This is a genomic window from Micromonospora sp. SL1-18 (assembly GCF_047921505.1).
Taxonomy (GTDB): Bacteria; Actinomycetota; Actinomycetes; order Mycobacteriales; family Micromonosporaceae; genus Micromonospora.
Genome location: NZ_JBLROA010000043.1, coordinates 1 through 50,151, shown reverse-complemented (window position 1 = coordinate 50,151; position 50,151 = coordinate 1). Strand labels below are relative to the sequence as shown.

At 73.6% G+C, this 50,151-nt stretch carries 42 protein-coding genes and 2 riboswitches; of the genes, 17 read left to right on the top strand and 25 right to left on the bottom strand.

The window, feature by feature from the left end:
* Nucleotides 1-28: 28 nt before the first annotated feature.
* The gene (locus ACNAW0_RS20360; RefSeq protein ID WP_416289520.1) at nucleotides 29-1,033 is read right to left on the bottom strand and encodes an inorganic phosphate transporter; all 1,005 of its coding nucleotides are present in this window, start codon (nucleotides 1,031-1,033) and stop codon (nucleotides 29-31) included.
* 4 nt (nucleotides 1,034-1,037) lie between these two features.
* Nucleotides 1,038-1,664, bottom strand: coding sequence for a DUF47 domain-containing protein (locus ACNAW0_RS20355; protein WP_416289519.1), 627 nt, complete (start codon nucleotides 1,662-1,664; stop codon nucleotides 1,038-1,040).
* Nucleotides 1,665-2,075: 411 nt separating this feature from the next.
* Here ACNAW0_RS20355 and sigJ point away from each other — a divergent pair, with 411 nt between their 5' ends.
* Nucleotides 2,076-3,032, top strand: coding sequence for an RNA polymerase sigma factor SigJ (gene sigJ, locus ACNAW0_RS20350; protein WP_416289518.1), 957 nt, complete (start codon nucleotides 2,076-2,078; stop codon nucleotides 3,030-3,032).
* A gap of 7 nt (nucleotides 3,033-3,039) precedes the next feature.
* On the opposite strand, the gene ACNAW0_RS20345 is transcribed toward sigJ, so the two are convergent.
* On the bottom strand, nucleotides 3,040-3,546 hold the full coding sequence (locus ACNAW0_RS20345) for a DUF402 domain-containing protein (RefSeq protein ID WP_416289517.1): 507 nt from the start codon (nucleotides 3,544-3,546) through the stop codon (nucleotides 3,040-3,042).
* A 125-nt stretch (nucleotides 3,547-3,671) separates the two neighbouring features.
* Here ACNAW0_RS20345 and ACNAW0_RS20340 point away from each other — a divergent pair, with 125 nt between their 5' ends.
* A complete protein-coding gene (locus ACNAW0_RS20340) occupies nucleotides 3,672-5,813 on the top strand; it encodes an ATP-dependent DNA helicase (RefSeq protein WP_416289516.1) in 2,142 nt (713 codons plus the stop codon).
* Between the two features lie 20 nt (nucleotides 5,814-5,833).
* On the opposite strand, the gene ACNAW0_RS20335 is transcribed toward ACNAW0_RS20340, so the two are convergent.
* A complete protein-coding gene (locus tag ACNAW0_RS20335; RefSeq protein WP_416289515.1) occupies nucleotides 5,834-7,156 on the bottom strand; it encodes an AI-2E family transporter in 1,323 nt (440 codons plus the stop codon).
* A gap of 153 nt (nucleotides 7,157-7,309) precedes the next feature.
* On the opposite strand from ACNAW0_RS20335, the gene ACNAW0_RS20330 reads away from it, so the two are divergent.
* Nucleotides 7,310-7,657 (top strand): GroES family chaperonin, encoded by a 348-nt coding sequence (locus tag ACNAW0_RS20330; protein WP_416289514.1) that lies wholly within the window; start codon nucleotides 7,310-7,312, stop codon nucleotides 7,655-7,657.
* Between the two features lie 62 nt (nucleotides 7,658-7,719).
* A complete protein-coding gene (locus ACNAW0_RS20325; protein WP_416289513.1) occupies nucleotides 7,720-7,887 on the top strand; it encodes a hypothetical protein in 168 nt (55 codons plus the stop codon).
* A 47-nt stretch (nucleotides 7,888-7,934) separates the two neighbouring features.
* Here ACNAW0_RS20325 and ACNAW0_RS20320 read toward each other — a convergent pair whose 3' ends face one another.
* Nucleotides 7,935-9,422, bottom strand: coding sequence for a PrsW family intramembrane metalloprotease (locus ACNAW0_RS20320; protein ID WP_416289512.1), 1,488 nt, complete (start codon nucleotides 9,420-9,422; stop codon nucleotides 7,935-7,937).
* 23 nt (nucleotides 9,423-9,445) lie between these two features.
* Nucleotides 9,446-9,563, top strand: a riboswitch (SAM riboswitch).
* Between the two features lie 49 nt (nucleotides 9,564-9,612).
* Between ACNAW0_RS20320 and ACNAW0_RS20315 the strand changes: the two genes are divergently transcribed.
* Nucleotides 9,613-10,908 (top strand): aminotransferase class V-fold PLP-dependent enzyme, encoded by a 1,296-nt coding sequence (locus ACNAW0_RS20315; RefSeq protein WP_416289511.1) that lies wholly within the window; start codon nucleotides 9,613-9,615, stop codon nucleotides 10,906-10,908.
* An 18-nt stretch (nucleotides 10,909-10,926) separates the two neighbouring features.
* Here the strand turns inward: ACNAW0_RS20315 and ACNAW0_RS20310 are convergent, their stop codons facing one another.
* Both ACNAW0_RS20310 and ACNAW0_RS20305 read right to left on the bottom strand, forming a co-directional pair.
* The gene (locus tag ACNAW0_RS20310) at nucleotides 10,927-12,186 is read right to left on the bottom strand and encodes an FUSC family protein (RefSeq protein ID WP_416289524.1); all 1,260 of its coding nucleotides are present in this window, start codon (nucleotides 12,184-12,186) and stop codon (nucleotides 10,927-10,929) included.
* A 125-nt stretch (nucleotides 12,187-12,311) separates the two neighbouring features.
* Nucleotides 12,312-14,123: a glycerol-3-phosphate dehydrogenase/oxidase gene (locus ACNAW0_RS20305; protein ID WP_416289523.1), complete on the bottom strand. Its 1,812-nt coding sequence runs from the start codon at nucleotides 14,121-14,123 to the stop codon at nucleotides 12,312-12,314.
* Between the two features lie 113 nt (nucleotides 14,124-14,236).
* Between ACNAW0_RS20305 and ACNAW0_RS20300 the strand changes: the two genes are divergently transcribed.
* From ACNAW0_RS20300 to ACNAW0_RS20290, 3 genes are all read left to right on the top strand, one after another.
* Entirely contained in the window at nucleotides 14,237-16,795 is a 2,559-nt protein-coding gene (locus ACNAW0_RS20300; protein WP_416289509.1) for a S8 family serine peptidase, read from the top strand.
* Nucleotides 16,796-16,883: 88 nt separating this feature from the next.
* A complete protein-coding gene (locus tag ACNAW0_RS20295) occupies nucleotides 16,884-17,813 on the top strand; it encodes a GNAT family N-acetyltransferase (protein ID WP_416289508.1) in 930 nt (309 codons plus the stop codon).
* A gap of 93 nt (nucleotides 17,814-17,906) precedes the next feature.
* On the top strand, nucleotides 17,907-18,149 hold the full coding sequence (locus ACNAW0_RS20290; RefSeq protein WP_416289507.1) for a hypothetical protein: 243 nt from the start codon (nucleotides 17,907-17,909) through the stop codon (nucleotides 18,147-18,149).
* Nucleotides 18,150-18,209: 60 nt separating this feature from the next.
* Here ACNAW0_RS20290 and groL read toward each other — a convergent pair whose 3' ends face one another.
* From groL to ACNAW0_RS20275, 3 genes are all read right to left on the bottom strand, one after another.
* The gene (gene groL / locus ACNAW0_RS20285; protein ID WP_416289506.1) at nucleotides 18,210-19,832 is read right to left on the bottom strand and encodes a chaperonin GroEL; all 1,623 of its coding nucleotides are present in this window, start codon (nucleotides 19,830-19,832) and stop codon (nucleotides 18,210-18,212) included.
* A gap of 275 nt (nucleotides 19,833-20,107) precedes the next feature.
* Nucleotides 20,108-21,454, bottom strand: coding sequence for a hypothetical protein (locus ACNAW0_RS20280; protein WP_416289505.1), 1,347 nt, complete (start codon nucleotides 21,452-21,454; stop codon nucleotides 20,108-20,110).
* A 111-nt stretch (nucleotides 21,455-21,565) separates the two neighbouring features.
* The gene (locus ACNAW0_RS20275; RefSeq protein WP_416289504.1) at nucleotides 21,566-21,769 is read right to left on the bottom strand and encodes a cold-shock protein; all 204 of its coding nucleotides are present in this window, start codon (nucleotides 21,767-21,769) and stop codon (nucleotides 21,566-21,568) included.
* Between the two features lie 220 nt (nucleotides 21,770-21,989).
* Here ACNAW0_RS20275 and ACNAW0_RS20270 point away from each other — a divergent pair, with 220 nt between their 5' ends.
* On the top strand, nucleotides 21,990-22,520 hold the full coding sequence (locus ACNAW0_RS20270) for a GNAT family N-acetyltransferase (RefSeq protein ID WP_416289503.1): 531 nt from the start codon (nucleotides 21,990-21,992) through the stop codon (nucleotides 22,518-22,520).
* Between the two features lie 170 nt (nucleotides 22,521-22,690).
* Here ACNAW0_RS20270 and paaN read toward each other — a convergent pair whose 3' ends face one another.
* The 5 genes from paaN to ACNAW0_RS20245 form a co-directional block, all read right to left on the bottom strand.
* Complete coding sequence (gene paaN, locus ACNAW0_RS20265; protein WP_416289502.1) at nucleotides 22,691-24,364, bottom strand: phenylacetic acid degradation protein PaaN; 1,674 nt, start codon at nucleotides 24,362-24,364, stop codon at nucleotides 22,691-22,693.
* A gap of 52 nt (nucleotides 24,365-24,416) precedes the next feature.
* On the bottom strand, nucleotides 24,417-25,436 hold the full coding sequence (locus tag ACNAW0_RS20260; protein WP_416289501.1) for a GNAT family N-acetyltransferase: 1,020 nt from the start codon (nucleotides 25,434-25,436) through the stop codon (nucleotides 24,417-24,419).
* 450 nt (nucleotides 25,437-25,886) lie between these two features.
* Nucleotides 25,887-27,176 (bottom strand): threonine synthase, encoded by a 1,290-nt coding sequence (gene thrC / locus ACNAW0_RS20255; RefSeq protein WP_416289500.1) that lies wholly within the window; start codon nucleotides 27,174-27,176, stop codon nucleotides 25,887-25,889.
* A gap of 12 nt (nucleotides 27,177-27,188) precedes the next feature.
* Nucleotides 27,189-27,320: riboswitch (SAM riboswitch) on the bottom strand.
* A gap of 69 nt (nucleotides 27,321-27,389) precedes the next feature.
* Nucleotides 27,390-28,298 (bottom strand): ABC transporter permease, encoded by a 909-nt coding sequence (locus tag ACNAW0_RS20250; RefSeq protein WP_416289499.1) that lies wholly within the window; start codon nucleotides 28,296-28,298, stop codon nucleotides 27,390-27,392.
* A complete protein-coding gene (locus ACNAW0_RS20245) occupies nucleotides 28,298-31,168 on the bottom strand; it encodes an alpha/beta fold hydrolase (RefSeq protein WP_416289498.1) in 2,871 nt (956 codons plus the stop codon). Before ACNAW0_RS20245 ends, ACNAW0_RS20250 begins: the two co-directional genes overlap by 1 nt.
* Nucleotides 31,169-31,261: 93 nt before the next feature.
* Here ACNAW0_RS20245 and ACNAW0_RS20240 point away from each other — a divergent pair, with 93 nt between their 5' ends.
* Nucleotides 31,262-33,544: an AAA family ATPase gene (locus ACNAW0_RS20240; RefSeq protein ID WP_416289497.1), complete on the top strand. Its 2,283-nt coding sequence runs from the start codon at nucleotides 31,262-31,264 to the stop codon at nucleotides 33,542-33,544.
* Between the two features lie 46 nt (nucleotides 33,545-33,590).
* Here ACNAW0_RS20240 and ACNAW0_RS20235 read toward each other — a convergent pair whose 3' ends face one another.
* From ACNAW0_RS20235 to ACNAW0_RS20210, 6 genes are all read right to left on the bottom strand, one after another.
* Nucleotides 33,591-34,100, bottom strand: coding sequence for a GNAT family N-acetyltransferase (locus tag ACNAW0_RS20235; protein ID WP_416289496.1), 510 nt, complete (start codon nucleotides 34,098-34,100; stop codon nucleotides 33,591-33,593).
* 151 nt (nucleotides 34,101-34,251) lie between these two features.
* Nucleotides 34,252-35,154: a hypothetical protein gene (locus tag ACNAW0_RS20230; RefSeq protein WP_416289495.1), complete on the bottom strand. Its 903-nt coding sequence runs from the start codon at nucleotides 35,152-35,154 to the stop codon at nucleotides 34,252-34,254.
* A gap of 98 nt (nucleotides 35,155-35,252) precedes the next feature.
* Nucleotides 35,253-35,699 (bottom strand): DUF3263 domain-containing protein, encoded by a 447-nt coding sequence (locus ACNAW0_RS20225; RefSeq protein WP_416289494.1) that lies wholly within the window; start codon nucleotides 35,697-35,699, stop codon nucleotides 35,253-35,255.
* Between the two features lie 108 nt (nucleotides 35,700-35,807).
* Nucleotides 35,808-36,824, bottom strand: a complete 1,017-nt coding sequence (locus ACNAW0_RS20220) for an ABC transporter permease subunit (RefSeq protein ID WP_416289493.1) — start codon at nucleotides 36,822-36,824, stop codon at nucleotides 35,808-35,810.
* Nucleotides 36,821-37,831 (bottom strand): ATP-binding cassette domain-containing protein, encoded by a 1,011-nt coding sequence (locus ACNAW0_RS20215; protein WP_416289492.1) that lies wholly within the window; start codon nucleotides 37,829-37,831, stop codon nucleotides 36,821-36,823. The genes ACNAW0_RS20220 and ACNAW0_RS20215 overlap by 4 nt, the downstream gene beginning before the upstream one ends.
* Before the next feature lie 123 nt (nucleotides 37,832-37,954).
* Complete coding sequence (locus ACNAW0_RS20210) at nucleotides 37,955-38,740, bottom strand: DeoR/GlpR family DNA-binding transcription regulator (protein WP_416289522.1); 786 nt, start codon at nucleotides 38,738-38,740, stop codon at nucleotides 37,955-37,957.
* Nucleotides 38,741-38,940: 200 nt separating this feature from the next.
* On the opposite strand from ACNAW0_RS20210, the gene ACNAW0_RS20205 reads away from it, so the two are divergent.
* From ACNAW0_RS20205 to nagA, 3 genes are read left to right on the top strand one after another with little or no spacing between them, the layout of a single operon-like run.
* Nucleotides 38,941-39,870 (top strand): SIS domain-containing protein, encoded by a 930-nt coding sequence (locus tag ACNAW0_RS20205; RefSeq protein ID WP_416289491.1) that lies wholly within the window; start codon nucleotides 38,941-38,943, stop codon nucleotides 39,868-39,870.
* 22 nt (nucleotides 39,871-39,892) lie between these two features.
* Nucleotides 39,893-40,813, top strand: coding sequence for an ROK family protein (locus ACNAW0_RS20200; RefSeq protein WP_416289490.1), 921 nt, complete (start codon nucleotides 39,893-39,895; stop codon nucleotides 40,811-40,813).
* Between the two features lie 19 nt (nucleotides 40,814-40,832).
* The gene (gene nagA, locus ACNAW0_RS20195) at nucleotides 40,833-41,942 is read left to right on the top strand and encodes an N-acetylglucosamine-6-phosphate deacetylase (protein WP_416289489.1); all 1,110 of its coding nucleotides are present in this window, start codon (nucleotides 40,833-40,835) and stop codon (nucleotides 41,940-41,942) included.
* Between the two features lie 44 nt (nucleotides 41,943-41,986).
* Here nagA and ACNAW0_RS20190 read toward each other — a convergent pair whose 3' ends face one another.
* Nucleotides 41,987-43,198 (bottom strand): DUF4032 domain-containing protein, encoded by a 1,212-nt coding sequence (locus ACNAW0_RS20190; RefSeq protein WP_416289488.1) that lies wholly within the window; start codon nucleotides 43,196-43,198, stop codon nucleotides 41,987-41,989.
* A gap of 110 nt (nucleotides 43,199-43,308) precedes the next feature.
* Between ACNAW0_RS20190 and ACNAW0_RS20185 the strand changes: the two genes are divergently transcribed.
* Nucleotides 43,309-44,070, top strand: coding sequence for a phosphatase PAP2 family protein (locus tag ACNAW0_RS20185; protein WP_416289487.1), 762 nt, complete (start codon nucleotides 43,309-43,311; stop codon nucleotides 44,068-44,070).
* 49 nt (nucleotides 44,071-44,119) lie between these two features.
* Nucleotides 44,120-45,325 carry an APC family permease gene (locus tag ACNAW0_RS20180; protein ID WP_416289521.1) on the top strand — a complete coding sequence of 402 codons (1,206 nt, stop codon included), beginning with the start codon at nucleotides 44,120-44,122 and terminating at the stop codon, nucleotides 45,323-45,325.
* Nucleotides 45,326-45,331: 6 nt separating this feature from the next.
* Here the strand turns inward: ACNAW0_RS20180 and ACNAW0_RS20175 are convergent, their stop codons facing one another.
* Nucleotides 45,332-47,113 (bottom strand): NAD-binding protein, encoded by a 1,782-nt coding sequence (locus ACNAW0_RS20175; protein ID WP_416289486.1) that lies wholly within the window; start codon nucleotides 47,111-47,113, stop codon nucleotides 45,332-45,334.
* A 277-nt stretch (nucleotides 47,114-47,390) separates the two neighbouring features.
* Between ACNAW0_RS20175 and ACNAW0_RS20170 the strand changes: the two genes are divergently transcribed.
* Nucleotides 47,391-47,834 (top strand): HNH endonuclease, encoded by a 444-nt coding sequence (locus ACNAW0_RS20170; RefSeq protein ID WP_416289485.1) that lies wholly within the window; start codon nucleotides 47,391-47,393, stop codon nucleotides 47,832-47,834.
* Between the two features lie 141 nt (nucleotides 47,835-47,975).
* Here ACNAW0_RS20170 and ACNAW0_RS20165 read toward each other — a convergent pair whose 3' ends face one another.
* Nucleotides 47,976-48,584 (bottom strand): TetR/AcrR family transcriptional regulator, encoded by a 609-nt coding sequence (locus tag ACNAW0_RS20165; RefSeq protein WP_416289484.1) that lies wholly within the window; start codon nucleotides 48,582-48,584, stop codon nucleotides 47,976-47,978.
* Nucleotides 48,585-48,654: 70 nt separating this feature from the next.
* Here ACNAW0_RS20165 and ACNAW0_RS20160 point away from each other — a divergent pair, with 70 nt between their 5' ends.
* The gene (locus ACNAW0_RS20160) at nucleotides 48,655-49,257 is read left to right on the top strand and encodes a peroxiredoxin-like family protein (RefSeq protein ID WP_416289483.1); all 603 of its coding nucleotides are present in this window, start codon (nucleotides 48,655-48,657) and stop codon (nucleotides 49,255-49,257) included.
* Here ACNAW0_RS20160 and ACNAW0_RS20155 read toward each other — a convergent pair.
* Nucleotides 49,173-50,054, bottom strand: a complete 882-nt coding sequence (locus ACNAW0_RS20155) for an enoyl-CoA hydratase/isomerase family protein (RefSeq protein ID WP_416289482.1) — start codon at nucleotides 50,052-50,054, stop codon at nucleotides 49,173-49,175. The two genes, ACNAW0_RS20160 and ACNAW0_RS20155, sit on opposite strands and share 85 nt — an antisense overlap.
* Nucleotides 50,055-50,151: the final 97 nt, after the last annotated feature.

Genomic DNA, 50,151 nt, shown 5'->3' with positions numbered 1-50,151 from the left:
ATGTTAACAAGGGGCCCCTCCTTTCACCTCAGAACAGCGGGCGGACCAGCAGGTACGCCAGGCAGGCGATGGCCGCCGCCGCCGGGAAGGTGATGATCCAGGCGATCACGATGTTGCCGGCCACGTTCCAGCGAACCGCGGAGACCCGCTTGGTCGCGCCGACACCCATGATCGCCGAGGTGATCGTGTGGGTGGTGGAGATGGGGGCGTGCAGCACCAGGGCGTTGAAGTAGAGCACCGCGCTGGCCACCGTCTCGGCCGCGAAGCCCTCCGGCGGGCCCAGGTCGATGATCTTCCGACCGAGGGTACGGATGATCCGCCAGCCGCCCGCGTAGGTGCCGGCCGCCAGCATGGCCGCGGAGGTCCAGAACACCCACTGCGGGATGTGGGTCTTGTCGGACTGGAAGCCGCCGGTGTAGAGGGCCAGGACGATGATGCCCATGGTCTTGGCGGCGTCCTGCATGCCGTGGCCGATGGACATGGCCGCGGCCGAAGCGGTCTGCGCCCAGCGGAAACCCCGGTTGAGCTTGCCCGGCTGCCCCTTCCGGAAGAGCCACAGGATCGCCAGCATCACCAGGAAACCGAGCATCAGGCCGACCACCGGCGAGAGCACCATCGGGATGATGACCTTGTCGACGATGTTGCCCCACTGCACGACGCCGTCGGCGGCGAAGAGGGTCGCCCCGACCAGGCCACCGAAGAGGGCGTGCGAGGAGGACGACGGCAGGCCGAAGTACCAGGTGATCAGGTTCCAGGCGATCGCGCCGAGCACGCCGGCGAAGACCACCCCAAGGCTGGTGACGCCGGTGGGCAGGGTGACCAGTCCGTCGCCGACCGTCTTGGCCACCCCGGCGCCGAAGTGCGCGCCGACGAAGTTGCCGACGGCGGCCAGCGCGAGGGCGATACGGGGGGTCAGCGCGCGAGTCGAGACGCTGGTGGCGATCGCGTTGGCCGCGTCATGGAAGCCGTTCGTGTAGTCGAACGCCATGGCGACCACGATCACCGCCAACACGGCGATGAGTTCGGGAGTCACGGGCTCAGGACTCCTTGACCGCGATTGTCTCGACGGTGTTGGCCACGTGCTCGAAGGCGTCACAGGCGGCCTCCAGCTCGTCGGCCACCTCCTTCATCTTCAGCACGGTCAGCGCGTCGTACTCGCCGGAGAAGAGGCGGACGAGCAGCATCCGGTACGCCTGGTCACCCTCGTTCTCGAGGCGGTTGCACTCGATCCAGTACTCCTCGAGATTCTTCATCGACCGCAGCTGCGGCATCGCATCGGCGGTCAGCTTGGCCTGCTGGTCCAGCACGTTCACCAGCTCGTGCAGCTCGCGCGGCAGCGCGGGGAGCTTGGTCAGGCCGTACAGGTAGAGCAGGTTGCCGACCGCCTCCAGGTGGTCCATCACGTCGTCGAGCAGCGAGCCCAGCCGGTAGATGTCCTCGCGATCGAACGGGGTGATGAAGGTAGAGTTGATCTTCTTGTACAGCTCGTGGGTGATCTGGTCGCTGTCGTGTTCGACCTCGGTCAGCCGCTCGCTGACCGACTGCACGTCGACCCCGGGCAGCGCCAGCTCGTTGAGGAGTTCGGTGCCCCGCACCAGGTTCTGCGCGGCCCTGGTGAAGAGCTCGTAGAAGGCGCCCTCGGTGGGACGGAAGGAAAACTTCACAGCACGGACCTCGTCGTGTCGGTGGAAGGGTGGCCGCCCCACTGGGCGTCTGCAGAGGGCATGCTAGGTACCCCGCGTAATCGGGCATTCGCCGGCCCACCCCTGGCCAGACCCCATTTACCGCTCGTTCACCTGCCGTTTACCTTCGCCGTCCGGATCTCGCTCCACAACCTCGACGCTCCGGCTCCACGCAGAAATCCGCGGCCGGATACCCCAGATCAAGCGCGCCGAACGCCTCCCACCCGGCTGATCAAGGAGTTGCGGTAGTCAGCTCGTCCCCTTTCATCCGGTTCGGCAGGTGCCACACCTCCATGATCGACGCCGAAGGGGCGGGCGTCGTGTCACGGTTGGGGTCGGTGGGGCGTTCAGGGGGTGGGGAGAATGTGGGCTTCGGTGGGGAGGGAGCGGAACGTGGGGGAGCTGGCTTCCGAGTTCGAGGCGGAGCGCGGGCATCTCATGGCGGTCGCGCACCGGATGCTGGGCAGCCGGAGCGAGGCCGAGGACGCGGTGCAGGAGACCTGGCTACGGTACGCGGGGGCGCTCGCCGATCCCGCCGCCCGCGCCCAGATCCGGGACCTGCGCGGCTGGCTGACCACCACCTGCTCGCGGCTCTGCCTGGACGTGCTCCGCTCCGCCCGGGTACGTCGCGAGGCGTACCCCGGTCAGTGGCTGCCGGAGCCGGTGGTGACCGACGTGCCCGCGGTGGACGGCTTCGCCCCCGACCCGGCCGAGCGGGCGGTCCGGGCCGACCAACTCGGCACCGCCCTGCTGGTGGTGCTGGAGCGGCTGGCCCCCGAGCAGCGGGTGGCGTTCGTGCTGCACGACGTCTTCGCCGTGCCGTTCGTCGCCATCGCAGACGTGCTCGGCACCACACCCGGCGCGGCCCGGCAGCTCGCCTCCCGGGCCCGCCGGGCGGTCTCCGGGCCGGACGCTCCCCGGCACACCGCCGACCTGGCCGAACAGCGGCGGGTGCTCACCGCGTTCGTGGCCGCTGTTGAGTCGGGGAAGCTGGAGCGGCTGGTCCAGGTGCTCGCGCCGGACGTGGTGCTGATCGGCGACAGCGGCGGGCACTTCCCGGCGGCCCGGCGGCCCGTGGTCGGCGCCGACGCGGGGGCCCGCTTGATCCTCGGCGTGTTCGGCCAGGCCACCCGCTACGACGGCCGGCTCCTGGCCCGGCCCGTGCTGATCGACGGCGCGCTGGGCTGGCAGGCGGAGACGGTGTTCCGGGACGGACGCCTGATCCGCGTTCTCACCTCGTTCGCGGTGCACGAGGGGCGGATCACCGGCGTCTTCAATCAGCTCAACCCGGAGAAGGTGGCCCACCTGACCGAGCTCGGGATGGACGCCGGCTGGCCGCCGCGCTGGTGAGACCGGCTCACACCACCAGGGCCAGCCACTTCCGGTACGTCGTGGCGAACGGCTCGGTGCCGTCGCCGAGCGCGTCGAAGAGCCAACGGGCGGCCGCCTCCGCCTCGACGACCAGGTCGTCCGGGTAGCCGAAGCGCGCCCGGTGCTCGGCGAACTCGTCCTCGTCGCGCAGCTCGACGATGCCGGTCTCCCGGCGGCGCACCACGTCCAGATCGAGGTCGATCAGGTGGACGGTGCTCTCGCCCTCCCACCGGGCCGGCGTGGTGATGTCGCAGTAGACCTCGCTGGTCCGCGGCGGCGGGTTGAACATCCCGGTCCACCAGCCGTGCCGCGGCACCAGCAGGACGAACGGGATCCGCTCGACCGAGGGCCGGCCGTGGTAGACCGATTCGGTGCCGGCCGGCACGCCGAGCCAGACACCGAGGTCGTCCTCGGCGAGCCGGCGGGCCGGGTAGTCGCGGTGGGCGCTGCCGTCGTACTTGCGGTAGATCACGCGGACCACATCGCTCGGCATGACTGGCACCCTATCCGTTTCGGCCACTGGACGCGATCGGCAGGTAACCGGACGCGATGCGACCGGACCGCGCCACGACGCGGATCGGCGCGGCCCCTGTCGGCGGCGGCGGGTACGGTCGCACGGTGACCCTGCCCCGTACCGCCACCGGTCCCGCCGTCGGAAAGAAGCGTCGGGGCAACCGGCCCAGAGGTGGTGAGCTGCTGGCCGCGGCGGTCGGCGCGGTCCCCGGCGGCGCGACCCGGCCCGGGCAGCAGCAGATGACCGAGGCGATCGAGCGGAGTGTCGCCACCGGCGAACACCTGCTGGTCCAGGCCGGTACGGGCACCGGCAAGTCGCTGGCCTACCTGGCCCCGGCGCTGACCGTGGACGGCCCGGTGGTGGTCTCCACCGCCACCCTGGCCCTGCAGTCCCAACTGGTCGACCACGACCTGCCCCGGCTGGCCGACGCGGTGGAGCCGCTGCTCGGTCGCCGGCCCACCTTCGCGGTGCTCAAGGGGCGGCACCACTACCTGTGCCTGGCCCGGCTGGACAGCTCCGTCGAGGAGGAGCCGGAAGACGCCCTCTTCGACGCGCCCCGGCCCGGCGGCGGCACCAAGTGGCTCGGCGAGGCGGGCCGGCTGGGCAAGCAGATCCAGCGGCTGCGCGACTGGGCGGAGGAGACCGCCACCGGCGACCGGGACGAACTGGACCCAGGCGTCGACGACCAGGTCTGGCGGACGGTATCGATGCCGGCGCGGGAGTGCGTCGGGGCGACCCGCTGCCCGTTCGGTCAGGAGTGCTTCGCCGAGGCGTCCCGGGCGCGGGCCCGCGAGGCCGACATCGTCGTCACCAACCACAGCCTGCTCGCCGTCGACATGCTCGCCGGCCGGCACATCGTGCCGCCGCACAAGCTGCTCATCGTCGACGAGGCGCACGAACTGGCCGACCGGGTCTCCTCGGCGGCCCAGGCCGAGCTGGTCCCCGAGCTGATCGACCGGTCCGCCCGCCGGGCCCGGCCGCTGCTCCGCCCGGAGCTGGCCGAGCGGCTCACCGAGGCCGGCGACGCCCTCGCGGTGGGGCTGGCCGAGGCGCCGGCCGGGCGGCTCACCGCCGGGCTGCCACCGGCGCTGCGTGAGGCGTGCACGCTGCTGGACGGGGCGACCCGGGCCGCGCTGGAGGCGATCGGCGAGGTCAAGGCCGACGACCCGGACCCGGTCCGCAAGCAGCAGGCCAAGGCGGTGCTGGACGAGCTCTCCGCCACGGCGCAGCGGCTGCTGGAGGAGGCGGACCACGACGTGGCCTGGGTGGAGAAGCCGGAGAACGGCAGCCGCCGTGCCCTGGTGGTCGCGCCGCTCTCCGTCGCCGGCACCCTCGCCACCCACCTGTACGACGAGCGCACGGTGGTCGCTGCCTCGGCCACCCTGGCGCTGGGCGGCCGCTTCGACACGGTCGCCCGCGCGCTGGGGCTGGACGCGCCGCCGCCCGCCCCGCCGTCCCCGGCCGCCGCCGCGCTGGCCACCGCGGCCACCGCCGGCCGCACCGGCGCCGCCGCCCCGGTGGCGAGCACCGCCGGCAGCCGGGCTGCGGTCGGGACGGTCCCGGCCACCGAGGGGCCCGGCTGGCGTTCGCTCGACGTCGGCTCGCCGTTCGACTACGCCCGGCAGGGCATTCTGTACGTCGCCGCACACCTGCCCCGCCCCAGCGTCTCCGGCCTGCCCGAGGCGGCCGGCGAGGAGCTGCTGGCGCTGGTCGGGGCGCTCGGTGGGCGTACCCTCGGGCTCTTCTCCTCGCGCCGGGCCGCGCAGCAGGCGGCGGAGCTGCTCCGCGCGCGGACCGACCTGCCGGTGCTGCTCCAGGGTGAGGAGACGCTGCCGCTGCTGGTCCGCCGGTTCCGGGAGGAGCGGGAGAGCTGCCTGTTCGGGGTGATGTCGCTCTGGCAGGGGGTGGACGTGCCCGGTGACTCCTGCCAGCTCGTGGTGATCGACCGGCTGCCGTTCCCGCGGCCGGACGAGCCGCTGGCGGCGGCGCGTGCGGCGGCGGTGGACGCCGGCGGGGGCTCCGGCTTCGCCGCGGTCAGCGTGCCGATCGCGGCGGTCCGGCTGGCCCAGGGCGTCGGCCGGCTGATCCGGGCGACCAACGACCGAGGGGTGGTGGCGGTGCTCGACTCCCGGCTGGAGTCCGCCCGCGGCTACGGCCCGTTCCTGCGCCGCTCGCTGCCGCCGTTCTGGTACACCACACGGCCGGACGTGGCCCGGGGTGCACTGGAACGTCTCGGCAAGGCATGACCCGCCACCGGGGCCGCGGGTCAAGGTGCCTGGGAGGCGACCACCACGGCGTCCGGTGGGGTGTCCGGCACGGTCCGGGCGGCGAGCCGGCGGACCGCGGTGTTGAGCACCGCGATCAGCGGCACCGCGACCAGTGCGCCGGCGATGCCGGCGAGGATCACCCCGGCCGCGATCCCGATGATCACGGCGAGCGGGTGGATGGCCACCGCCCGACCCATGATCAACGGCTGGAGCACGTGCCCCTCCAGCTGCTGCACGCCGATGACCGCGCCCAGGATGATCAGCGCGGTCACCGGGCCGCTGTCGACCAGTGCCACCAGCACGGCCACCCCGCCGGAGAGCGCGGCGCCCACGATCGGGATGAACGCCCCCAGGAAGACCAGTGCGGCCAGCGGAAACGCGAACGGGACGTGGAAGATGACCAGGACGATCCCGATGCCGACCGCGTCGATGAAGGCGACCAGCACAGTGGCCCGGACGTACGCACCCAGCGTCGCCCAGGAGGCCCGGCCCGCGTCGTCGACCTTCCAGCGGGCGGCCACCGGCAGCAGCCGGACCAGGAACCGCCAGATCTTGTTGCCGTCGCGGAGGAAGAAGAAGGTCGCGAAGAGCACCAGGATGGTGCCGGTGATCACCTCGGCCAGCGTGGCGGCGGTGGAGAGCGCGCTGGTGGTGAACGACTTGGAGTTGCCGCTGATCCAGGTCTGCGCCTCGTCGATGTAGTGGTTGATCTGGCTGTCCGACACGTGCAGCGGGCCGGTCTTGAGCCAGGTCTGGATCTGCTTCACACCGGCTGCCGACTTGTCGCTCAACTCCGGCACACCCGCGATGAACTCGTTCACCACCAGGGTCAGCGTGCCGACCACCGCGGCCAGGCCGCCGACCAGCACCACCCCGGTCGCCAGCGAACGCGGGAAACGGACCCTGAGCAGCCAGCCGACCGCCGGGGCGAGCAGCGCGGAGAGCAGCAGCGCGATCGCCAGCGGGATGATCACGATGCGGATGGTGCCAACGATCTTGAGCAGCGCCCAGGCTACGATGCCGATCGCGATCAACCGCCAGGACCAGGCCGCGGCGATCCGCAGCGCGTGCGGCACGTCGGCGTCATCGCGGCTGGTGGTCGACGGGTGCGAGGCGGACGACTGCCGGCCGGTCGCCGGGCCAGGTGCCGCCGGGCCAGGTGCCGCCGGGCCTGAGGCCGCCGCGTCGGGCACGGACGGCGAGGCCACGTCGTCGGACTCCCCCGGTGAGTTACCGGGGTCGACCCGGCCGACCCGGGCCGACTCGCGGCCGGACTCGTACGCACGGCGCAGCCGTCCGCGCATCCGCTCGAAGCGGCTCAAGCGCACCTCCCGCAAACTTGGCCCGCCGAAGAAACAGGGGGGACAGGATAGTCCGTCCGTCCCACCCTAGGTCGGCTCCGCCACAATTGCCCCTGTCCCACTCGGGCCAACCACGCCGATGATCGACCACGGCGTACGCGGTAGCGTTTCCGCGTGACCGTCGACCAGAACCTCGACTCGGGCCTGCCGATCCGTCTGCTGCACGACCGTGTGCTGGTGCGAACGGAGAACGGCGACGGTGAACGCCGCTCCACCGCCGGCATCGTGATCCCGGCCACGGCAGCGGTGGGCAAGCGGCTGGCCTGGGCGATCGCGGTGGGGGTGGGTCCCAACGTACGCTCCATCGTCGCCGGGGACCGGGTGCTGTTCGATCCCGACGACCGGTCCGAGGTCGAGCTGCACGGTCGGGCGTTCGTCCTGCTCCGCGAGCGCGACGTGCACGCCGTCGCCGCCGAGCGGGTGGAGAAGGAGCCATCCGGCTCGACCGGCCTCTACCTGTAGGTGCCGTTTGCGATACCGCCCGGCGGGAAAGCCCAGGCACCTCAGCGCCCTGGGGAGGGACCATGCCGATTGTGCTCAAAAAGCTACTGGCCTGGGGACTCGTCGCGTTCCTGATCTACTTCGTGGCCTTCCGTCCGAACGGCGCCGCCCAACTGGTCAGCACGATCGGGACGGGCCTGATGGCCATCGCCCAGGGCATCGGGGACTTCCTCACCACCCTGATGACCTGACCGCCCGGGCCCGGGGGACGGGGAAACGGTCAGGCGCCGGGGGACGGTCAGGCGCCGGGGGGCCAGGGCGCGGCGGGACCCGGGCCGTACCAGCCGGGCGGGCCGTAGGCGGCCGGGTGAGCCGGCGGCGGTGGCGGAGTCAGCACCACCGGGATCGGCACGACCGGTTCGTCGGGGGCCTCGACCGCCCGCCGCGAGCCGTCCGGGAAGCGCAGGTGGTAGTGCTGACCGTCCCAGACTCCGACCGGCGCGTGCGGGTCCCGGCCCACGAAGTACGCCCGGTACGCGGTGATCGCGTCCAGCAGCTCCCGCTCCTCCCGCGCCGTCCGGTCCCGGTCGGCCGGCGTCCGGTCCAGTCCCCGGCGCATACCGTCGCGCAGCAGCGCCAGGCGGGTCGCGGCGAACTGGTAGCCCCGCATCGCGTGCACCCCGCCGTCGCCGGCCACCCGTCGGGCCCAGGTACGCGCGGCGTGCCGCCGGCCGAGGCTGCCCAGGGCCGCCACCTCGGGCGGCGTGAGCCAGCCGGCCCGGACGTAGTCCGGCAGGGTGCGTTCGGTGAGCCGCCCCTCCCAGGCGCGCAGCCAGACCGCCAGTCCCACCATTCCGAAGAAGATCGGCACCATCACGCCGATGTAGCCGTACAAAGCGATCAGCGGCTGCCCGGTGCTGGCGACCAGCGAGGGCAGCAGATTCCACGTGCCGTGCAGCATCATCGCCACCAGCAGGCCGGCGATCGGGGCGAAGATGCGGATCCGCCGGTCGGCCGTACGGGCGGCGATGCCCAGGCCCACGCCGGTCATCGAGGTGAACAGCGGGTGGGCGAAGCCGAAGAGCAGAATCCGCACGATGAAAATGGCGATCACCTGCTGCGCGCCCGTGGCCGGGCCGTACTCCTGGACGCCGGCACGGTAGCCGTACCCGCCCAGGTAGAGGATGTTCTCCACCATGGCGAAGCCGATCGCGGAGAGCCCGCAGTAGACCAGCCCGTCGGTGATCCCGGAGAACTCCCGGCGGCGGAAGATCAGCAGCAGGATCGGGAAGGCCGCCTTGGTCAGCTCCTCGATGAACGGGGCGACCAGCACGGCGGTCAGCGCCGCGGGCAACCCCCAGTGCTTGAACTGGCCGGCGAAGAATTCGTTGACGTTGAGCGCGATCGACGTCGCGACGAACGCGCCCCAGGCGAAGCAGAAGATCAGGTACCTCAGCGGCTCCGGCTCGTAGCGGTCCAGCCAGAGGAAGCAGGCGACCAGCACCGGCACCGGCAGGATCGCCGCGATCACACCGACCAGCAGCGCCTGCGGGCCGAGGCCGGTGCCCAGCCTGTAGAGGATGAAGATCGCGCCGGCGGCGATCACCACCACCACCCCGATGAGCACCATGATCCGCCACCAGTTCAGCCGGCGCAGCGGCATCCGGGGGGTCGACGAACCCGGCGGCGGAGGAGCGGGCGCGGACGGCGGCGGCAGGGCTCCGCCGGGCGGGGTGTCGGCCATGCCGTCAGCGTAGTCACCCGCCGCCCTCTGGTCCGGCCGCATCGCACCCGCTATGCTGCCGGGCAGGTCACGAGCGCCAGCGTCAAGCCCCGGCTTGCTGGCCGGCAACCCTCGTTGAGTTCGCGGTGGGGTGCCCCGGGTGATGACCGGGCCCAGCCCGACCGTGCTGGGCAAGCGCGGACCCCGTCCCGGTAGCCACCCCCGGGGTCCCCTGGACCCGGGAGGTTCCGACATGCCCGTCACCCTCGTCCCCGCCCTGCCCCCGCTGCCCGCGACGCCGGCGCCGAACCGGCCGGAACCGCTCGCCGTGCTCGGCGTACCCGGTGAGATCAACCTGGATTACGCCGCCAGCGCGCCGTGCGCGCGGGCTGCGGCCGACGCGGTGGCCGAGCTCCTGCCGTGGTACGCGAGCGTGCACCGCGGCGCCGGGGCACTGTCGCGGCGCTGCACCCTGGCCTACGAGCGGGCCCGGCAGACGGTGGCCGACTTCCTCGGCGCCCGCCCCGACGACCATGTGATCTTCACCCGGAACACCACCGACGCGGTCAACCTGCTCGCCCGGGCGCTGCCCGCCGGCACCACCGTGGTCACCTTCGCCGGCGAGCACCACGCCAACCTGCTCCCGTGGCCACGCGGATCGGTCCGGCTGCCGGTGCCGGCCAGCCCTGCCGAGGCGGTACGCGCCCTCGACGCCGCGCTGCGCGAGCTGCGCCGGGTGAGCCCGAGCCGGTCGGCGACGGGCACCCGACCCGACCTGCCGGTGCTGGTGGCGGTGACCGGCGCGAGCAACGTGACGGGTGAACTCTGGCCGGTGCCCGAGCTGGCCCGGGTGGCCCACCGCCACGCCGCCCGGATCCTGGTGGACGCGGCGCAGCTCGCCCCGCACGCGCCGGTTGACCTGGCCGCGCTGGACGTGGACTACCTGGCGCTCTCCGGCCACAAGCTGTACGCCCCGTTCGGCGCCGGCGTGCTGGTCGGGCGCGGGGACTGGCTGGACGCGGCCCCGCCGTACCTCGTCGGCGGCGGGGCGAGCAGCCACGTCGGTACGGCGACCCACGAGGTGCGCTGGGCCACCGGGCCGGCGCGGCACGAGGCCGGGACCCCGAACCTGCTCGGCGCGGTGGCGCTCGCCGCGGTCTGCGCCGCGCTCGCCGAGGCGGACCGGGACGCGCTGCACGCCCGCGAGCAGGCGCTGCTGACCCGCTTGCGGGACGGTATCGCCGCCCTGCCGCACGTGGTGGAGCTGCGCACCTTCGGGCCGGACGCGCCGCGGGTGGGCATCGTCTCCTTCGTGGTCGCGGGCCGGGACTCCACCGACGTCGCCGCCGAACTGGCCGGCACGCACCGGATCGGGGTCCGGGACGGGCTCTTCTGCGCCCACCCGTTGGCCCGGCGGCTGCTGGCCGAGGCGGCGGCGCGCAGCGGGCGCCGCGACCTGCCGCCGACCGCGCTGCGGGCCAGCCTCGGCCTCGGCACCACCGCCGCCGAGGTGGACGCTCTCCTCACCGCCCTCGCCCGCCTGGCGTGAGCACCTGAGGACGCTGGGTCAGCCCACGGGGGGTGCGGTGGGAGCTCTGGGGGCGGGACTCTGCGGGGTCGTGCCGCCCGTCCGCTGCTCCCGCTCGCCGAACGCCTGCCGGACCAACCGGTTCGCCTCCTCCTGTTCGATCCCGGAGGCGACCAACAGGTCGCTCGCCGTGGTACGGACCTGCGCGATCACCACGCTGCCGGAGAAGCCGACCCCCTCGGCGTACGCCCGGCCGGCCTCGCTGACCGCGCGCAGCGACCGCTCCCGGGCCCGTTGCGGTTCCTCCCCGACGGCGAACTCGTGCCGGAGCAGGCGTACCGACTCGGCGAGGTGGGCGATGGCGTCGGGCATCGGTTCGGGGATCGGCTCCTCGTCCTCGATCAGGGTGACCGAGCGGCGGGTCAGCGTGCCGCTGTTACGCATCGCCCGGTCGATCGGCTCGGCCGCGTCGGCGTAGTGGGCCAGCTCGCTGCGCCGATGCCAGCGGGCCGGCGAGATGGTGACGGTCTCCTTGGCGCCCTCGATCGCCTCGCTGAGCGCGGCCAGTTCCGCCTTGTTCTCCCGGAGCCGGAGCAGCGCGCGCTGCGCCGCATTCCGGTCCCGTCCGCGCAGCGCCTCCGCGCAGGCGTCGAGCTGGTCGGAGAGCAGGTCCAGCGCCGGCCGGGCGGCCCGGTTGATCACGCGCAACGGGTTCAGTGGCAGCAGGATCGCGCTGACCAGCAGGGCGACGCCCCCACCGATGGCCGCGTCGATGAAGCGCGGCACCTCCAGATTCTTGGTGGAGGGGCTGAGCGTCACGATCAGTACGGCGGTGGCCGCCGCCTGGATCACGACGGCCACGCTCGCCCCGGCGAAGATGCTCAGCAGGATCGCCACGGTGACCACCAAGCCGAGCTGCCACGCACCGGTCCCGAGGACGTAGATCAGGCCGTCGCCGAGCAGCACCCCGATGGCCACGCCGACGATCAGCTCAACGGTCCGGCGGAACCGCTGGCCGACCGAGGCGGCCAGGGTGCCGACCGCGGAGATCGGGGCGAACACCGGTTGGGGGTTCTTGAGCAGGCGGTGGGAGACCACGTATGCCAGGGCGGCGGCGAGGCCCGCCTGGACGGCGAGGCCGGCGGCGGTACGCACCCGGTGCAGCCGGTCGTGCCAGGTAGCCCTGCCCCGGGTCCGGAGCTCGTCCATCGCCTCGGAGATCCGGGCCCCGTCGACGTCGACCAGCCCCTCCCGGAAGGGGGCACGCCGCAGGAACGGCAGTCGTCGGTCCCGGGCCACGGCCATGGCCGGGACTACCCGTCCCACACCCGCTGAATCCTCCTGGGCTGTTCACCCCCGGGAAGCGGCCGGACGGAAACGATTGCCGGTGGGCGCCCGCCCGCCGCAGTGCTGGAGACGACCGGTCAGGACGAGGGAAGCTCGGCGGCGTCGCCGTCGATGCCCCGGTCGGCCGCGAACCCGCGGACGTCCGGGGCGCCGAGCCGGGCCGCGTCGGCAGCCACGTCGTCGGGCATCAGCTGCGACCGTCGCTCGGCCTCCACCCGGGCCCGGTAGTGGGCCACCTCGCGGGCCCGGGTCGCCTCGTCCCAGCCGAGCACCGCGCCCATCAGCTCCGCGGCGTGCTCCGCCGACTCGAGGCCCCGGTGGCTGGTCTCGAAGGAGATCCGGGTACGCCGGGTCAGCACGTCCTCCAGGTGCAGGGCCCCCTCGGCGCGGGCCGCGTACGTCACCTCGGCGGCCAGGTACTCCGGGGCGCCGGCCAGCGGTGAGCCGAGCAGCGGATCGGCGTCGATCAGGGCGAGCAGGTCCCGGGTGAGCGTGCCGTACCGCTCCAGCAGGTGTTCGACCACCCCGACCGGTACGCCGTGCCGGCGGGCCAGGTCGGCCCGGTCCCGCCACATCGCCGCGTACCCGTCGGCGCCGAGCAGTGGCAGGTCGGCGGTACGTGACGGACGCGTCCCGCCCAGCCGGTGGCCGGCCCGGTCGACCACGTCCGAGGCCATCACCCGGTACGTCGTGTACTTGCCGCCGGCCACCAGGAGCAGCCCGAGCATCGGCTCGACCACCGCGTGCTCCCGGGACAGCTTCGAGGTGGAATCCGCCTCGCCGGCCAGCAGCGGGCGCAGGCCGGCGTACACGCCCTCGATGTCGTCGGTGGTGAGCGGCCGGTCCAGCACCATGTTGACCTGCTCCAGCAGGTAGTCGATGTCGCGGGCGGTGGCCGCCGGGTGGGACCGGTCCAGCCGCCAGTCGGTGTCGGTGGTGCCGATGATCCAGTGACCACCCCACGGGATGACGAAGAGCACGCTGGAGGCGGTCCGCAGGATCAGCCCGGTCTCGCCGGTGATCGCCGAGCGGGGCACCACCAGGTGCACGCCCTTGGAGGCCCGGACGCGCAGGCCGGGGCGCAGCCCGACGTCGTTGAGCATCCGCGACATGTCGTCGCTCCACACGCCGGTCGCGGCGATCACCGTACGGGCGCGCACCTCGAACTCGGCGTCCGGTGAGCCGGCGGGCGCCTCCAGGTCGCGGACCCGAACCCCGGTGACCTCGCGGGCCTGCCGGGTGAGGCCGACCGCACGGGCGCTGGTCACCACGGTCGCGCCGAGGCTGGCCGCCGTCCGGGCCAGCGTCACCACCAGGCGCGCGTCGTCGACCTGCCCGTCGTAGTAGCGGATCGCCCCGGCCAGCTTGTCAGCCCGTAGGCTCGGGAAGACGCGGCGGGCGCCCTCGCGGCTCAGGTGCCGGTGCAACGGCATGCCCCGCCCGCCGCCGAACAACCCGGCGAACGCGTCGTAGGCGGCCACCCCGGCGCCGTAGTACGACCGGCGGAACGCCCTGCTCGGCAGGTCGCGCACCCCGCCGTCGGCGGGGAGCGGGACCAGGAACGGCACCGGGCGGACCAGGTGCGGGGCGAGCCGGGTGGCGAGCAGCCCGCGCTCGGTGAGCGCCTCGTGGACCAGGTGGAACTCCAGCTGCTCGAGGTAGCGCAGGCCGCCGTGGATCAGCTTGCTGGACCGGCTGGAGGTGCCGGCGGCGAAGTCCCGCGCCTCCACCAGGGCCACCTTCAGACCACGGGACGCGGCGTCGAGGGCGGCGCCGGCCCCGGTCACCCCACCGCCGATGACGAGCACGTCGAACCGCTCGGCGCGAAGTTTGCGCAGGTCGTCGGCGCGGCGCTCGGCGGAGAGCTGACCGGCCATGGATCGGGACACGTTGGGGTCGCGCACCCGTCCACCGTAACCGTCCCGGCGCTCCGGCGACATGTACGGATGCGGGTGGGCGTTGGGGCGGCAGGTGGCTCCGGCTGGGCCGTACTGTGCTCTGCATGCAGGTCGGTCGCCCGTATCCCGCCCGTTCGCCGGGTTTCCCGCCTGATCGAACGAGCCCCTGGGCGGTGGTCGCCGCAGTGCTCACCGGCGGCTGGGCCGTCCTGGTGACCGTGTCGGGCCAGGTCGTCGGCTGGGCGATCGACCAGTTGGTGCTGGTCGCCGGCCTGCACCGGATGGTGCTGGTGTGGCCGGTGGTCGCGCTCGCCACAGTGCTGCTCGTGGGCGCGCCCACCCTCGCGCTCGCGCTGCTTCCCCGCTCCCCGGCGGTCCGGGCCACCGGCCGAGTCTGGCTGGGCGCGGCGCTGGCGCTCGGCGCGCTGACCCTGCTGCGCACGGTGCCGCCGGTCCACAAGGAGGCGTACCTGGCGGCACTGGCCGGCAGCGCCGCCCTGCTCGCGCTGGTCGTTCGTCGGCTGTCCCGCCGTCGGGTGGACGCCGTGGCCGGCATCGCCGTCGCCGGCCCGGGCGGTGAGCCACCCGCCGTTGCGGACCACGTCGCGGCCAGCCCGTCGCCAGGCCAGACCGGCGCGACAGCGGGCCAGGCCAGTGGGGCGGTAGGCCCGGCCGGCGCGGCGGCGGGTGGCGGCGTGCGGCGGTTGGGCCCGGTGACCCTGCTGGCGCTCGCCGCCGGGCTGGCGTCGCTGCTGCCCTGGGCCTGGGTGGGCGCGCTCGGCGGGGCACTGGAGACGGTGCTCGCCGGCCTCGCCGCCGCCGCGCTCGGCGCGCTCGCCGGGGCGCTGCTCGACGCCATGTTCTGGGCCCGGTTCGCGGTCGGCGCGCCACCCCGGCCGGCCCGGCTGGTGCTGGTCGGCGGCCTGGTCGCCGGGGTGGCCCTGGTGCCGCTGTCCGGCGCGGCCGGGCAGTCCGGGGCGCAGTTGCCGGCCCTGTTGCTGCTGCCGCCGCTCGGCTTCGTGCTGGGCGCGCTGGAGGCCGCGGCCCGTCGCTCCGGCCGGCCGGCCGGCCGCGCCCCGGTCCGCTGGCTGGTCGGCCTCGCGCTGGCCGGGCCGCTCGCCTTCACCGACCCGGAGGAGATCACCGTCCTGCTCGCCGGCAGCCGCGATGTCCCGTACTGGGTCGCCGTCGGGGCCGGTGCCGCGTTCGCCGTCGCGGCGCTGCTCGCCATCGGGTACGGCGTCCTGCTCGCCCGGCCCCGCGCCCGCGCGCCCCGGCGGGCGGCGGCCGGCCTGACCGCCGCGGCCCTGCTCGCCGCCGTGGCCGTGGTGTACGTCGTCCCCGGCCGGCCCGGCCTGTACGGGGAACGGCTGCTGGTGGTGCTGCGCGAGCAGGCCGACCTGAGTGGCCTCCCGACCGGGGAGCCCGGGCGGGCGGGACGCGACGCCCGAGCCGCGGAGGTCTACCGGCGGCTGGTGGCCACCGCCGACCGAACCCAGGGCGACCTGCGCCACGAGCTGACCCGGCTGGGCCTGCACCCGACGCCGTACTACCTGGTCAACGCCATAGAGACGGACGGCGGGCCGGGGGTACGGGCCTGGCTCTCCGGGCGCCCGGAGGTGGGCCGGGTGCTGGTCAGCCAGCGGCTACGCCCGTTGCCGGCGGCGGCGCCCCCGGCCCGGGGCAGCCAGCCGGCGCCCACCGGTCCGGTCTGGAACGTGTCGTTGATCGGCGCGGACCGGGTCTGGTCGGAGCTGGGCGTGACCGGATCGGGCGTCGTGGTCGGCAGTTCGGACTCCGGTGTGGACGGGCGGCACCCGGCGCTGGCCGCCGGCTTCCGGGGCGGCGACGACTCCTGGTACGACCCGTGGGAGCACCGGCGTACGCCGGGCGACCGGGGCGGTCACGGCACCCACACGGCGGGCAGCGCGGTGGGCCGGAACGGGATCGGCGTGGCCCCCGGCGCACAGTGGGTGGGCTGCGTCAACCTGGACCGCAACCTGGGCAGCCCGGCTCACTACCTCGACTGCCTCCAGTTCATGCTGGCCCCGTTCCCGGTTGGCGGGAACCCGTTCACCGACGGCCGGCCGGGCCGCGCGCCTGACGTGCTGACCAACTCCTGGGGCTGCCCGCCGATCGAGGGTTGCGACCCGGGGGCGTTGCGACCGGCGACCGCCGCGCTCGCCGCCGCCGGCATCCTGGTGGTGGTGGCCGCCGGCAACTCGGGCCCTTACTGCGGCTCGGTCGCCGACCCGCCGGCCCCGTACGCCGACGTGCTGACGGTCGGGGCGGTGGACCGGGCGCGCCAGCTCACCCGCTTCTCCAGCCGGGGCCCGGCCGCCGGTGGTCTCACCAAACCCGACCTGGTCGCGCCCGGGGCGGGGGTGCTGTCGGCGTTCCCCGGCGGCGGCTACGCCACACTCGACGGCACCTCGATGGCGACGCCGCAGGTGGCGGGCGTGGTCGCGCTGATGTGGTCGGCGAACCCGGCGCTCGTCGGCGACCTGGCACGGACCCGGCGGATCCTCCTCGACACCGCCTCCCCCGCCGGAGTGCCGCCGGACGCGGAGCGCTGCGGCGGCCCGGCCGACGAGGTCGGCGCCGGCCTGGTCGACGCCTACGCCGCCGTCCGCGCCGCGATGAAAGCAGGGGCCCCTTCTTAACGCCTGCGGTAGAGCAGGGGCCCCTTGTTAACACCCCGGCCGGTCGAACGGTGCCGGGCGGCCGACGGATGGCCTAAGGTCGGCCACCATGGACGTGGAGATCATCGAGCTGGGCCCGGACCGCCTGCCGGCGGTCGTCGACCTCTGCCGGCGGGCCCTGGACCTGCCCGAGGACTCGGCCGAGGCAGCCGCCATCGTGGACACCCTCGCCGTTCGTGCGGCGGCCGACCGGCCGGTGCTGCCGCTCGGGGCGGTACGCGGCGGCGAGCTGCTCGGCGTGCTGCTCGGCTCGGTGTCGCAGCGGGATCCGCGCCACGGCCACGTCGACCTGCTGGCGGTGGCACCGGAGGTACGCCGCCAGGGCATCGGGCGGGCGCTGCTGGCCGAGGCGGAGCGGCGCCTGGCCGGGCTCGGCGCGGGCGAGCTGCTGCTCGTCGGGAACCCGCCGCACTACGCCTGGCCGGGCATCGACGTGCGATACACCCCGGCGGTCTGCGCTGCGCTGCGGCTCGGCTACCAGCAGGACCGTACGGCGTGGAACATGACCGCGGACCTGGCGGAGGGGTCTGCGGCACTGCGCTCGACGGAGGCCGCCGAGCGCCGGCTGGCCGACGCGGGCGTGACGGTACGCCGGGCCGAACGGGGCGATCTGCCGGCGCTGGCCGCTTTCGCCCGCACCACCTTCGGTGGGGCGTGGGACAGCGAGCTGGCCGGATCGTTGGACCGGCCGGAAGGGGGCGCGCACCTGGCTGAGCGGGACGGCGAGATCCTGGGCTTCGCCGCGTACGGCTCGACCCGACCGAGCTGGTTCGGGCCGATGGGTACGGCCCCGGCGGCCGAGGGCTCGGGCATCGGTGGGGTGCTGCTGCGACGCTGTCTACGTGACCAGGCGGCAACCGGCCTGAACACGGCACAGATCGGCTGGGTGGGCCCGGTGCCGTTCTACGCGAACGCGGCGGGCGCGCGCATCGAGCGGGTGTTCTTCCTGTATCGCAAGGCGCTGACCGGACAGGAATGACCAAAGGAGCGAAAGGTACATAGACGCAAATAATGCCATTCCGGCCCGCTGGTCATTGACCGCCGCCTACGGTCGTGCGTAGAGGAGGCAGCCATGACGACGGATGACGAATTGACCGGCGACCAACCGGCGAGCTGGCGCCCGGTCGGCGAACTCCCCGGCCAACTGCCGTTCGACCGGCTCGACTACGGCGACGCCGAGCAGCTGGCGGAGATGGCCCGCGTCGACGAGCCGTTCACCGACGAACCGCTGCAACTGGTGGACGAGCCGATCCGCATCGCGCCCCCGTACGACCGGACCCACAAGCGGCGCAACCAACGGCCGCTGCCGACGTGAACACACGGAGGGGGGCGGACCGCTGACGCGGCCCGCCCCCCTCCCAGCGTGGAGCTGGACTCAGAAGTCCATGTCCCCGCCACCCGGGCCAGCCGGGGCGGCCGGGGTCTTCTCCGGCTTGTCCGCCACGACGGCCTCGGTGGTGAGGAACAGCGCGGCGATCGAGGCGGCGTTCTGCAGCGCGGAACGGGTCACCTTGGCCGGGTCGATGATGCCCGCGGCCAGCAGGTCCACGTAGTCGCCGGTCGCGGCGTTGAGGCCGTGGCCCGGCTCGAGGTTGCGGACGTGCTCGACGACGACGCCACCCTCCAGGCCGGCGTTCACGGCGATCTGCCGCAGCGGGGCGTCCAGCGCGATCTTGACGATCTGCGCGCCGGTCGCCTCGTCGCCGGCCAGGTCCAGCTTGTCGAAGGCGGTCTTGCCGGCCTGCACCAGCGCAACGCCACCACCCGGGACGATGCCCTCCTCGACGGCGGCCTTCGCGTTACGGACGGCGTCCTCGATGCGGTGCTTGCGCTCCTTCAGCTCGACCTCGGTGGCCGCGCCGACCTTGATCACCGCAACGCCGCCGGCCAGCTTGGCCAGCCGCTCCTGCAGCTTCTCCCGGTCGTAGTCGGAGTCGCTCTTCTCGATCTCGGCCCGGATCTGGTTGACCCGGCCCTGGATCTGCTCGGCGTCGCCGGCACCATCGACGATGGTGGTCTCGTCCTTGGTCACCACGACCTTGCGGGCGCGGCCCAGCATGTCGAGGCCGACGGCGTCCAGCTTGAGGCCGACCTCCTCGCTGATGACCTGGCCACCGGTGAGGATGGCGATGTCGGCCAGCATGGCCTTGCGGCGGTCACCGAAGCCCGGCGCCTTGACGGCGACCGACTTGAAGGTGCCACGGACCTTGTTGACCACGAGGGTGGCCAGGGCCTCGCCCTCGATGTCCTCGGCGATGATCAGCAGCGGCTTGCCCGACTGCATGACCTTCTCCAGGATCGGGAGCAGGTCCTTCACCGACGAGATCTTGCTGTTGACGATCAGGAGGTACGGGTCGTCGAAGACGGCCTCCATACGCTCCGGGTCGGTCATGAAGTAGGCGGAGATGTAGCCCTTGTCGAAGCGCATACCCTCGGTGAGCTCCAGCTCCAGGCCGAAGGTGTTGCTCTCCTCGACGGTGATGACGCCTTCCTTGCCGACCTTGTCCATCGCCTCGGCGATGATCTCACCGACGCTCGGGTCGGCGGCGGAGATGGAGGCGGTGGAGGCGATCTGCTCCTTGGTCTCCACGTCCTTGGCGAGCTTGAGCAGCTCCTCCGAGACGTTGGCCACGGCGGCCTCGATGCCCCGCTTCAGGGCCATCGGGTTGGCGCCGGCGGCCACGTTGCGCAGGCCCTCGCGGACCAGGGCCTGGGCCAGGACGGTCGCCGTCGTCGTGCCGTCACCGGCCACGTCGTCGGTCTTCTTCGCGACCTCCTTGACCAGCTCAGCGCCGATCTTCTCGTACGGGTCCTCGAGCTCGATCTCCTTGGCGATGCTCACACCATCGTTGGTGATGGTGGGGGCACCCCACTTCTTCTCGAGCACGACGTTGCGGCCCTTGGGGCCGAGGGTCACCTTCACGGCGTCGGCGAGCTGGTTCATACCCCGCTCGAGGCCGCGGCGCGCCTCTTCGTCGAACGCGATCATCTTGGCCATACGGCGTTGTCCTCCTGGACACTCACGGGCCACCCGAGTGTCTTCCCGGATGGGCCGCCTGGTGTACGCACCTTGGGACGTCGCCACCTGGCGACGACGACGTCTCCTCGGCCGGGCCGGATAGCCCGCGACGACCGGCCTCGTGCCACCCCGGCGCCATCGAGACACCGGCGCGGCCGTGGCCCTACCGCCCCGACCATTGGCACTCAACGTGTGCGAGTGCCAATGACCTGTTTAGCACTCTCCCTAGCCGAGTGCAAGCACGATGGCCCCGCTCAGCCGAGTTCCGCGGCCAGCAGGGCGGTGTTCACCGGGCCTTCGTGGGCCCGCTGTTCGGCGTACGTGACCAGCAGCCCGACGAGCTGCGCCAGGTACACCGGGGTGACCAGCACGGCGGCAACCAGTGACACCGCGACCGCTCCCGCCGCCGTACCTGGCGTCGCCATCGGCTGCGTCCCGAACGGGAGCTGGCCAACCGCCTCGATCACCCATCTGACCAGCGAGCCGAGGATGACCGCCGCGGCCACCAGCGCGACCCGCCCCAGCACCATCCCGAAGCGCTGGTGGAACATCCGGAACGCGCGGCCGATCGGCTCGTGCCGTTCGAAGAGGTAGACCGGGCCGAGCAGCGCGACCGCAAAAGCCGCGTAGATCCCGGGCAAAACGCAGAGGCAGGTGCCGACCGAGATCAACAGGGTGGCGACGATGCTCCAGCCCCAGAGACCGAGAGCGCGGCGCAGCCCGTACCGGAGGGCGGCCCCCACACCGGACTGCTCGCCGGCCGCCTGGCGGGCGACCACCCAGGTGCCCGCCGCCCAGCCCGCGCTCTGCAGCGGCCCGAAGATCAGCGCGGCGAGGGCCACCGCGCCGTAGAAGGCAAACACGTCCTGGAAGTAGCCGTCCGGCAGGACCGGTGCGCCGTTCGGGCCGTTGACGGGCTCAGCCGCCGGAACGAGGACGAGCGTGAGGACCGAGATCACCGCCGCCGGGACCGCCTGGGTGAGCAGCATGATCGGCAGCAACTGCCGCCAGCCACGGCGTACCGCTCCGCCGCACCGGGCGAACCAGCCGCCGATCCCCGCGTACGGCGGCGTGACCAGTGGATCGGCGTCCACGCCCGGATGCCAGCCGTAGGGTTGGCCGGGCATCGGCACGCCCAGGTAGCCGGCGGGAACCGAACCACCCGCGGTCGGCCACACCCAGCCCTGCGGCTGCGTGGCCGGATCCCCCGGGTACGCCCCCCAGGGCTGCTCGTGCGGCACACCGTATCCCGGCTGCTCGTGCGGCACACCGTATCCCGGCTGCCCGCCCGGCACACCGTATCCCGGCGGCCCGGGCGGCACCGGCTGGCCCGGCACGACCGGCTGGCCGGGTTGAGCGGGTGCCGGCGGCCAGCCCGGCTCGGCCGGATGACCGGGTTGCGCCGGCCAGCCCGGCTCGCGCTGGGCGGGCACACCCGGATCCGTCGGGGTGGACTGCCCGGGCGCGGCCACGTCGCCGGCATGCGGCGGCATCGGGGCGGGCTCAGCGGCTGGCGACGTCGACCGGGTCGGGTCGGCCGGCGTTCCGGACGAAGCCGGGGGCACCGGCTCGATCGAACCCGACGGCGGCTGGTCGGACATGAACCCTCCTCAGCAACGATGGCTGGAACGGCTCATGATCCTCCCTGGTGTGCGCCCACCCCGCAGCCCCTGCTCGCCGGTGGAGCGGCCGCCGGACGGGTGGCAACGGGATCAGGCGATGAGCCGGACCCCCTCGGCCTGCGGGCCCTTCTGCCCCTGCGCGATCTCGAACTCGACCCGCTGGCCGTCGTCCAGCGCCTTGTAGCCGTCCATCTCGATCGCGGAGAAGTGGACGAAGACGTCCTGCCCGCCGTCGACGGCGATGAAGCCGTAGCCCTTTTCGGAGTTGAACCATTTGACGGTGCCCTGTGCCACGGTGCACTTCCTCACTCTGCGCGGCGTTCCACAATCCGGAGACCGGCAGACCGGCACCGGCGGACCACCGGTTCGGCGATCGTCGACGGCCGCTGAATCGGTGACCGAAATCGCACGCTACACGAGGCGTGACGAGCGCGCACGACCACAAATCGGTCATAATCCGGCAGGATCCACCCCAGGCCGTCGGGAACCCGTCGCTCTCCGGTATGCATGCGGCATGACCAGCGCGCCGACCACCACCGCGACCCGCACCGCGACCATCCGGCGGGTCCGCATCGAGGACGCCGCCCGGATGCGAGCGCTCCGGTTGGAGATGCTCGCCGACTCGCCGCTGGCGTTCCTGGAGACCGTGGCCGAGGCCGCCGCCCGGCCGCACGCCGGCTACGCGGCCCGGATCGCCTCGGTTTCCGAAGGCCCGGAGACGGCCCAGTTCGTGGCCGATCCGGGCGGCCGGCTGGTGGGCCACGCCGGAGGCACGGTCGCCCCGGACGAGCCGGGGCTGACCGTGATCTACGCGGTCTACGTCACGCCGGCCTGGCGCGGCAACGGGCTGCTCGGCGCGCTGATGGACGAGGTGGCCGCCTGGTCCCGCGCCTGCGGCCGGCCGGAACTGGTGCTGGAGGTGGTGGTCGGCAACGACCGCGCCTACCGGGCGTATCAGAAGCTCGGCTTCGTCGACACCGGCGTACGCGTTCCGCACCCCAGGTTCCCCGCCCTCCGCGAACTCCAGATGCGCCGCCCCGCCTGACCCCGCTGACCGAGAACGCAACCCAAGGCAGCACCCCTGAGATCAACACCCCTGGCCGAAGCGGCGCGATCAGGATGCCCCGGACGGGTTTCCGGGCAGGCCGCCTCGCGGAGGGATCAACCCTGACCGCCCGGAGCGAGGTGGCCTGCCCGGAAACCCCAAAGAGCAACTCAGACGTGCCGACGACTCTGCACGATGCGGAACCGGTTGGAAACGTACGCCCCATCGGTCAGCGCCGAATTCGCCGCCGGGTTCGCCCCCGAACCGTGGAAGTCGGAGAACGCCGCCGACTGGTTGACGAAGACCCCGCCGGTGAGGTTGCCGGACAGGTGGACGCCGACGTCGACCGCCGCGGCCTCGGCGGCGTCCAGCACCGCCTCGTCGGTGGAGTAGACCGCCGCGGTCAGCGCGCCCTTCTCCCCGACGGTCGCGCGGAGGATGTCCAGGCTGTGCGCGGTGGAGTTGGTCGCGATGGCGAACGAGATCGGCCCGAACCACTCCCGGGAGTAGGTCGCGGTGTCGCTCGCGTCCAGCTTGACGATGGCCGGCGTACGCACCACCGCGTCGGGGAACGACGGGTGCTCGACGGCCCGCGATTCCAGCACCGGCTCGCCGACCTTGGTGACCTCCTCCAGCCGCTCCAGCACGCCGTCGTTGACGATCGCGCCGGTCAGCTCGACCCCTCGGGCCGGGTCGGCGGTGAGCTTGCCGATCGCCGCGGCGATGCCGACGGCCACCTCGTCGAAGCTCTTGTGCCCCTGGTCGGTCTCGATGCCACCTCGCGGGATCAGCAGGTTCTGCGAGGTGGTGCACATCTGGCCGCTGTAGAGGGTGAGCGTGAAGCCCAGGTTGCGGCACATCCCGGCGAAGTCGTCGGTGGAGTCGATCACCACCGTGTTCAGGCCGGCCTTCTCGGTGTAGACGGCGGCCTGCCGGGCGTTCGCCTCCAGCCAGTCGCCGTACTCGGTGGAGCCGGTGAAGTCGACGATCTTGACGGCCGGGTGCAGCGCCAGGGTCGAGGCGACCTTCTCGCCCGCCGCCTCCGGGGCGAGCTGCACGAGGTTCGGGTCGAAGCCGGCCTCGGCGAGCACCTGGCGGGCGTACTTCACCGTGATGGCGAGCGGCAGCACCGCGCGGGGGTGCGGCTTGACGACCACCGGGTTGCCGGTGGCCAGCGAGGCGAAGAGCCCCGGGTACGAGTTCCAGGTCGGGAAGGTGTTGCAGCCGATCACCAGCGCCACACCACGCGGCACCACGTGGAAGGTCTTGCTCATCCGCAGCGGGTCGCCCTTGCCGGCGGCCTTCTCCCAGCCGGCCGTCCCCGGGTGGCGGGTCATCTCGGCGTACGCGTAGGCGATCGCCTCCAGCGCCCGGTCCAGCGCGTGCGTGCCGCCGGCCTGGAAGGCCATCACGAACGCCTGGCCGCTGGTGAACTGCACCGCGTTGGCCAGCTCGAAGACGTTCCGGTGCAGCCGGTCGAGGATCTCCAGGCAGACGCCCACCCGGGCCTGCGGGCCGGCGTCGCGCCAGGCCGGCAGGGCGGCGGACGCGGCGGCCACGAGCGGGTCGGGGGCGGCGTGCGGGTAGCGCACGTTCAGCTCCACGCCGAACGGGCTGACCTCGGTGGCGACAGTCCCGCCGTCGCCCGGCTGGTCGAGGGGGAAGTCCCGGTTCAGGTACGCCTCGAAGGCCGCCTTGCCGTCCGCGGCGGCGGTCTCGCCGTACACCCGGGGGCTGGGCGACTCGGGATAGGCGGACCAGTATCCCCGCTCGGTGATCGCGGTCAGCGCGCGGTTGAGGGTGTCGGCGTGCCTGTCGTACAGGGGGTGCGGGGTCTCCGTCATGCCCGCCATCATGCAACAGAAAGCCACCAGATCAGTAGAGGCGTGTCACACCTCAAATCGTCAGCTGCCAGTCCGTCGAGCCGGCCGCCGGACGGAAGCCGAGCTGCTCGTTGATCGCGATCATGTGAGCGTTCTCGGCCGCGTTGTACGTGTCGATCGCCCGCAGCTCCGGCTCGTGCGCCAGGGCGTGCTCCAGGTTCTCGATCTTGGTGAGCAGGCCGAGCCGGTGACCACGATGGTCCGGGTCGACGATGGTGATCTGCTGCCAGGCGTGCCAGGTGCTGCTCGCGTCGAGGCTGAGCATGCTCCAGGCGACCAGCCGGCCGGACGCCTCGTGTACCGCGCCGGCGCTGTACCGGCGGACTCCCCGCGCGTCCAGCGCCCGCTCCCGGCCCCGAATCCGGTCGGCGTCCACCTGCTCCTGCTCCCACTGGAGGTCCCCGAGGGGAGCGTCGACCAGCAGCCGGCCCTCCAGGTAGGCGACGTCGGCGACGTACTCCTGCGGGGTGTGGTCACCCCAGCGGACCACGCGGTAGCCGGCGGCGACCGCGCTGGCCTCGGTCAGCAGGGTCGCCAGCCGGGGCCGGTCGAGCACGGTGACGTCGAGCCGGCGGCGGACGTCGGCGAGAGCCGGCCGCGCGCCGACGGCGGCGGCGAAGGCGGCTCCGGGCATCTCCCGGCCCTCCTCCCCGGGCAGCGGGGTGACGGTCGAGGCGATCATCCGCTTGCCGCCGTGCTCCCGCAGCAGCCGCAGGCCATGCTCGTGCAGCGCGCGCCCCACCCCACGCCGCCGGTACGCCGGGTGCACCACCAGCTCGACGCCGGCGTTCTCGGTGTTGTCGAGCGTGTGCAGGTACAGGCGGCTCCAGCCGGCGAGCACCCCGTCGAGCCGGGCCACCGTCCATCGGGTGTCGATGCCCGGCATGGGGTGCTGTAGCGGCGCCTCGAACCGCCGCCGGCACAGCGGCGGGAGGTCCGGCTCGTCCACGGCCTGGGCCGCGACCGCCGCCCGGTATGCCTCGTCGAGTGCGGCCTGGTCGTCCGGGTCGAGCGGGGTGACGGAGATGGCCATGGAGCGATCCTGCGTCCACCTACAGCGAAGGGGCCAGCGGTTTTCCGCCGGCCCCTTCGGACGTTGGTCGGGAGGGACGTCCGCACAACGCCTCCGGCGTTGGGTCAAAAGACCTCAAAGTCTTCGGCGGATGCCCTCCCGCACCGGACATCCTCCGCCGTCCAATTCCTGCCGTCAAGTCCTTGTCGGCGGATTTTCCACACTCACAGCGAAACGTCAGTTACCCCGCGAAACGACCCGATCCCCCGCCCGGGCGATCCGCCCTCCCCCGCACCCTCTAAGTCACTCGTCCACCCAGCCATGATCAACACCAGTTGCGGGCCATCGCGGTGTCAGTACATCGGAACACCCCCACGTACTGCACGCGGAGTGGATCATGGCTGGGCGGGCGGAGAGGCGGGCGGCCGGCCGGGCCGGCCGGGCCGGGCCGGTCGACCGGCGAGCGGGGCGTCAGCCGAGGAGGCCGGCGGCGCGGGCGGCGCGGAGGGAGGGCTTGATGCGGTGGGTGGGGCCGACCTGGGCAGCCACCGCGTCGAGGGTCTTCAGGCCCTCGCCGGTGTTGAAGACGACCGTCTCGGCCGCCGGGTCGAGGCGGCCGGACTCGACCAGCTTGCGCAGCACCGCCACGGTGACACCGCCGGCGGTCTCCGCGAAGACCCCGGTGGTACGGGCGAGCAGCCGGATGCCGTCGCGGATCTCCTCGTCGTCGACGTACTCCATCCAGCCGCCGGTACGGCGGACCGCCTCCAGCGCGTAGAGGCCGGCGGCGGGGTCGCCGATGTTCAGCGACTTGGCGATGCCGGTCGGCTTGACCGGGACGATGGTGTCGCTGCCGTTGTGCAGCGCGGTGGCGATCGGGTTGCAGCCCGCGGACTGGGCGCCGAACACCTTCCAGCCCTCCGCCGGCGCCTCGACCAGGCCGACCTCGACCAGCTCCGAGAACGCCTTGTCGATCTTCGTGAGCAGCTCGCCGCTGGCCATCGGGATGACCACCTGGGCGGGAATCCGCCAGCCGAGCTGCTCGGCCACCTCGTACCCGAGAGTCTTGGAACCCTCGGCGTAGTACGGCCGCACGTTGACGTTGACGAACGCGGTGTCCTCGAACTCGTCGGTCTCCACCAGCTCGCCGCAGAGCCGGTTAACGTCGTCGTACGAGCCGTCGATGGCGACGAGGTCGCCGCCGTAGACGGCGGTGGTCACCACCTTGCCCTGCTCCAGGTCGCTGGGGATGAAGACCACCGAGGGGGCCCCGGCCCGGGCCGCGTGGGCGGCCACCGAGTTGGCCAGGTTGCCGGTGGAGGCGCAGGCGTACCGGGTGAAGCCGAGCGCCCGGGCGGCGGTCAGCGCCACCGAGACCACCCGGTCCTTGAACGAGTGCGTCGGGTTGGCGCTGTCGTCCTTGATCCAGAGCGGGGCGGTGAGGCCCAGCTCGGCGGCGAGGTGCGGGGCGGCGACCAGCGGGGTCAGCCCCGGATTCAGGGTCACCCGGGTGGCCGGGTCCTGGCCGGCGGGGAGCAGGCCCGCGTACCGCCAGAGGTTCTTCGGACCGGCCTCGATCTGCTCGCGGGTGACCGTGGCGAGGGCGGCGGTGTCGTAGTCGACTTCGAGCGGCCCGAAGCACTCGTAGCAGGCGTGCTGGGCCGCGAGCGGGTAGCGCGCGGTACAGGCGCGGCAGACCAGGGCGCGGGCGGGGCTGACGGTGGTGTCGATGCCGGAGGCGGCGGGAAGCGTCGACGTCATGTCGAGGATGTCCTCTCATCTTTCCCCGCATCGCCTCGTGCGGCGGGGACGGAATTGGCACCTGCCTGCGTCGCTCGTCGTCGAGCGCGCGGGTGGTTGCCGGGGCGTCATCGGGCCGTATCCCTCAGCCCCTCTGGATGAGGTATGCAGTTGTGCCACCGAGTCTATGCCCAGGCCGCGCCGCCGCTGCGCCGGGTTCCCACGCAGTGAACGTCAGCTCGTGATGTCCTTGCGGGTGAAGCGCCAGAAGGCGAGCGTCCAGAAGCCGGTGGCGTAGATGATCGCCGAGATGGCGCCGCGTACCAGGTCGTCGGTCTGCACCGGGGTGGAGAGCAGGCCCAGCCAGGCGCTGCTGTAATGGGTGGGCAGCAGCGCGCGCAGCCCGCCCAGCGCGGTGATCTGGTCCAGGATGCTGGACAGGATCCACAGCAGCACCGCCCCGCCGACCGCGCCGAGCGCGGCGTCCGTGGTCACCGAGAGCAGGAACGCCAGGCCGGCCACCACCAACAGGACGACCGCCAGGTAGCCGAGCACCGCGAGCAGGCGGAGCAGTCCCTCGGCCGGGGCCAGATCGGCGGAGACCTGGCTGCGCAGCGGCGACCAGCCGTACCGGAGGGTGCCGGCGAGCAGCGCGGTGCCGGCGAGCAGCAGCAGGGCCAGCCCCGAGTACGCGAGCGCGACCAGCAGCTTCACCGCCAGCAGCCGGGCCCGGGGCACCGGGACGGCCAGCAGGTAGCGCAGGCTGCCCCAGCTCGCCTCGCTGGCCACCGTGTCCCCGCAGAACAGCGCCACCACCACGACCAGCAGGAACGACGACGACACGAAGATCGAGAACAGGGCGAAGTTGAGCCCGCCGGAGACGGCCAGGTCCACCAGGCTGCCGAACTGGTTGTTCCGGTTCCGGTCCGCGTTGCCGGAGTTGAACTGGAACGCGACCAGGATGATCAGCGGCAGCAGCACCATGAACCCCAGCGCGAGCTGGGTACGCCGCCGTGACGCCTGCCGGCGGAACTCGGCCCGGAACGGCAGCGTCGACGACGGCCGGTAGCCCGACGCCGACCCGCCCGGGCCCACCAGGCCCGTCCGGCCGCCGCCCGAACCCACGGATGACGACTGTCCCATCACCGGTCTCCACTCCCCCGAGAGTTCTCGCCGACCAGGGCGAGGAACGCGTCCTCCAGGCGGCGCCGGGGCACCACCCGATCCACCCCGATGCCGGCCCGGACCAGCTCGGCCACCACCTCGCTGCGGGCCGTGCCGTTGGTGTTGACCACCAGCCCGCCGTCCCCGTCGGGCAGCACCCGTACGCCGTGCAGCCGGTCGAGCACGCTCCGCGCCGCGTCCGGGTCGCTCACCTCGAACAACACGCTCGGCGACTCGCCGACGATCTCCTCGACCGGGCCGGAGGCCACGATCCGCCCCTTGTTCACCACCACGGCGTGGGTGCAGGTCTGCTCCACCTCGGCCAGCAGGTGACTGGAGACGAGCACCGCCCGGCCGTCCATGGCGTACCGCTGGAGCACCCGGCGCATCTCGGCGATCTGCGGCGGGTCCAGGCCGTCCGTCGGCTCGTCGAGCACCAGCAGCTCGGGCAGACCCAGCATGGCCTGCGCGATGGCGAGCCGCTGCCGCATGCCGTGGCTGTACTTACGGGTCTTGCGGTGCACCGAGTCGCCCAGCCCGGCGATCTCCAGCGCCTCGTCGAAGTGCGCGTCCGTCCAGGGTCGCCCGGTCGCCCGCCAGTACGCCTTCAGGTTCTCCAGGCCGGACAGGTGCGGCAGGAAGCCCGGCCCCTCCACCAACGCCCCGATCCGGGAGAGCACCGGCGAGCCGGGCACCAGCCGGTGACCGAAGACGTAGATCTCGCCGGCGGTGGGCTGGGTCAGCCCCATCAACACCCGCAGCGTGGTCGTCTTGCCGGCGCCGTTCGGACCGAGCAGGCCGACCACCTGACCGGGGTGCACCTCGAAGTCCACGTTGGAGACGGCCACGAAGCCGTCCGCGTACTCCTTGCGGAGCTGGCGGACGGCGAGCGGGACGTCGGCGTACTCCGGGTGGACCGAGCTGCCCTGGCGGCGGTGCCGGCGGCGAGCGAGCAGGACGACCACGACGAGCCCGACCGCGATCGCGGCGAGCAGGCCGACCAGCGCCCAGCGCCAGATCGTGGCCGTGGTGGGGATCGGCTGGGCGTCGACCGTGGGCAGGGTCAGCGCACCGCCGCCGAGGGCGACGGTGTGCACCACCGGCTCGGCCGGGGTCGCGTACGCCTGGTCGGAGGTGGCCACGACGATCCGCAGCCGGTGCCCGGACTCGATCCGGCGGACGATCGCCGGCAGGGTGACCGTGACCGGCTGGGCGGCGTCGATCGCCGCCGGCAGGCCGGTCAGCCGGACCGGGGCGACCAGGCCGTCGGGGAGGGTGGCCGCGCCGTTCGGATCGACGTCGTAGAGCTTGACGAAGAGCACCGCCTCGCCGGTGGGCGAGGCCGCCCTGATCCGTACGGTGGGCGCACCTACCACGTCGACCGGTCCGGTCAGCGGCGCGGACTCGAACCGGGCGTGCTGGCCGGGGATGTCACCGGCCACCCCGTTCAGCAGCGAACCGATCGCCCCGGCGAACGGCACCGAGGAGATCGCCGCCGGGTTGCCGTTGGGCGGGTTGGCGATCGACCGGACCGGGCCGGTCAGCGTGACCTCGCGGCGGCCCTGCCCGGCCACCCCGGGATAGTCGGTGGTGTGGTAGCCGGTGGCCACCAGACCCCGGTCGAGCGCGTCGAAACCGGCGATCCGGGAGAACGTGAAGGACTCGCCCGGCGCCGAGCCCTCGCCCTTGACGTAGTGGTCGAGCCACTGCGCGGTGAGGAACTTCACCCGGTCGGAGTCGGAGGTGGGGCCGGCGCCGCCGTCATGGCCACCGGTGAACCAGGCGACCCGGACGGGGGTGCCGGCGGCGGCGATGCCGCGCGCGTTGGCGTCCGCCTCGGTGAGCGGGAAGAGGGTGTCCGCCTCACCCTGTACCAGCAGGGCCGGTGCCTTGATCCGGTCGAGCACCCCGGCCGGGGAGGAGCGCCGCAGCAGGTCGACCGCCTTCGCGTCAGCCCGTCCGGTGGTGGCGATCCGCAGGTACGCGGCGCAGACGTCGGCGGCGAACCGGCCGCAGGAGGGGTCGGCGGGCCCCCCGGGCACCCGCCCCGAGATGGTGCCGGGACCGGCGCCGGGCTGAGGGCTGGGCGCGCCGGCCGACGCGGGGTCGCCCTCGGGTTGGCCGGCGGTGGTGCCGGAGACGCCGGCCGGGCCGGAGCCGGCGTTGCCACCGCCGCCGAAGAACAGGCCGGCCCAGCCCTTCTTGAACACGCCCTCGGTGGGCGCCCCGCCGGTGCTCTCCGGCAGGAAGGCTCGGGACAGGTCGTTCCAGGTGATCATCGGCACGATCGCGTCGACCCGGCGGTCCTGCGCGGCCAGCAGCAGGGCCAGGCCGCCGCCGTACGAGCCACCGACCACGCCGACCCGGGGATCGCCGTCGGCGTCGAGGCGGATGTCCGGGCTGGCGGCGAGCCGGTCGATCAGGCGTTGCGCGTCGCGCACCTCGTAGTCCGGGCTGTCCAGGTGAATCTCCCCGCCGCTGCGGCCGAAGCCTCGGGCGGTCCAGGTGAGCACCGCGTACCCGTGGTCGGCCAGGTCCTCCGCGTCGGCGCGGACCGACTCCTTGGTGCCGCCGAAGCCGTGCGCCAGCAGCACCGCCGGCACCCGATGCCGGGCCGAGGCGTCCCGGGGCAGGTAGAGCGTGGTGTCCAGGTCGACGGGCTCGTCGCCGGCCGGTCCGGAGCGGACGGTCACCAGCGCCGACTCGGTGCGGAAGCCAGGTCGCTGTGGCCGGGCTGCCCAGGCCACGGCGGCGGCCACCAGGACGACCGCCACCACCACGGCGATCGCCCGGTGACGGCGGGTGGCCAGGGCACGCCGGATCCGCGTGACGGCGAGCGGTGATCTCATGCCGCACACGCTACGGCGCGAACGCTGAGTGATCCCTGAGATCCGCGGTACGGCGGAGCGGCGGGCCTGGCACCGGCGGCTACTGTCGGGCGGGTGGCGGAACCCGACCTGACCCTGACCGCTAGCCTGCGGCCGGCCGCGCTGGATGCCCGACGCGGCGTCGTCCGCCTGCATCCGAAGGTGCTGGCCGCGCTGGCGCTGCGTCCCGGCGACCCGGTCCGGCTGGCCGGCCGGCGGGTGACCGCCGGCATCGTCGCCCCGGCCGAGCCGGCCGCGAGCACCGCCCTGCTCTACGCCGACGATTTGCTGTTGGGCAACCTCGGCCTGCGGGACGGCGGGCAGGTGCGGGTGAGCCCCCTGCCGGTGGTCCCGGCCCGCACGGTGACCCTGGCCGGCCCGGCCGCGATCGTCGCCGCGGTCTCCCCGGAGATGCTCCGCCTCGCCCTGCTCGGCAAGATGGTCACCGCCGGGGACGATGTCTCGCTGCTGCCGCAGGACGTGCTGCCCGGCGCTGCGGTCCGCGGCCTGGTCGAGGCCGCGCGGCGCAGCCTCGCCAACACCGTCGGGTACGCCTGGACCAGCACACTGCTCACCGTGGTCACCGCCGAGCCGGAGGCCGGCGCGCTGGTCACCATGGACACGGTCGTCGGCTGGGAGCACGGCGCCGCCACCCACGGCCCCGGCGCCGCCGGCCCGTACCCGAACGGCCGCCCGACCGCCGGTGGCCGGCCCCCGGTCAACCGACCGGCGGGAGCCGGGACCGAATGGGCCGCGCCCGCCCCGCCCGAGCCCGAACTCGTCGAGCCGGGGGCGGCACCGGACCTAGATGAGCTGCCGGGGTTGCGGGCCCAGGCCGAGGAGCTGACCGAGCTGCTCGACCTGGGCTTTCACCACCGGGAGGTGCTGGGCCGGCTCGGCACCACCGTCTCGCTGGGCGTCCTGCTCAGCGGGCCGGCCGGGTCAGGCAAGTCGACCCTGGTACGAGCAGTCGCCGCCCGGGTACGCGCCCGGGTGTGCCCGCTATGGGCGCCGGAGCTGGCCGCGCTGGGCAACGACGCGGCGGCCCGCCGCCTGCGCGAGGCGGCCGAGGCGGTACGCGCGGACGGTCCCGCCGTCCTGCTGGTCACCGACGTCGAGGCCGTCGCCCCGGCCGACGAGCCAGGTCCGGTGGCCACGGTGTTCCGCCAGGTGGTCGCCGAGGCGGTCCGGGCCGGGGCGGCCGTGGTCTGCACCACCGGCCGCCCCGAGGCGCTGGACTCGGCCCTGCGGGCGCCGGACCTGCTCGCGCTGCGGATCACCGTCCCGCTGCCCGACCAGGCGTTGCGCCGGGAACAGCTGACCGTGCTCACCCGGCAGATGCCGCTCGCCGAGGACGTCCGGCTGGACGAGGTGGCCGCCCGTACGCCCGGGTTCGTCGCCGCCGACCTGGCCGCGCTGGTCCGCGAGGCCGGCGTACGGGCGGCCCTGCGGCAGAAGGCGACCGAGTCGCCGACGGTGGCGATGACGGACGTCACCGCCGCGCTGGAGGTGGTCCGGCCGACCACGATGGCCGGGTCCACCCTGGAGCTGGCCTCGGTGGCCCTCGACGACGTCGGGGGCCTGCACGAGGTCAAGGAGACGCTGACCGAATCGGTGCTCTGGCCGCTGACCTACCCGGACACCTTCGCCCGGCTGGGCGTGACGCCACCGCGCGGGGTGCTGCTGTACGGGCCGCCCGGCTGCGGCAAGACGTACCTGGTCACCGCGCTGGCCGGTGCCGGGCGGGCGAACGTGCTGTCGGTGAAGGGCGCGGAGCTGCTCTCCAAGTGGGTGGGTGAGAGCGAACGCGCAGTCCGCGAGCTGTTCCGCCGGGCCCGCGAGGCGGCCCCCACACTGATCTTCCTGGACGAGGTGGACGCGCTCGTCCCGGTTCGCGGCCAGGCCACCGACGGAGGTACGACCGACCGGGTGGTGGCCGCCCTGCTCACCGAGCTGGACGGGGTGGAAGCGCTGCGCAACGTGGTGGTGGTCGGCGCGACGAACCGGCCGGACCGGATCGACCCGGCACTGCTCCGTCCCGGCCGCCTGGAACGCCTGGTGTACGTGCCGCCGCCGGACGGTCCGGCCCGGACGGAGATCCTCCGGGCGGCGTCCCGGAACGTCCCGCTCGCCGACGACGTGGACCTGGCCGCGCTCGGCGCGGAGCTGGACGGGTTCTCGGCCGCCGACTGCGCGGCACTGCTCCGCGAGGCGGCGCTCGCCGCGATGCGCGAGTCGCTGACCGCAGCCACGGTCACCGTCGCCCACGTCGAGGCGGCCCGGACCCGCGTCCGCCCCTCCCTCGACCCCGCCCAGCTCGCCGCGCTGGAGGCGTACGCGGAGCGGCAGACGGGCTGAGCCGCTCACCTCAGGAGGTATTTACCGAAAGGGTGGGACGGCGGTGTCAGCAGGCCGGCAGCACCGAATCCAGACAGATCCGCGCGTGCAGCTTCCCACCCTTTTCGCGCAATTCCGCGCCGCATTTCCTCAGCACGGAGACGGCACCCTGGTTGCCCGGCGTTGTCTCGGCCACGACGGTGTTCATGCCGGCCGCCGCGGCGGCCTTCAGCAACTCACGCAGGGCCGCCGCCCCGAGCCCTCGCCCCCGCGCCGAGCGCCCCAGCCACATTCCGGTCTCCACCGTCCCGGGCTCGTCGCAGCGGGCCATCCGGACCATGCCGACCACCTCGCCACCGGAGACGATCGCGTACATCAGGGTGCGGGTGGGGCCGTCCAGGCCGCCGAAGCTGGCCCGGTGGAACTCCCGGAACGCGTCCCGGCGGGCCAGCGACCAACCGGCCGGGGCTTCCACCGGGGGCATGACGTCCTCCGGCTCCGCCTCGGCAGCCGCTACGGAGAGCAACGGCTCCAGGTTGCACTCGTCCACCGGCTCCAGTCGTACGGCACCCGTCACGAGCCGCAGTCTGCCGGCCCTACCGGCCCAAGTCCACCCCTTTGACCCCGGACTGCCGGTCCGGACGACCGTACCGGCCGGTCGTACCCCCTCCGTGTTCCACCTCACGCTCCGTTGCCAGCCGCCTGGACTCTCCTCGGGCGGCCGGCCCTCAACCGGCCGGGTCGAACTCGCAGAACACCACCGAGCCGTCGTCGGTCCGCTTATGCCGGCGCAGCCGGTCCGGGTGGTCCCGCTCGGCGGCCCGGACCCGGCCGATCAGCCCCTCCGGCCCCTCCGCCGCCGTCACATCGAGCAGTCCGGCCCAGCTGAAGAGGCCGAACTGCTCGACCGCGCAGGAGGCGCCGTCGCTGAGCAGCGCCGCCCGCCGAAGCGCCCCCGGTCCGCGCAGCGGCAGGGTCCCGGTCATCGCGTGGTACGCCGCGTCCGGGTCGGCGGCGGCGACCCAGTAGCCGTGGGTCCGGTTCATCCGCGCCCGCTGCACGAGCACCGACTGACGGAACAGGGTCGCCGGGTCGGCGCCGGACCCGGGCAGCAGCGCGGCGGTCCGGCGCAGGTCCGCCATCGCCGCGTCGAGCCGCTCGTCGGAGACCACGCTGACCTGGCCGCCGGCGTCCAGCACCAGCGGGCTGTCGCAGAGCACCAGGTAGTCCACCTGGTCGCCGCCCTCGCGGAGCAGGCAGACCGTGGACGACGGGGTACCCGGGTGGTCGAGATCGCACTCCCCGCCGTGGTCGGCGCGAACCGCCAGGATGGCCGCCGCCAGGCTGCTCATCAGCGTCGCCGCCGGCCGGGCCGCGACGGCCAGGCCGATCCGGGCGGCCAGGTGCCGGACGTACCAGGCCGGACCGTGCACGCAGCCGGTGTCGAAGCCCTCCGGCACGGTCGCCCCGTCGAGGACCCCGACCAGCGGACCGAACCGGAAGACGACGTCCTCGTTCACCAGCCGGCCGGGGGCCGGGTCGGAGGCGGAACGTACCCGCATCAGCGGCGCCGTCCCGATCGGCCGCGCCGGCATGCTCCCGGTCGGGTACCGGCGGTCTGGTGCCCCCATCCGATCGCTCCCTCCGTCGCCGCTCGCCTACCCGGACCGGCCGAGGACATGCGGCCGGACGCCGGCACCGGACCAGGCACGGACCACGAGTGGGCCGTTCAGCGACGCCGGCTGCGGGCCCGAGCCCCGCGCAACCGGCGCAGCCGGCCGATCAACAACGGCTCCGCGGCCAGCGCGGCCGGGTGGTCGAGCAACGCGTTGAGCAGCTGGTAGTACCGGGTCGCGGAGAGCCCGAAGGTGTCCCGGATCGCCTGTTCCTTCGCGCCGGCGTGTTTCCACCACTGCTGTTCGAAGGCGAGGATCCGCTGGTCCCGTTCGGTCAGCCCGCCCGGCCGCTCCGCCGAGCCGGCGGAAGCCGCGCCGGGGGCGGGGGCCGCGTCGGAAGCGGGGACCGCACCGGTGAGGTCGGCCTGGTCGGGCTCGACGGTCGGCACCGCCTCGACCGCCGGGGCGGGACGGGGCGGGGGTACGGCGACGCCGGTCTCCCGGCGTCCGACATCGACGCGCCCGGACGGCTCGGGCCGGTCGGGGGCGTCGGCGGGCATGGCGCTCCTCAGGGCCGGGCGGCCGGCACGACAACGCCGGACCGGGGACCTCAGCCTAACCAGGGCCCGCCCCGGCCGCATCGGACGCGGCGGCCGGGGCGGGCCGGGTCAGGAGATGTCCCGGCGCCGCATCGCCCAGAAGGCCGCGACGAGGATCACCGTCACTCCGACCGCCATCAGGACGGACGAGTGCTGCCAGGTGATGTCGAGGGTGTCCGGCTTGCACTCCCCGCCATAGCTGAAGTTGCAGGCGTTCCAGTTCTCCAGGGTGACCTTCTGCTCCATCCACGCCGTCAGGTAGGTGGGCAGCAGCCAGGCCTGCACGAACCTCACCCCGGCCATCTTCAGCAGGATGCCGAGGCCGAACTGGCCGACCACCACCAAGGCGATCGACCCGCCCAGGGCCATCGCGGTGTGCCGACCGAGCGAGGCCAGCGCGAACCCGGCCGCCGCCATGACCAGCACCAGCACGATGCCGCGCAGCCCGGTCAGGCCGAACGACTGCCAGGCACCGGAGGTCATCTTCTTCGTGCTGCCCCGGTAGGTGCCGATCAGCCAGAACCCGCCGAGCCAGAGCAGTGCGGTGGGCAGCGCCACCGTGAGCACGCCGGTCAGCAGCGCCGCCAGCTTGGTCGCCAGGACGGCCAGTCGCTTCGGCCGCCAGAGCAGCAGGTTCATCATCCCGCCGGTGTTCCATTCGGCGCCGATGAACGAAGCGCCGACCACGAACCCGACCAGTGCCAGGATCGCGGCGAACACTGTCAACGTGGAGTCGAACTGTTTCCGGAAGTCGAAGGTCGGGGGGAGGAACCAACGCGCCTCGATCGCCTCCCGGGGCGGCGGCGAGATGACCGAGCAGTCCTCGGGGAAGCGGCCGGGCTCCGCCGTACCGCCGGCCTTGGCCTGCTCGCACGCGGTGCGCTCCTGCTCGGTGTAGCGCACCTGCTGCTGGTACTCCTGCTCAGCCTTGCGCTCGGCGCTCGCCACCGCGGCGGCGTCGATCTTGTGGTTGCTGAAGAAGACCCCGACGACCACGGCCGCCAGGACCAGCAGGCCAAGCACGGTCATCCAGCGGGTGAAGCGCCGCTTGGCCAGCCGGCGCAGCTCCGTACGGTAGAGACTCACGCGCCCCACCCTCCCGTGGTGGCACCGGGCTGCCCCGCGCCACCGACCTTCGTGGACTGGTCGACCTGCCGGTGCTGGCCGGGTACCGGCGCGGTGGCGGTCAATTCGAGGAAGACGCTCTCCAGGTCGACGGCGACCGGGGCGAGCTCGCTGACGTAGAGGCCCTGTTCGGCGAGGAGCCGGGTGACCGTGGCCGGCTTGTCGACCCCGGCGAGCATCAGGTGGTCGGGATGCCCGGTCACCTGGATCCCGGCCCGGGTCAGCGTGTCGGCGGCGGCCGGCAGGTCGGTGACCGCATCCAGCCGCACCCGGACTCCGCCTGCGGAGTGCTGCGCGAGCACCTCCCCGACCGGGCCGAAGGCCACCCGCCGGCCCAGCGAGATGATGGTGACCGAGTCGCAGATCAGCTGGATCTCGCCGAGGATGTGGCTGGACAGCACCACGGTCATGCCGGCTTCGGCGAGGTTGCGCATCAGCGTACGCATCTCCCGGATGCCGCCCGGGTCGAGGCCGTTGGCCGGCTCGTCCAGGATGAGCAGCTTCGGGTTCTTGAGCAGCGCGGACGCGACGGCGAGCCGCTGCTTCATGCCGAGCGAGTACGTCTTGACCCGCTCCCCGGCCCGGTCGCGCAGCCCGACCAGCTCCAGCACCTCGTCGATCCGCTGCCGCGGCACCTCGCCGGCTTCGCCGAGCAGGGACAGCGTGTCCCGGGCGGTGAAGTTCGGGAAGAACTGAGGACTCTCCACGATGGCGCCGACCTGGCCAGCCACCGCCGGCAGCGCCGCCGGCACCTCCTGCCCGAGAATCGCCATCCGGCCGCCGTCGGGCCGGATCAGCCCCAGCAGGGTCCGCAGGGTGGTGGTCTTGCCCGAGCCGTTGGGGCCGAGGAAGCCGTGTACCTGCCCCGTCTCGACCCGCATGTCGAAGCCGTCCAGTGCGTTGCGGGTGCCGCGGCGGCGACTCTTGTATGTCTTACGTAGACCTTCTATCTCCAGGACAGCTGGCAAGCTGCACCTCCCCCGATGAGTTGCGATGACAGCTCGACACCATACGCGGTATGCAGCCGGGGGCAATACCCGGTAGGCACGAAACGCCGGCGGGTTCAGCCGACCGGAGGAGGGGGACCCGGCTCAGGCGCAGACGACGTGCACACCGGCGTCCCGGAACGCCTGCACCACCGCCGGGGCGGCACCGGAGTCCGTAACCAGCGTCTCCACCCGGTCCACCGGGCAGATCCGGGCGAAGGCGTGGCCGCCCAGCTTGGACGAGTCGGCGATCACCACCACCCGCTTGGCCCGGGCCACCATGAGGCTGTTCATCGCGGCCTCACCCTCGTGGTGGGCGGCGGCGCCGAGCTGCGGGTCGATCGCGTCCACGCCGAGCAGCGCGACGTCGAGGGTCACCTCGCGCAGCAGTGCCCCGCCCAGCGGGCCGACCAGCTCGAACGACTTGGGCCGGACCACCCCGCCAGCCACCACCACCTTCATCCGCGAGCGCACCAGCAGCTCGTTGGCGATGTTCAGGGCGTTGGTGACCACGGTGAGCTGGGCACCCTCGGCGTTGGTGTTGAGATCCGGCCGCACGGCCAGGGCCCGGGCCACCTCGGTGCTGGTGGTGCCGCCATTCAGGCCGACCACGGTGCCCGGGGAGACCAGCGCCGCGGCTGCCGTGCCGATCCGCTGCTTCTCGGCCGAGTGCTTCGCCGTCTTGTAGCGCAGCGGCAGGTCGTACGACACGCCGTTGGCGACCGCCCCACCCCGGGTACGGGTGATCATCTGCTGCTGGGCGAGCTGGTCGAAGTCGCGCCGGATGGTCGCCTGGGAGACGGCCAGGCGCTCGGCCGCCTCCTCGACGCTGACCCGGCCGCTGTTGGTCAGCATCTCGAGCAGCGCGTTCCATCGGGCGTACCGGTCCACCGCGGGGGCCTCCACTTGACTCTGCACGAACCGTGATTGATTGCGTGCACAGTAGTGCGCGAAACTAGGAAGGCGCAAAACCCTGAGCTGCGCGATCCGGGAGCCGGTTGCCACGACCACCCCGATTCACGCAGAATGACGCGCGAAAGGCGGCCATAACGCGCCGTATTGCGCAAGGTCTCCCTTGGCGAGGAGTTGTCATGGCGTACGTGCAGGCGGAGATCGCGAGCCAGCCCGACTGCTGGCGGGAGGCGGCGCGACTCGCCCCGACGGTCACCGACCGCCTGCCGCGTCCCGGCGAGCGGGTCGCCGTCGTCGGGTGCGGCACGTCGTGGTTCATGGCGACGGCGTACACCGGGCTGCGCGAACGCGCCGGCCAGGGCGAGACCGACGCCTTCCAGGCCAGCGAGTTCCCCACCGGCCGCCGCTACGACCGGCTCATCGCCATCACCCGCTCCGGCACCACCACCGAGGTGCTGGACCTGCTCGCCGCGCTGCGCGGCCAGCTCCCCACCACGGTCCTGGTCGGCGACCCGACCTCCCCGGCGGTCGAACTGGCTGACGCCGCGGTGGCCATGCCCTTCGCCGACGAGCGCTCCGTCGTGCAGACCCGGTTCGCCACCACCGCGCTCGCCCTGCTCCGCGCCCACCTCGGCGACGACCTGGGCCGGCTGGCCGCCGACGCCGAGGTGGCCGTCCGGGCCCCGCTGCCGGTCGACCCGGCCGGCATCGAGCAGGTCACCTTCCTCGGCCGCGGCTGGACGGTCGGGCTGGCCCAGGAGGCCGCGCTGAAGTGCCGCGAGGCGGCCACCTTCTGGGCCGAGGCGTACCCGGCGATGGACTACCGGCACGGCCCCATCTCGATCGCCGCCCCGGGCCGGCTGGTCTGGGCGTTCGGCGGGATCCCCGACGACCTGCCCGAGGACGTCGCCGCCACCGGCGCCACCTTCGTGCACAGCCGCACCCACGGCTGGCGTACGGCGCTGACCAGTTGGGCGGTCGGGCGTACCCCGGTCGATCCGATGGCCGACCTGATCCTCGCCCAGCGCTTCGCCGTCGCGCTGGCGACCAGCCGCGGCCTCGACCCGGACGCGCCCCGGCACCTGACCCGCTCCGTGGTGCTCGCGTGAGCGAGCGAAGCGAGACGACCGCGTGAGCTCAGGCGACGAGGTCGTCGTCGCGCTGGACGTGGGCGGCACCGGGATGAAGTGCGCCCTGGTACGCCCGGACGGCACGACGGTGCACGCCGAACGGCACGCCACCGGGGCGGCGCGCGGTCCGGAGGCGGTGGTCGGCACGATCCTCGACATCGCGCAGGGGCTGGCCGGCAAGGCCCGCGCCGACGGGCTGACCCCGGTGGCCTGTGGGATCGCCGTACCGGGGGTGGTCGACGAGGCCCGCGGGGTCGCGGTCTGGTCGGCGAACGTGGGCTTCCGAAACGTACCGCTGCGGGAGCTGGCGCAGGCCCGGCTCGGGCTGCCCGCGGCGCTCGGCCACGACGTGCGGCTGGGCGGCCTGGCGGAGTCCCGGCTCGGCGCCGGCCGTGATGTCGATCACGTGCTCTTCGTCGCGATCGGCACCGGCATCGCCGCCGCCCACGTGATCGACGGATCGGCCGCCACCGGCGCGCACGGCGCCGCCGGCGAGATCGGCCACATCCTGGTACGCCCCGACGGCCCGCGCTGCGGCTGCGGCCGCCCGGGCTGCCTGGAGGCGGTGGCGTCGGCCTCGGCGATCGGCCGCCGGTACACCGAGCTGTCCGGTGCCCCGACCACGGCGGCCGAGGTGGCGGACCGGGCAGCGGCCGGTGAACCGCTGGCCCGCCGGGTCTGGCGGGAGGCGGTCGAGGCGCTCGCCGACGGGCTCGCCACCGCCCAGGCGCTCTTCGACGTCGAGACAATCGTGATCGGCGGCGGGCTGGCCCAGGCCGGGCCCCGACTGCTCGACCCGCTGCGCGCGGCGCTACGCGAACGGCTGACCTTCCACCGGGAGCCGCGCCTGGTGGCGGCGGCCCTCGGCGACGAGGCCGGCTGCCTCGGTGCCGCCCTGCTCGCCCTGGACGCCCGACCCTGACCATGGAGATGGAGAGCCGATGACCCTGCGCGTGAGCGGCAAGGTGGTGACCCCGACCGGCGTGATCCGGCAGGGCTGCGTGGAAATCAGGGATGACCGAATCAGGGCGGTCGCCGAGTACCCGTCGGTGCGCGACGGACACTGGATCGTGCCGGGCTTCGTGGACATGCACACCCACGGCGGGGGCGGGCACACCTTCACCACCGGGGACGCCGAGTCGGCCCGCGAGGCGGCCGCGTTCCACCTGCGGCACGGCACCACCACCCTGCTGGCCAGCCTGGTCAGCTCTCCGTTGGAGTTGATGCGGGAGGCGACGGCCGCGTACCGGCCGCTGGTCGCCTCCGGCGTGCTGGCCGGCGTCCACTTCGAGGGGCCGTACCTGTCGGCGGACCGCTGCGGCGCGCAGAACCCGGAGTTTCTCCGCGACCCGTCGACCGACGAGCTGGCGGAGCTGATCGAGCTGGGCGACGGCGCGGTCCGGATGGTCACCCTGGCCCCGGAGCGGGACGGCGCGCTGGAGGCCGTCGAGCTGCTCGTCTCGCGCGGTGTGGTGGCCGCGGTCGGGCACACCGACGCCACCTGGGAGCAGACCAGGGCGGCCGTGGCCGCCGGCGCGACCGTCGGGACGCACCTGTTCAACGGGATGCGCCCGGTGCACCACCGGGAGCCCGGACCGGTCGTGGCCCTGCTCGACGCGCCGAACGTGGTCTGCGAACTGGTCGCCGACGGGGTGCACCTGCACGACGGCATGCTCGCCTTCGCCGCCTCGACGGCCGGCCCGGAGCGGGCCGCCCTGATCACCGACGCGATGGCCGCCGCCGGCATGCCCGACGGCGAGTACGAGCTGGGCGGGCAGGCGGTCACCGTGTCCGGCGGGGTGGCCCGGCTGAGCCGGGACGGCGCGATCGCCGGCAGCACCCTGACCATGGACGCCGCCCTGCGGCACGCCGTCGCGGCGGGGGTCGCGCTGCCCGACGCCTGCCGGATGGCCGCCACCACCCCGGCCCGGGCGATCGGCCTCGGTGACCAGGTCGGCGCGCTCCAGGCCGGCCTGCGGGCCGACCTCGTCGTGCTCGACGACGACCTCAACGTGCTCCGGGTGATGCGGGCCGGCTGCTGGGTGGAGTGACCCTTCGCCGCCGGGGAGCGGGGCGGGTCACGGCGGCGCCGACGTCAACCGGCGGCGGGGACCTCGACGCCGAGCACCGCCTGCTCGTCAGGGCGGTGCACCAGCACGTCCGACAGGTACGACTGCACGGCGTGGCGCATGCCGACGTCCCGGCCGGCCCGCTCGGAGGCCAGCCACTTGTGCTCGATGATCTGGGTGAAGAGTTCCTGCGGCTCCAGCTTGCTGCGCAGGTGCGCGGGCACCGCCCGGACCACCGGCTCGAACACCTCGGTGAGCCAGCGGTGCGCCGCCTGCTGCTCGTCGGCCAGGTCGCTCTCCGACCGGTACGCGTCCAGGTCGTTGAGGAGCTTGCGGGCCTGGTTCTCCTCGGCGTCCAGGCCGGTGAGGCGGAGCAGCCGACGGGTGTGGTAGCCGACGTCGACCACCTTCGGCCGGACCAGGTACCGCCCGTTGTCAGCAGTGGACATGGCCACCTCGGCGACGTCGAAGCCCAGCTCGTTGAGGCGGCGGATCCGCCCCTCGATGTCGTGCCGGGCCTCCCGCTCGACCTGCTGCTCGTAGGTGACCTCGTGCCAGAGCCGCTCGTACCGCTGCACGACCTCCTCGCAGACCACCTCCGGGTCGATCGACTCGTGCAGCAGCCCGGCGGCCTGCAGGTCCAGCGCCTCGCCGAAAATGTTGACCCGGGCGATCTCCAGGTCCTCGCCGCGCTGGCCGTTGGAGAGCGAACGGCGCAACGCCCCCGTCTCGGCGTCCACCAGGTAGGCGGCGAAGGCGCCGGCGTCCCGCCGGAACAGCGTGTTGGACAGCGAGCAGTCGCCCCAGAAGAAGCCGGTCAGGTGCATCCGGACCAGCAGCACCGCCAGCGCGTCGAGCAGTCGGTTCATGGTCTCCAGCCGCAGCGTCCGGGAGAAGAGAGCCCGGTAGGGCAGCGAGAACTGGAGGTGCCGGGTGATCAGCACCGGGTCCAGCGGCCGGCCGTCGTCGGTCTGCCGGTCGGCCACGATCGCGACCGCCTCGACCGACGGGAAGTCGATCCGTTCCAGGGCCCGGAGCAGGTCGTACTCCCGCTCGGCGACCCGCTCGCCGGTCTCCTTCACCGCGTAGACGTAGTCACCGAGACGGACAAAGCGCACTATGTGCCGTGAGATGCCCTGCGGCAGCGCGACGAGGTGCTGGGCCGGCCACTCCTCCAGCGGGGTCGACCAGGGCAGGTCCAGCAACGCCGGGTCGACAAGGGCCGAAGTGATCCGCACGGGGACAAGTGTGACGGCTGACCCGGCGGAGCGCTTCCCATCGTGGGCCGGCACACAGCCGCCGATGCCCGCGCCCGGCCAGCGCCGTCGGCGGCCGGTAGCGTGGTCGCGTGCGGGAGACCACTGGGGTACGCGAGAAGCTGCGGCTCCGGCCCGTCCGGCCGGCCGGCTGGTGGGTCGACGGGCTGCTGCTCGCCGCCCTGGTCGGCCTGACCGTGGCCCTTACCCGGGGCTTGCTGCTCGATCTCGACCTGTCCGTGAGCGCTTGGGCGTTCGGGCACTCCCCGGTCCCCCTCTACTGGGCGGCACGGGTGTTCAACCTGCTCGGGCAGGGTGGCCAACTGCTGATGCCGGTCGCGGGGGCGCTCGCCGTGGCGGTCGCCTGGCGCCGGCACTCGGTGCGACCGCTGCTGCTGGTCGCGGGGACCTTCCTGGTCACCTACCTCACCATCGGCCCGCTGAAGGTCTGGACCGACCGGGCCGCCCCCACCGCCACGATCAAGGAGCCGTTTCTGCCGCCGGAGGAGGCGGTGCGGATCTTCAACCACCTGCCGGCCGGGGCGTACTCGATGTCGTACCCCTCGGGGCACGTCGCCAACGCCATCATCTGGTACGGCGTCATCGCGCTGCTGCTCGCCGCGCTGGCCGCCGGGCGGCTGCCGGCGCACGTCTACCGGCTGATCCGGGTGGCACCACCGGCGATCCTGCTCGTCACCACGACCTACCTGAACTTCCACTGGATCACCGACGGCGCCGCCGGGCTGCTGCTCGGCCTGCTGCTGGACCGCCTGCTGCACCGGGTGCCCTGGGACGACGTGCCGTTGCCCACCGCGCTGCACAGGTGGGACCATCCGTTCACCTCGGCCCAGTAGCCTGCGGCTCGTGGTTGAGCTGGCGCGGCGACTGGCCGTACCCGATGCGATGGTCATCGGTCTCGGGTCGATGCTCGGCGCGGGCGTCTTCGTGGTCTTCGCCCCGGCCGCGGCGGCGGCCGGCGGCACGGGGCTGTTGATCGCGCTGTCGGTGGCCGGCTTCGTCGCCTACTGCAACGCGACCAGCTCGGCCCGGCTCGCCGCCCGCTACCCGGAGTCCGGCGGCACCTACGTCTACGGCCGGGAACGGCTGCACCCGTTCGCCGGGTTCGTCGCCGGCTGGGGGTTCGTGGTCGGCAAGACCGCGAGCTGCGCGGCGATGGCGCTGACCATCGGGACGTACCTCTGGCCCGGCCAGGCGCGGTTGGTCGCGGCCCTCGCGGTGGTGGCGGTGACCGCGGTGAACCTGCGTGGCATCGGCAAGACCGCGACCGCCACCCGGGTGCTGGTCGGCCTCACCCTCACGGTGCTCGTCGTGGTGGCGGCGACCGGTGCACCGCACGTCGGGCTGGGCCGGCTGGACGGTCTCAGCGGCACCGGGGCCAAGGGTGTGCTGACCGCCGCCGGCCTGCTCTTCTTCGCTTTCGCCGGGTACGCCCGGATCGCCACCCTCGGCGAGGAGGTCCGCGACCCGCAACGGACCATCCCGCGCGCTGTGCCGCTGGCGCTCGGCATCGTGCTGGTCATCTATCTGGTGCTGGCCGTGGTCGCGCTCGGCGTGCTCGGCGACGAACGGCTGGCCGGCTCTGCGGCGCCGCTCGCCGAGGCGGTCTCTGTCGCCGGGCTGCCCGGCCTGACCTGGCTGGTCCGGGCCGGGGCGGCCGTGGCGGTGACCGGGGTGCTGCTCTCCCTGCTCGCCGGCGTCGGCCGGACCACGCTGGCGATGGCCCGTCGCCGGGACCTGCCCGGCGTGCTGGCCGCCGTGCACCCCCGCTACCGGGTGCCACACCACGCCGAGCTGGCCGTCGCCGTCGTGGTGGTGGTGATCGTGGTGGCCCTGGGCGACATCCGGGGTGCGATCGGTTTCTCCAGCTGCACGGTGCTGGTCTACTACGCGATCGCCAACGCCTCGGCGCTCACCCTGGGCCGCGAGCCCGGCCGGAGGGCTCCGGTGCAGCTCCTCGCCGCCCTGGGGCTGGTCGGCTGCGTCGTGCTGGCGATCAGCCTGCCGCTGGCCAGCGTGCTCACCGGCTTCGGCGTACTCGCCCTCGGCGCCCTCGGGTACGCCCTGCGGCAGGCCGCCCGGCGGGCCTGACCCGGGTCACTCCTCCGGTTGCCTCGGGGCCGGCATCCCGGCCGGCTCCGGCGGCACCGGGGCGGTCTCCCGGAGCAGAGCGGTCAGCCCGGCCCGCCGGGCCACCACGGTCAGCCGGTCCCCCGCCTGGATCACCATCCGCGGGTCGGCGGACCAGTCGGTGCGCTGCCCGATCCGGGTGTGCGCCAGCAGGCGTACCTCGCCGGGGCGGGCCACCGCGGCCAGCGGACGACCGTCCAACGGGGAGCCGGCCGCCACCGGCACCTCGGTGACCAGCAGCGCGTGCCGGCCGACCGGAATGGTGGCGGCCACCGCACGGTCCAGCAGCGCCGCCGCGAACGCGGGCGCGGCCAGGTAGGACACGCTGCGCGAGATGCCGATCCCGAACGCCTTCTGGACCCGTTCGGCGAAATCGCCGTCGAACAGGCGGAGCACCACCCGCAGGTCGGGGTCGAGCGACAGGGCGTTCAGCGCGGCACGCAGGTTGGCCCCGTCGTCCGTGGAGACCACCACCAGCGCCTGGCAGGTCGCCACGGACGCGGCCCGGAGCGTCTCCTCCAGGCCGGCGTCCCCGACGATCAGCGGTACGCCGAGCCGGTGTGCCAGCGGTGCCCCGCGCGCGTCGGGATTCCGGTCGATGGCGACCACCTCGACCCCGAAGTCGTTGAGCTGGGCCATCACCCGGGTGCCGATGTTGCCCAGCCCCACCACCACCACGTGGCCGGATCGGTCGGATTGGGTACGGCCGGTGTGCAGGGCGAGCCGGGCGTTGACGATGCCGTCGACCACGGCGGCCGTGATCAGCGGGATCAGCGCCAGCCCGGCCAGGTTGAGCACCACCTGCATGACCTGGGCGGCGATCGTCTTGTCGACGTCCGGATCCTCGCCGCTCAACGTGTCGACCAGGGTGAGATAGAGCGCGTCGGACCAGTTCACGCCCGCGGCGCGGGCGTTCAGCCAGCCCAGGATGACGATCACCCCGAGCAGCACCAACACGGCGATGCCGATCTTGCGGGTGGCGAAGCTGCGGATCGCGCGCAGCAGCACCGCCACGGGCTGTCGGCGCCGCCGGGCCCGGGCCAGTCGGCGAGCGGCCAGCTCCGTGCCGGCCAGTTCCCCGGTCGCCTCGGCCAGCACCACGTCGGCCGCCGCCTCGTCGGCCGGCAGCACCCGGACCAGCTCCGGGTCGGTGGTGACGGCCAGCCCGCAGACCACGTCCGGCGGACGTACGTCGGCGCGACGGGCCGCGTAGAGGGTGCGGCCGGCGTGCCGGAAGTGGGTGGGGGCCAGCTCGCCGAGCGCGGCGGCGACGAAGGCCGGGGCGGCCATCGAGGCGTCGGAGAGCACCGCCGAGTCGGGGAAGAGCTGCTGGAGACCGTTGGCGAGGCTGGTGTTGAACATGCGTACCACCAGGCGCAGCCGGGGCTCGACCTCCTGGGCGCAGAGCGCGGCGTGCATGTTGCCCACGTCGTCCTGGTGCAGCAGGGCCAGCCCGTCCGCGCCGGCCAGCCCGGCCCGGCGGAAGGCGGCCTCGTCGAGCCGGTCGGCCAGGACCACCTGGACGCCCTCGATGTCCCGGCCGTCCGGCCCCTCGGAGCGGCGGCGTTCGGGCACGACCAGGGTGACCCGGACCCGTCCGGTGGGCGAATCGGTGGCGAGCAACGACCGGACCACCCAGTAGGCCAGCGGGTCGGAGCCGCACACCACGTAGTGCGGGCGGACATCGCCGTTCATCCGGAGCCGCCAGCCGGCAGCGCGGCGAGCGCGGTCGCGCAGGGGCTCGGCCATGCCCGGATCGTACGCGGTGGATCGAAATGCGTTGCCCGCCTTCCCGGGGCCGATCTACCGTGAGCGCGCAAGGTCAACCACCGCTCCGGGAGCCGTCGATGTCGCTGCGACACGCCACCACCGTGCCGTCGTGGCTGCTCAGCGACGGTTGCCGAGCCGAAGGTCCCCACGCCGGGTGGCCCGACTGACGCGGATCCGCGCATCCGTCACAGCCGCCCGTCCCGTGGACCAGGGCGGCTTTTTGCTGCCGTACCACCGATCGTGAAGGGGGAGCCCGGTGGACGCCGTCCTCGTCATCAACGCCGACCTCGGCCCGCTGCACCGGGTCACCGTCCAGCACGCGATCCGCATGCTCTGCCGGCGGGTCGCCGAGATCCACGAGGCCGAGCCGGACCGGGTGATCGGTGTCTTCCCGGTCCCCCGGGTGGTCCGCCTCGTCCGCTACGTCGTCACCCGCTGGCGGTTCAGCGCCGGCCCGGCCTGGTCGCGGGGCGGGGTGCTGCGCCGCGACGGCCGCCGGTGCGCGTACTGCGACGCCCTGGCCAGCACGATCGACCACATCCTGCCCCGCTCGCGCGGCGGCCGGAACACCTGGAAGAACACCACCGCCGCCTGCTACGAGTGCAACCAGCGCAAGGGCGACCGGACGCCGGCCGAGGCGGGCATGCCGCTGCGGCGCGAGCCGGCGACGCCGACCTGGGCGGCACTGGCGGGGCGGTGACGGGCCGGCCGGCGGGCACAGGGGGCCGCATCGGGGGTACGCCCCCGACGCGGCGCCCGCCGGCCCCGGACCGGTCGGGCCGGCGCCCGGGTTGGCGAATCCGTCGGGCCAGCGCCCGGGCCGGGGACATCCTCAGTCCTGTCAGGCAAGTCCGCGGAGCAGGATGTCGAGCCCGCCGCCGAACTCCTCGTCCGGCCCGACCGTACGGGCGGCCCGCGCGGTCTCGGCCATGTGCGGGAACTCGTCGCGGGGCAGCCGCGCCATGGCGACGGTGCCCGCACCGGAGAGCGGGCCGAGGTGTTCCAGCTGGATCGCGCCGATGACGTAGCTGAGCAGGCCGCGCAGCGCGACCACCCGGCGGGTGCCGTGGAAGCCGGCCTCGGTCAGCACCTGGAGGACCGCCTCCGCCCAGCGCAGCACACCGGGTGAGCGGTGCCGGTGGGCGGGGAAGAGCGGCACGACGGCGGGGTGCGCCCCGACGGCGGACCGGATCCGCTCGACCAGCACCCGGATCCGGTCCGGCCAGGGGCCGGTGTCGGGCGGGGTGACGTCCACGCCGTCGAGCACCCGCTCCACGACGAGCCCTTCCAGCTCCTCCCGGTCGGCGACGTACCGGTAGAGGGCCATCGTGCTCATCCCGAGTTCGTTGCCCACCGCCCGCATGGTCAGGGCGGCGAGGCCGTCCCGGTCGACCACGGCCAGCGCCGCGTCGGCGAGCTGCGCGGGAGTCAGCGAGCGGGGACGTGGCATGGCCTTGACAGCGTACAAGATACGCCTACGGTTGTAGGAGTACTTCGTACGCTTACGATCGGGGGCACCCATGGACACATCCCGCAGGCCGGTCGGCCCGGGTTCGGTCGTCGCCGGTCGCCGGCTGACCACCGTCACCGGGGCCGAGGCCGCCGTACCGGACGACCGGCGGCTGATCCACCTCCAGTTCCGCCGCTTCGCCGGCTGTCCGGTGTGCAGCCTGCACCTACGCTCGATCGTCCGGCGGCACGCCGAGATCGAGGCCGCCGGCGTACGTGAGGTGGTGCTCTTCCACTCCCCCGCCGACGAGCTGCGCGAGCACGTCGCCGGGCTGCCGTTCGCGGTGGTCGCCGACCCGGACAAGCGGCTCTACCGGGAATTCGGCGTGGAGCCCTCGGTCCGGTCGGTACTGACCCCCCGAGCCTGGGGGCCGATCCTGCGTGCCGTCACCCGCAGCGCGTGGGCCGGCCTGCGGGGACGGGAACGGCCGCCCGCAGCCGTGCCACACGGCGGGCGGTTCGGCCTGCCCGCCGATTTCCTCGTCGCACCCGACGGCCGCGTGCTCGCCGCGAAGTACGGCGAGCACGCCTACGACCAGTGGTCGGTGGACGAGCTCCTCACGCTGGTTTCCGGCGTCACCGGCCGGCCGGAGCCGTCCGCCACCTCGGGGTGAACGCGGAGGAACGCCTCGGCCGGGCGCGCGTCCCGGAGCACGGGCGGCGTCCAGCCGAAGCGCGGTGGCCGGCGCTCGTTGGCCGCCGCCACCCCCTCGCGGGCCTCACCGCTGGCCCGGACCTGCCCGTGCCACCAGGCGATACGCGCATCGTCGGCGCGCCCGTCGATGATCTCCTTGGCCGCCGCGACGGTGAGTCGGGAGCGCTCGGCGATGGCGCTGGTGACCTTCGCCACCCGGGCGGCCAGCGCCTCGGCCGGCAGCACCTCGTCGACCAGACCGATCCGCAGCGCTCGCTCGGCGTCGACCAGCTCGCTGGTGAACAGCAGGTGTTTGGTGGCCGACGGGCCGACCAGGCGGGCCAGCCTCCGGGTGGTCAGCGCGGGGTAGACCAGCCCCAACCGCGCCGGGGGTACGCCGAACCGGGCATCGGCTGCGGCGAGCCGCAGGTCGCAGGCGACGGCGAGCTGGCACCCGCCGCCGACGCAGGCCCCCTCGATCGCTGCCACGGTGGGCTTGCCGAAGACGGCCAGCCGCTCCTCGGCGGCGACCGCGATGCTCTCGTCACCGGCCTCCAGCAGCTCGTCCAGGTCACCGAGGTCGGCACCGGCGCAGAACGTGCCGTCGGCGCCGGTGAGCACCAGCGCGCGCACCGCCGGGTCGGCCTCCAGGCCGTCGAGCAGCACCGGGAGCTGCCGCCACATGGCACTGGTCAACGCGTTGCGGCGGGCCGGGTTCCTGATCACCACGGTCGCCACCGTCCCGGTCACCGTGACGGTTAGCTCCGCGTCCGACATCTCTCCTCCTCCGCCGCCGGTCGGCCGACCATAACGGCGCGGGCCCGACGACCACCCGCGTGGGGTGGCCGCCGGGCCCGCCGACGGTACGGCCAGG

Coding starts and splice junctions, on each gene's coding strand:
- ACNAW0_RS20300 (WP_416289509.1), top strand. CDS start 14,237: ATGCAGGTCGGTCGCCCGTATCCCGCCCGTTCGCCGGGTTTCCCGCCT.
- ACNAW0_RS20225 (WP_416289494.1), bottom strand. CDS start 35,699: ATGCCCGCCGACGCCCCCGACCGGCCCGAGCCGTCCGGGCGCGTCGAT.
- ACNAW0_RS20160 (WP_416289483.1), top strand. CDS start 48,655: ATGGACACATCCCGCAGGCCGGTCGGCCCGGGTTCGGTCGTCGCCGGT.
- ACNAW0_RS20290 (WP_416289507.1), top strand. CDS start 17,907: ATGACGACGGATGACGAATTGACCGGCGACCAACCGGCGAGCTGGCGC.
- ACNAW0_RS20250 (WP_416289499.1), bottom strand. CDS start 28,298: ATGGGACAGTCGTCATCCGTGGGTTCGGGCGGCGGCCGGACGGGCCTG.
- ACNAW0_RS20315 (WP_416289511.1), top strand. CDS start 9,613: ATGCCCGTCACCCTCGTCCCCGCCCTGCCCCCGCTGCCCGCGACGCCG.
- ACNAW0_RS20180 (WP_416289521.1), top strand. CDS start 44,120: ATGGTCATCGGTCTCGGGTCGATGCTCGGCGCGGGCGTCTTCGTGGTC.
- ACNAW0_RS20270 (WP_416289503.1), top strand. CDS start 21,990: ATGACCAGCGCGCCGACCACCACCGCGACCCGCACCGCGACCATCCGG.
- nagA (WP_416289489.1), top strand. CDS start 40,833: ATGACCCTGCGCGTGAGCGGCAAGGTGGTGACCCCGACCGGCGTGATC.
- ACNAW0_RS20295 (WP_416289508.1), top strand. CDS start 16,884: ATGGACGTGGAGATCATCGAGCTGGGCCCGGACCGCCTGCCGGCGGTC.
- groL (WP_416289506.1), bottom strand. CDS start 19,832: ATGGCCAAGATGATCGCGTTCGACGAAGAGGCGCGCCGCGGCCTCGAG.
- ACNAW0_RS20320 (WP_416289512.1), bottom strand. CDS start 9,422: ATGCGGCCGGACCAGAGGGCGGCGGGTGACTACGCTGACGGCATGGCC.
- ACNAW0_RS20205 (WP_416289491.1), top strand. CDS start 38,941: ATGGCGTACGTGCAGGCGGAGATCGCGAGCCAGCCCGACTGCTGGCGG.
- ACNAW0_RS20155 (WP_416289482.1), bottom strand. CDS start 50,054: ATGTCGGACGCGGAGCTAACCGTCACGGTGACCGGGACGGTGGCGACC.
- ACNAW0_RS20280 (WP_416289505.1), bottom strand. CDS start 21,454: ATGTCCGACCAGCCGCCGTCGGGTTCGATCGAGCCGGTGCCCCCGGCT.
- paaN (WP_416289502.1), bottom strand. CDS start 24,364: ATGACGGAGACCCCGCACCCCCTGTACGACAGGCACGCCGACACCCTC.
- ACNAW0_RS20245 (WP_416289498.1), bottom strand. CDS start 31,168: ATGAGATCACCGCTCGCCGTCACGCGGATCCGGCGTGCCCTGGCCACC.
- ACNAW0_RS20325 (WP_416289513.1), top strand. CDS start 7,720: ATGCCGATTGTGCTCAAAAAGCTACTGGCCTGGGGACTCGTCGCGTTC.
- ACNAW0_RS20165 (WP_416289484.1), bottom strand. CDS start 48,584: ATGCCACGTCCCCGCTCGCTGACTCCCGCGCAGCTCGCCGACGCGGCG.
- ACNAW0_RS20175 (WP_416289486.1), bottom strand. CDS start 47,113: ATGGCCGAGCCCCTGCGCGACCGCGCTCGCCGCGCTGCCGGCTGGCGG.
- ACNAW0_RS20345 (WP_416289517.1), bottom strand. CDS start 3,546: ATGCCGAGCGATGTGGTCCGCGTGATCTACCGCAAGTACGACGGCAGC.
- thrC (WP_416289500.1), bottom strand. CDS start 27,176: ATGACGTCGACGCTTCCCGCCGCCTCCGGCATCGACACCACCGTCAGC.
- ACNAW0_RS20230 (WP_416289495.1), bottom strand. CDS start 35,154: ATGGGGGCACCAGACCGCCGGTACCCGACCGGGAGCATGCCGGCGCGG.
- ACNAW0_RS20260 (WP_416289501.1), bottom strand. CDS start 25,436: ATGGCCATCTCCGTCACCCCGCTCGACCCGGACGACCAGGCCGCACTC.